48 protein-coding genes (2 of these 48 only partly in view) are annotated in these 57,671 nt (G+C 68.7%); 22 read left to right on the forward strand and 26 right to left on the reverse strand.

What is annotated here, in order from left to right; translation table 11 throughout:
* The 3 genes from QHF89_RS15630 to QHF89_RS15640 all read right to left on the reverse strand — a co-directional run.
* Positions 1 to 696: the 5' portion of a serine/threonine-protein kinase gene (locus tag QHF89_RS15630; protein WP_136968749.1), read on the reverse strand. Its footprint begins 402 nt before the window's first position; the window shows 696 of its 1,098 coding nt (coding positions 1-696); it begins with the start codon at positions 694 to 696; its stop codon lies beyond the left edge, outside the window.
* 82 nt (positions 697 to 778) lie between these two features.
* Positions 779 to 2,191, reverse strand: a complete 1,413-nt coding sequence (gene glnA, locus QHF89_RS15635) for a type I glutamate--ammonia ligase (protein WP_136930264.1) — start codon at positions 2,189 to 2,191, stop codon at positions 779 to 781.
* Positions 2,192 to 2,204: 13 nt separating this feature from the next.
* Complete coding sequence (locus tag QHF89_RS15640) at positions 2,205 to 2,543, reverse strand: P-II family nitrogen regulator (protein ID WP_136930265.1); 339 nt, start codon at positions 2,541 to 2,543, stop codon at positions 2,205 to 2,207.
* A 307-nt stretch (positions 2,544 to 2,850) separates the two neighbouring features.
* On the opposite strand from QHF89_RS15640, the gene QHF89_RS15645 reads away from it, so the two are divergent.
* The 7 genes from QHF89_RS15645 (at position 2,851) to QHF89_RS15675 (ending at position 14,101) form a co-directional block, all read left to right on the forward strand.
* A complete protein-coding gene (locus QHF89_RS15645; RefSeq protein WP_136968748.1) occupies positions 2,851 to 5,583 on the forward strand; it encodes a serine/threonine protein kinase in 2,733 nt (910 codons plus the stop codon).
* A gap of 5 nt (positions 5,584 to 5,588) precedes the next feature.
* Positions 5,589 to 6,170 (forward strand): GNAT family N-acetyltransferase, encoded by a 582-nt coding sequence (locus QHF89_RS15650; protein WP_136930267.1) that lies wholly within the window; start codon positions 5,589 to 5,591, stop codon positions 6,168 to 6,170.
* A 58-nt stretch (positions 6,171 to 6,228) separates the two neighbouring features.
* A complete protein-coding gene (locus tag QHF89_RS15655) occupies positions 6,229 to 7,803 on the forward strand; it encodes a sensor histidine kinase (RefSeq protein WP_284720533.1) in 1,575 nt (524 codons plus the stop codon).
* The gene (locus QHF89_RS15660; RefSeq protein ID WP_136968747.1) at positions 7,800 to 9,704 is read left to right on the forward strand and encodes a sensor histidine kinase; all 1,905 of its coding nucleotides are present in this window, start codon (positions 7,800 to 7,802) and stop codon (positions 9,702 to 9,704) included. Before QHF89_RS15655 ends, QHF89_RS15660 begins: the two co-directional genes overlap by 4 nt.
* Before the next feature lie 45 nt (positions 9,705 to 9,749).
* On the forward strand, positions 9,750 to 10,778 hold the full coding sequence (ruvB, locus tag QHF89_RS15665; protein WP_136930269.1) for a Holliday junction branch migration DNA helicase RuvB: 1,029 nt from the start codon (positions 9,750 to 9,752) through the stop codon (positions 10,776 to 10,778).
* Between the two features lie 56 nt (positions 10,779 to 10,834).
* Positions 10,835 to 12,865, forward strand: coding sequence for a PAS domain S-box protein (locus QHF89_RS15670; protein ID WP_232379627.1), 2,031 nt, complete (start codon positions 10,835 to 10,837; stop codon positions 12,863 to 12,865).
* A 69-nt stretch (positions 12,866 to 12,934) separates the two neighbouring features.
* The gene (locus tag QHF89_RS15675; RefSeq protein WP_284720534.1) at positions 12,935 to 14,101 is read left to right on the forward strand and encodes a sensor histidine kinase; all 1,167 of its coding nucleotides are present in this window, start codon (positions 12,935 to 12,937) and stop codon (positions 14,099 to 14,101) included.
* 9 nt (positions 14,102 to 14,110) lie between these two features.
* Here QHF89_RS15675 and QHF89_RS15680 read toward each other — a convergent pair whose 3' ends face one another.
* From QHF89_RS15680 to QHF89_RS15715, 8 genes are all read right to left on the reverse strand, one after another.
* Positions 14,111 to 14,665, reverse strand: a complete 555-nt coding sequence (locus QHF89_RS15680) for a M23 family metallopeptidase (RefSeq protein ID WP_284720535.1) — start codon at positions 14,663 to 14,665, stop codon at positions 14,111 to 14,113.
* 111 nt (positions 14,666 to 14,776) lie between these two features.
* Complete coding sequence (locus QHF89_RS15685; protein ID WP_136968745.1) at positions 14,777 to 15,283, reverse strand: hypothetical protein; 507 nt, start codon at positions 15,281 to 15,283, stop codon at positions 14,777 to 14,779.
* Positions 15,280 to 16,026, reverse strand: coding sequence for an anti-sigma factor family protein (locus QHF89_RS15690; RefSeq protein ID WP_136968744.1), 747 nt, complete (start codon positions 16,024 to 16,026; stop codon positions 15,280 to 15,282). The genes QHF89_RS15685 and QHF89_RS15690 overlap by 4 nt, the downstream gene beginning before the upstream one ends.
* Positions 16,023 to 16,859: a sigma-70 family RNA polymerase sigma factor gene (locus QHF89_RS15695; protein WP_284720536.1), complete on the reverse strand. Its 837-nt coding sequence runs from the start codon at positions 16,857 to 16,859 to the stop codon at positions 16,023 to 16,025. Before QHF89_RS15695 ends, QHF89_RS15690 begins: the two co-directional genes overlap by 4 nt.
* 42 nt (positions 16,860 to 16,901) lie before the next feature.
* Positions 16,902 to 18,092, reverse strand: coding sequence for a S1C family serine protease (locus tag QHF89_RS15700; RefSeq protein ID WP_284720537.1), 1,191 nt, complete (start codon positions 18,090 to 18,092; stop codon positions 16,902 to 16,904).
* Positions 18,089 to 18,379, reverse strand: a complete 291-nt coding sequence (locus QHF89_RS15705; protein WP_136930274.1) for a DUF1844 domain-containing protein — start codon at positions 18,377 to 18,379, stop codon at positions 18,089 to 18,091. Before QHF89_RS15705 ends, QHF89_RS15700 begins: the two co-directional genes overlap by 4 nt.
* Positions 18,376 to 18,681: a hypothetical protein gene (locus QHF89_RS15710; RefSeq protein WP_136968743.1), complete on the reverse strand. Its 306-nt coding sequence runs from the start codon at positions 18,679 to 18,681 to the stop codon at positions 18,376 to 18,378. The genes QHF89_RS15705 and QHF89_RS15710 overlap by 4 nt, the downstream gene beginning before the upstream one ends.
* Before the next feature lie 53 nt (positions 18,682 to 18,734).
* Positions 18,735 to 19,340, reverse strand: coding sequence for an FKBP-type peptidyl-prolyl cis-trans isomerase (locus QHF89_RS15715; protein WP_136930276.1), 606 nt, complete (start codon positions 19,338 to 19,340; stop codon positions 18,735 to 18,737).
* A 104-nt stretch (positions 19,341 to 19,444) separates the two neighbouring features.
* Here QHF89_RS15715 and QHF89_RS15720 point away from each other — a divergent pair, with 104 nt between their 5' ends.
* The 4 genes from QHF89_RS15720 to QHF89_RS15735 are packed head-to-tail and all read left to right on the forward strand — an operon-like array spanning position 19,445 to position 23,975.
* Complete coding sequence (locus tag QHF89_RS15720; protein ID WP_136968742.1) at positions 19,445 to 20,755, forward strand: efflux RND transporter periplasmic adaptor subunit; 1,311 nt, start codon at positions 19,445 to 19,447, stop codon at positions 20,753 to 20,755.
* Positions 20,756 to 20,767: 12 nt separating this feature from the next.
* Positions 20,768 to 21,532 (forward strand): ABC transporter ATP-binding protein, encoded by a 765-nt coding sequence (locus tag QHF89_RS15725; RefSeq protein WP_136968741.1) that lies wholly within the window; start codon positions 20,768 to 20,770, stop codon positions 21,530 to 21,532.
* Positions 21,529 to 22,749, forward strand: coding sequence for an ABC transporter permease (locus QHF89_RS15730; RefSeq protein WP_136930279.1), 1,221 nt, complete (start codon positions 21,529 to 21,531; stop codon positions 22,747 to 22,749). Before QHF89_RS15725 ends, QHF89_RS15730 begins: the two co-directional genes overlap by 4 nt.
* A complete protein-coding gene (locus QHF89_RS15735) occupies positions 22,746 to 23,975 on the forward strand; it encodes an ABC transporter permease (RefSeq protein ID WP_232379631.1) in 1,230 nt (409 codons plus the stop codon). Before QHF89_RS15730 ends, QHF89_RS15735 begins: the two co-directional genes overlap by 4 nt.
* A gap of 74 nt (positions 23,976 to 24,049) precedes the next feature.
* Here QHF89_RS15735 and QHF89_RS15740 read toward each other — a convergent pair whose 3' ends face one another.
* The 4 genes from QHF89_RS15740 to QHF89_RS15755 form a co-directional block, all read right to left on the reverse strand.
* On the reverse strand, positions 24,050 to 25,912 hold the full coding sequence (locus QHF89_RS15740) for a S1 RNA-binding domain-containing protein (RefSeq protein WP_136968740.1): 1,863 nt from the start codon (positions 25,910 to 25,912) through the stop codon (positions 24,050 to 24,052).
* Between the two features lie 148 nt (positions 25,913 to 26,060).
* A complete protein-coding gene (locus QHF89_RS15745; RefSeq protein WP_136968739.1) occupies positions 26,061 to 27,170 on the reverse strand; it encodes an Mrp/NBP35 family ATP-binding protein in 1,110 nt (369 codons plus the stop codon).
* A 176-nt stretch (positions 27,171 to 27,346) separates the two neighbouring features.
* Positions 27,347 to 28,525, reverse strand: coding sequence for a hypothetical protein (locus tag QHF89_RS15750; RefSeq protein WP_136968738.1), 1,179 nt, complete (start codon positions 28,523 to 28,525; stop codon positions 27,347 to 27,349).
* Positions 28,526 to 28,740: 215 nt separating this feature from the next.
* On the reverse strand, positions 28,741 to 30,066 hold the full coding sequence (locus QHF89_RS15755; protein WP_136930283.1) for a hypothetical protein: 1,326 nt from the start codon (positions 30,064 to 30,066) through the stop codon (positions 28,741 to 28,743).
* A 187-nt stretch (positions 30,067 to 30,253) separates the two neighbouring features.
* Between QHF89_RS15755 and QHF89_RS15760 the strand changes: the two genes are divergently transcribed.
* From QHF89_RS15760 to QHF89_RS15770, 3 genes are read left to right on the forward strand one after another with little or no spacing between them, the layout of a single operon-like run.
* Positions 30,254 to 30,964, forward strand: a complete 711-nt coding sequence (locus tag QHF89_RS15760; protein ID WP_136968737.1) for a TlpA family protein disulfide reductase — start codon at positions 30,254 to 30,256, stop codon at positions 30,962 to 30,964.
* Between the two features lie 58 nt (positions 30,965 to 31,022).
* Positions 31,023 to 31,550 carry a peroxiredoxin family protein gene (locus tag QHF89_RS15765; RefSeq protein WP_136930285.1) on the forward strand — a complete coding sequence of 176 codons (528 nt, stop codon included), beginning with the start codon at positions 31,023 to 31,025 and terminating at the stop codon, positions 31,548 to 31,550.
* A gap of 34 nt (positions 31,551 to 31,584) precedes the next feature.
* Positions 31,585 to 33,675: a DUF6029 family protein gene (locus tag QHF89_RS15770; protein ID WP_136968736.1), complete on the forward strand. Its 2,091-nt coding sequence runs from the start codon at positions 31,585 to 31,587 to the stop codon at positions 33,673 to 33,675.
* A 12-nt stretch (positions 33,676 to 33,687) separates the two neighbouring features.
* On the opposite strand, the gene QHF89_RS15775 is transcribed toward QHF89_RS15770, so the two are convergent.
* Positions 33,688 to 35,019: a hypothetical protein gene (locus tag QHF89_RS15775; protein WP_136968735.1), complete on the reverse strand. Its 1,332-nt coding sequence runs from the start codon at positions 35,017 to 35,019 to the stop codon at positions 33,688 to 33,690.
* A 190-nt stretch (positions 35,020 to 35,209) separates the two neighbouring features.
* On the opposite strand from QHF89_RS15775, the gene QHF89_RS15780 reads away from it, so the two are divergent.
* Positions 35,210 to 36,145 (forward strand): diacylglycerol/lipid kinase family protein, encoded by a 936-nt coding sequence (locus QHF89_RS15780; protein ID WP_136968734.1) that lies wholly within the window; start codon positions 35,210 to 35,212, stop codon positions 36,143 to 36,145.
* Positions 36,146 to 36,157: 12 nt separating this feature from the next.
* Here QHF89_RS15780 and QHF89_RS15785 read toward each other — a convergent pair whose 3' ends face one another.
* Positions 36,158 to 36,805, reverse strand: coding sequence for a CBS domain-containing protein (locus QHF89_RS15785; protein ID WP_284720538.1), 648 nt, complete (start codon positions 36,803 to 36,805; stop codon positions 36,158 to 36,160).
* Positions 36,806 to 36,977: 172 nt separating this feature from the next.
* Between QHF89_RS15785 and QHF89_RS15790 the strand changes: the two genes are divergently transcribed.
* Positions 36,978 to 37,937: an acyl-CoA desaturase gene (locus QHF89_RS15790; RefSeq protein ID WP_284720552.1), complete on the forward strand. Its 960-nt coding sequence runs from the start codon at positions 36,978 to 36,980 to the stop codon at positions 37,935 to 37,937.
* Here the strand turns inward: QHF89_RS15790 and QHF89_RS15795 are convergent.
* Positions 37,930 to 39,621 (reverse strand): CTP synthase, encoded by a 1,692-nt coding sequence (locus tag QHF89_RS15795; RefSeq protein ID WP_136968731.1) that lies wholly within the window; start codon positions 39,619 to 39,621, stop codon positions 37,930 to 37,932. The genes QHF89_RS15790 and QHF89_RS15795 overlap by 8 nt on opposite strands.
* A gap of 314 nt (positions 39,622 to 39,935) precedes the next feature.
* On the opposite strand from QHF89_RS15795, the gene QHF89_RS15800 reads away from it, so the two are divergent.
* A complete protein-coding gene (locus QHF89_RS15800; protein WP_136968730.1) occupies positions 39,936 to 40,838 on the forward strand; it encodes a fumarylacetoacetate hydrolase family protein in 903 nt (300 codons plus the stop codon).
* Here the strand turns inward: QHF89_RS15800 and QHF89_RS15805 are convergent.
* Together QHF89_RS15805 and QHF89_RS15810 are read right to left on the reverse strand one after the other, a co-directional pair.
* Complete coding sequence (locus QHF89_RS15805; protein ID WP_136930293.1) at positions 40,835 to 41,329, reverse strand: hypothetical protein; 495 nt, start codon at positions 41,327 to 41,329, stop codon at positions 40,835 to 40,837. The two genes, QHF89_RS15800 and QHF89_RS15805, sit on opposite strands and share 4 nt — an antisense overlap.
* Positions 41,330 to 41,337: 8 nt before the next feature.
* Entirely contained in the window at positions 41,338 to 41,871 is a 534-nt protein-coding gene (locus QHF89_RS15810) for a hypothetical protein (protein WP_136968729.1), read from the reverse strand.
* Between the two features lie 134 nt (positions 41,872 to 42,005).
* On the opposite strand from QHF89_RS15810, the gene dacB reads away from it, so the two are divergent.
* Positions 42,006 to 43,529 (forward strand): D-alanyl-D-alanine carboxypeptidase/D-alanyl-D-alanine endopeptidase, encoded by a 1,524-nt coding sequence (dacB, locus tag QHF89_RS15815; RefSeq protein WP_136930295.1) that lies wholly within the window; start codon positions 42,006 to 42,008, stop codon positions 43,527 to 43,529.
* 151 nt (positions 43,530 to 43,680) lie between these two features.
* On the opposite strand, the gene QHF89_RS15820 is transcribed toward dacB, so the two are convergent.
* Positions 43,681 to 45,408: a sigma-70 family RNA polymerase sigma factor gene (locus QHF89_RS15820; RefSeq protein ID WP_136968728.1), complete on the reverse strand. Its 1,728-nt coding sequence runs from the start codon at positions 45,406 to 45,408 to the stop codon at positions 43,681 to 43,683.
* A gap of 837 nt (positions 45,409 to 46,245) precedes the next feature.
* Here QHF89_RS15820 and QHF89_RS15825 point away from each other — a divergent pair.
* Positions 46,246 to 47,613 carry an ATP-binding cassette domain-containing protein gene (locus QHF89_RS15825; protein WP_136968727.1) on the forward strand — a complete coding sequence of 456 codons (1,368 nt, stop codon included), beginning with the start codon at positions 46,246 to 46,248 and terminating at the stop codon, positions 47,611 to 47,613.
* Here QHF89_RS15825 and pheS read toward each other — a convergent pair.
* The 3 genes from pheS to rpmI are packed head-to-tail and all read right to left on the reverse strand — an operon-like array spanning position 47,604 to position 49,266.
* On the reverse strand, positions 47,604 to 48,674 hold the full coding sequence (gene pheS / locus QHF89_RS15830; RefSeq protein ID WP_284720539.1) for a phenylalanine--tRNA ligase subunit alpha: 1,071 nt from the start codon (positions 48,672 to 48,674) through the stop codon (positions 47,604 to 47,606). The genes QHF89_RS15825 and pheS overlap by 10 nt on opposite strands.
* Before the next feature lie 16 nt (positions 48,675 to 48,690).
* A complete protein-coding gene (rplT, locus tag QHF89_RS15835; protein ID WP_136930298.1) occupies positions 48,691 to 49,044 on the reverse strand; it encodes a 50S ribosomal protein L20 in 354 nt (117 codons plus the stop codon).
* 24 nt (positions 49,045 to 49,068) lie between these two features.
* Positions 49,069 to 49,266, reverse strand: a complete 198-nt coding sequence (gene rpmI / locus QHF89_RS15840; RefSeq protein WP_136930299.1) for a 50S ribosomal protein L35 — start codon at positions 49,264 to 49,266, stop codon at positions 49,069 to 49,071.
* 260 nt (positions 49,267 to 49,526) lie between these two features.
* Between rpmI and QHF89_RS50190 the strand changes: the two genes are divergently transcribed.
* Genes QHF89_RS50190 through carB form a run of 3 tightly spaced genes read left to right on the forward strand, consistent with a single transcriptional unit; the run spans position 49,527 to position 54,361 of the window.
* Entirely contained in the window at positions 49,527 to 50,042 is a 516-nt protein-coding gene (locus tag QHF89_RS50190; protein WP_425440843.1) for a 2Fe-2S iron-sulfur cluster-binding protein, read from the forward strand.
* A complete protein-coding gene (locus tag QHF89_RS15845) occupies positions 50,006 to 50,932 on the forward strand; it encodes an ASKHA domain-containing protein (RefSeq protein ID WP_284720553.1) in 927 nt (308 codons plus the stop codon). The genes QHF89_RS50190 and QHF89_RS15845 overlap by 37 nt, the downstream gene beginning before the upstream one ends.
* A 57-nt stretch (positions 50,933 to 50,989) precedes the next feature.
* The gene (gene carB / locus QHF89_RS15850; RefSeq protein ID WP_136968725.1) at positions 50,990 to 54,361 is read left to right on the forward strand and encodes a carbamoyl-phosphate synthase large subunit; all 3,372 of its coding nucleotides are present in this window, start codon (positions 50,990 to 50,992) and stop codon (positions 54,359 to 54,361) included.
* A gap of 39 nt (positions 54,362 to 54,400) precedes the next feature.
* Here the strand turns inward: carB and QHF89_RS15855 are convergent, their stop codons facing one another.
* Both QHF89_RS15855 and QHF89_RS15860 read right to left on the reverse strand, forming a co-directional pair.
* Positions 54,401 to 54,664, reverse strand: coding sequence for a hypothetical protein (locus QHF89_RS15855; protein WP_136968724.1), 264 nt, complete (start codon positions 54,662 to 54,664; stop codon positions 54,401 to 54,403).
* On the reverse strand, positions 54,661 to 57,671 hold the 3' portion of the coding sequence (locus QHF89_RS15860; RefSeq protein ID WP_284720540.1) for a DUF3857 domain-containing protein. The gene runs 730 nt beyond the window's last position; the window shows 3,011 of its 3,741 coding nt (coding positions 731-3,741); the start codon falls outside the window, past its right edge — the gene reads right to left on this strand; it ends in the stop codon at positions 54,661 to 54,663. The genes QHF89_RS15855 and QHF89_RS15860 overlap by 4 nt, the downstream gene beginning before the upstream one ends.

Below are 57,671 nucleotides of genomic sequence, written 5' to 3' on the forward strand. Positions count from 1 at the left end.
GATGCGGACCATGAGCGCGTTGTAGTTCGGCGCCTCGTGCGGGAGCGTGGCCGTGAGCGCCTCGTGCATGACGACGCCGAGCGACCAGACGTCAGCGCGGCCGTCGATGTCGTCGCGGCCCGCGGCCTGCTCGGGGCTCATGTACGCGGGTGATCCGACGACGGTGCCCGTGCGCGTGAGCGTGAGGTGCTCCGGGTTGCCTTCGAGCATCTTGCTGATGCCGAAGTCGAGGATCTTGAGCACGGGCTCGCCCGTCGCCGCGCGGTGCGCGTAGAGGTTCGCGGGCTTGAGGTCGCGGTGGATGATGCCTTGCTGGTGCGCGCTGTCGAGCGCGCGCACCACGCCGACGAAGAGCTCGGTGAGCATCGCCGGGTCGAGCATGCGCTCGCGCGCGATCCACGCGTCGAGCCCCTCGCCGTGGAGGAGCTCGAAGACGAGGAAGGGCGAGCCGTCCTCGGCCTGCCCAAGATCGATGATCTCGACGATGCTCGGGCTGCGTACGCGGCCGCTCGCCTTCGCCTCGTTGAAGAAACGCTGCAACGACACGGCGTCGGCCGCGACGTCGGGGTGCAGGATCTTGAGCGCGACCTCGCGGTCGATGAGCTCGTTCTTTGCAGCCCAAACGGTGCCGCTCGCGCCGGAGCCGAGCATCCGGACGAGGCGGTATCGAGATTGGATGAGATCGCCAGGGTTCAACCGGCTGAGGAGGATACCAAAGCTCGGCCCGTCGGCGTAGCTGAGAGACGCGCCGCGAGCGTGCCGAGCTCGGCCTGCGGAATCAGGTGTCGTAGTAGAGGAAGAACTCGTAGGGGACGGGGCGGAGGCGCACGGCGTCGAGCTCGCGCTCGCGCTTGTACTCGATCCACGTGTGGATGATGTCCCGCGTGAAGACGTCGCCCCGGAGGAGGAACTCGTGGTCGCGCTCGAGGGCCGTGAGCGCCTCGTCGAGCGAGCCAGGGCACTTCGGCACCTCTTTGAGCTCCTCGGGCGAGAGCGCGTAGATGTCCTTGTCGAGCGGATCGCCCGGGTCGATCCGGTTCTGGATGCCGTCGAGGCCCGCCATCATCATCGCGGCGAAGGCGAGATAGGGGTTGCACGAGGCGTCCGGGAAGCGGACCTCGATGCGGCGGCCCTTCGGCGAGTTGCCAGCGGCGACCGGGATGCGGATCGCGGCCGAGCGGTTGCGGCTGGAGTACGCGAGGTTGACGGGCGCCTCGTAGCCCGGGACGAGGCGGCGGTAGCTGTTCGTCGTCGGGTTCGTGAGGGCCGCGAGCGCCTTCGCGTGTTTGAGGATGCCGCCGATGTACCAGAGGCCGATGTCCGAGAGGCCCGCGTAGCCGTCGCCCGCGAAGAGCGGCTTGCCGTCCTTCCAGAGCGACTGATGGCAGTGCATGCCGCTGCCGTTGTCGCCGAAGAGCGGCTTCGGCATGAACGTCGCGGTCTTGTTGTGGCGCTTGGCCACGTTCTTCACGACGTATTTGAACCACATGAGCGTGTCGGCCATCGTCGTGAGCTTGTCGAAGCGCACGCCGATCTCGCACTGGCCCGCGCTCGCGACCTCGTGGTGGCCGACCTCGACGGAGACGCCGCTCTCGATGAGCGTGGTCATCATGTCGCCACGCACGTCGCCGAGCGAGTCCGTGGGCGAGACCGGGAAATAACCTTCCTTGTGGCGGATCTTGTGCCCGAGGTTCGGGCCCGCCTTGCCCGTGTTCCACACGGCCTCGTCGGAGTCGATCTCGTAGAAGGCGCCGCGCGGGGAGTTGTCGTAACGGACCGAGTCGAAGACGAAGAACTCCGCCTCGGGGCCGAAGAACGTGGTGTCGGCGATGCCCGTCGCGCGGACGTGGTTCTCCGCCTTCTGCGCGATGTACCGCGGGTCGCGGCCGTAGGGCTGGCCGGTGACGGGGTCGGAGATCTTGCAGATGAGCGAGAGCGTCTTCTGCGCGTGGAACGGGTCGATCTTCGCCGTCGTCGGATCGGGCGTCATCGACATGTCCGACGCGTTGATCGGCTGCCAGCCGCGCACCGAGGAGCCGTCGAAGCCGATGCCCTCTTCGAACATGTCTTCGGTCAGCCGGCTCGCCGGGATCGTCGTGTGCTGCCAGATGCCCGGCAGGTCGATGAACTTGAGATCGACGAACTTGCAGTCGTGATCTTTCGCGAATTGAATGACGTCTTTCGGCTTCATACTTTCTTCTCCGTCAGATCGCGTCCTCGCCGCGCTCCCCGGTGCGGATGCGGACGGCTTCGTCGACCGGGACGACGAAGATCTTTCCATCGCCGATGCGACCGGTCTTCGCGCTCTTCTCGATGGCGTCGATGACGCTCTGGACCATGTGGTCCGGGACGACGATGTCGAGCTTCACCTTCGGGACGAAGTCGACGACGTACGCCGAGCCGCGGTAGACCTCTTTTTTGCCGCCGGTGCGACCGAAGCCCTTCACCTCGGTCACGGTCATGCCCTGGATGCCGACCTCTGCGAGGGCATCCTTGACCTCGTCGAGCTTGAACGGCTTGATGATCGCCTCGACCTTCTTCATCTCTCGGACCTCTCGCTCGGGGGGCCGGTCGTGGTCTACGGCCCCCTCGGTTTCGGGAATGTTTCAGGTCACGCGCGGGGCGAGAATTTCCGAGCCCCCGGCGTGGAGGACGGAAATTTGGTGACCTTCGTCGCCAAGATCCCGCCTCGGCGTGGAAGAGACCACGGGGAGGCGTTCGCCGAGGGCCGCTCTTCCGCGTGTTCCGAGGGCAATCGGCATCCGCCTACGTCGTAGAGTTGTCGGCGGGTTCCACCTCGCCTACCCTCGCGGGCGAGTTCGCCCTTTTCCGTTCGTCGCCGATGACCTGATGGCCTCACCGACCTCGACGAAGCTACCGGTAGGTACCATCCTGTCGGGGAAGTACAAGATCACCCGCGAGATCGGCCGTGGTGGGATGGCGGCCGTCTACGAGGCCGAGAACATCGACATCGGCAAGCGGATTGCGATCAAGGTCCTCGCGCAGGAGCTGACCACGTCGATGGTGGTCGTCGAGCGCTTCTTCCGAGAAGCGCGCGCCGCCGCCGCGATCCGCAGTCCGTACATCTGTGACGTGTACGACTCGGGCCGCCTCGAAGACGGTCCGCCCTTCCTCGTGCTCGAGCTGCTCGAAGGCGAGTCGCTCTACGAGCGGATGACGAAGGTGCGGTACTTCGACGTCCCGACGACGCTGGCGATCATCACGCAGGTCTGTCGTGGCCTCACGAAGGCGCACGCCGCGAACATCGTCCACCGTGATCTCAAGCCCGAGAACATCTTCCTCGGCAAGGACGAGGATGGACAGCTCCTCGCGAAGATCCTCGATTTCGGACTCGCGAAGTTCTACACGCCGCTCGATGGATCGGGCGGGCCGCAACAAGCACGGCTGACGCGCGAAGGCGCGGTGTTCGGGACCCCCGCGTACATGAGCCCCGAGCAGGTCCGCGGGCAGGGCGCCGTGGATCATCGCGCCGATCTCTGGGCCCTCGCGTGCATCGTCTACGAGTGCTTCACGGGTCGGACCGTGTGGCAGACGGAGCAAGGTGTGGCGATGACGTTCGCGCAGATCGCGAGCGCGCAGCCGCCCGATCCGCTCGTCTACCGGCCCGATCTGCCGCCGAGCTTCAAGGCCTGGTTCGATAAGGCGCTCGACCGCAAGATCGATCATCGCTTCCAGACGGCGCGCGAGTTCGCGGAGGAGCTCTCGGCCGCGTTCGAGACGGTGCGGCCCGAGTTCTCGGGTCTCTTCCCCACCGATCAGTTGAGCTCGCTCGGCAGGACCGTCCCCGCGCCGCCGCCCTCGAAGGCGGGCCTGACCGCGACGGGGAGCGATCTGCCGATGGTGTCGATGGCGCCGCCGTCGTCGACGATGCCGAACCCGTTTGGATCGATGCCGCCCCCGTCCGTGCGTGGGGGACCGACGTCGGAGGGCGGATCGCCGCGGCACACGAAGTCGACGTTCGAGGCGCCGCCGGGCACGCTGGAGCCGCTCGGCCCGGGTTTGTCGCAGGCGCCGCCACGGCCGAAGACGGCCGCGCTCGGGATCGTGACGGTGCTCGTGCTGGTCGCGCTCGTGGGCGGTGGATACGCGGCCTGGTCGAAGTTCGGGCCGGCCTCGAAGGGCGGTGAGGTCGAGACCTCCTCGTCGGCGATGCCAAGCGGGAGCGCCAGCGCCGTGGCGCCGCAGGTGTCGGCGTCGTCGAGCGTGCGCCCGGTGTCGTCGTCGGAGGTGTCGCCGTCCTCGTCGTTGCTGCCGTGGAGGCCGCTCGTCGCGGATGCACAAGCGACGCTCGCGACGGGCGATCACAAGGGCGCGCTGAAGCTCCTCAAGGACGCGTTCGACAAAGGTGGTCACGGCGTGCCGCGCACGATGCTCGAGCACGTGCAGGTGGCGATCTCGGGCGACGCGTCGAAGTCGCCGTGCACGCTCACGGGTCTCGCGCGGCCGCGCTCGTACGATCTCGGTTCGGCGCAGCCGCGTCGCGTCGCCGCGGGGCGGCCATGGATCGCGCTCGGGCCACGCGGGCCGATCATGGTCTGGACCGACACGCACGAGGGGCCGGAGCACGCCTTCGCCGTCGCGCTCGACGAGGCGCTGCGGCCGCTCTCGGATCCGATCGACGTGACGCCGGAGGCCGGCGCGGTGACGCGGCCGGTGGTGACGGCGTTCGACGATCAGCTCGTGTTGCTCTACGCGGACGGGCACGGGGCCGAGGCGGGCGTGCACGCGCGCTTGCTCGATCCGGACGGCCGGATCGGCGGGCCGATGGTGAACATCGCGCCGCTGCGCGGGCCGAGCTCGGGCACGTCGATGCAGCGCGCGGCGGACGGCACGTTCGTCGTGGCCTGGACAGCCGAGACCGAGACGGGCAACGACGAGCTCTTCCTGCGGAAGCTGTCGCCGAAGCTCGAACCTCAAGGCGAGGTTGTGCGTGCGACGGACTTCGTGCCCAGCGGCCCGCAGAAACCGCGCGTGCGTTCGCCGATGGTCGGCATCGCGGGCGACGCCGCGCATGTCTCGTTCCGGCTGGAGCGCACGCCGAACCAGGTCGCGTACCACATGCGCCTGCCGCTCGCCGACGTGGGCAAGGGCGTGGAGGCGCGCAAGAAGGGCGACCGCAACGATCGCTGGATCGGCGACACGATCGTGGTGAACACCGACAAGTCGAAGGCCGACATGACGGGGATCGCGTGCAGCAAGGACGCGTGCTTCCTCGTGTGGGACGGCGAGAGCAACTCGGGCGTGTCGGCGGCGTATCTCGACGCGGCGAACGCGCAGCCGCTCTGGCGGGACAAACGCTTCAGCAAGGTGGGCGGTCACCCGTCGGTCGGCGTCGACGCGTCGGGCAACGCGCGCATCGTTTGGTTCGAGAAGGGCGGCGTGATGACCGCGCCGATCAGCCGCGATGGCGTCGGTCCTTCCACGAAGATCGCCCGCGTGAGCGGCGCGCAGCCGAGCCCCGCGATCATCACGGGCAAGGCGCCCGGCGAGTGGTTCATCGCGTGGCTCGACTTCGAAGCGGGGCAACTCGAACCCTACGCGGCGCGCTTCGTCTGCAAGTGACGCGCATGCTGGTCATCCCGCCGCGCGCCGACCTTCGTGCCCAGCCCATCGAGACGCCGCGTCTCCTGCTCGCGCCTGTCGATCCTGCGGACTCGCCCGAGGTGTGGCTCGCGGTGAACGGGTCGCGGCCGCTGCTCTCGAAGTGGCTGCCGTGGGTGCAGTACTACACGGAGCCCGCGTCGAGCGTGCGCTTCACGGAGGCGTGTGTGGCCGACTGGGATCAAGGGCGCGCGGTGCGCTTCGCGATCCGAGAGCGCGCGGGGCGCACGTTCGCCGGTGTGGTGGGGCTCGAGTCGTGCGTGCACATGCATCGCTCGTGCGAGCTTGGATACTGGCTGCGCAAGGAGAGCATGCGGCGCGGGCTGATGACGGAGGCCGCGCGCGCGGCGGTGGAGTTCGCGTTCCGGTACATGGGCGCGCATCGCGTGCGGGTCGCGGCCGCGACGGACAACCACGCCTCGTTGCGGGTGATCGGGCGGCTCGGCTTCCGCTTCGAGGGCATCGCGCGGCAAGCCGAGTGGTGTGAGAACCGCTGGCTCGATCACGCGGTCTTCTCGCTTCTCGCGACGGATCCGCGTCCGACCTGAGCCTTCCCCTTGAAGGCCGTACGCGGGCGGATGATGCTCGTCCGCAGGCGAGACGAACGTGCGGCGCATCCCGTTTCGACTGTTCCGCGGCAGCCTCCCGCTCTTGCCGGTGGCGCCGGTGCTGGTGCTGGTGATCGGCATCGCGACGGCGTTCGCGATCGCGCTGCTCGGCATCGCGCAGCTTCGTCGGATCAGCGACGACGCATCGTCCCTGCGCGCCGCCGCGATCGCCAGGACGCTCGCCGCGCGGATGCGCGTCGCGGCGGTGGAGGAGCGGCCCGAGATCGTGGGGCGCGCGGCGAGGCGCAGCGGTACGGAGCTCCTGCTCGTCGAGCAGGGTGGGCAGATCCTCGTCGACGAGAGCTTCGGTCCGCCGAACAAGGCCGAGGTGCAGCGGCTGCTCGCAGCCGGCAGCGGCGAGACGCGCACGGCGCTCGGTCGCGTGCGGTTCGCCGCGCGACCGCTGGATCCGCCGCTCGATGGGATCGCGGTGCTCGCGTTCGTCTCGGCGCCGAGCCCGCCGCCGGGCTACGTGCCGCTCGTGAATGCGGTCGCGGCGTTGACCGTGCTCCTGCTCGGCGTGGCGGTCTCCGTCGCGGTCGCGTTCACGAAGCAGCTCCGCGACGACGTCGAGTACGTGCGTGAGCGCATCGTGGACATGGCTCGGCCGGACGCAGCGCCGACCGGGCAGCCGATCCCGATCCGCTCGCTCGATCAGGTCGGCGTGCTGACGGCCGCGTTCAACCTGCTCGTCACGCGCTTCGCGGCCGCCGAGCGCAGCTACCGCGCGGATCTGCTCCAGGCCTCGGAGATGGACAAGGAGCGCTCGGCGTTCCTCGCGGGGCTCAGCCACGAGTTGCGCACGCCGCTGAACGCGATCCTCGGCTTCGCGCACGTGCTCGAGAGCGAGGTCGATGGTCCGCTCAGCGACGAGGCGCGCGAGTCGCTGGCGGTGATCCGGACGAGCGGCGAGCACCTGCGCCAGCTCATCGATGACATCCTCGAGCTGTCCGCGCTGGAGACGGGCACGCTGCAGCTCTCGCGTGGGCCCGTGGACGTCCGCCAAATCGCCGAGCAGGTCGTGCGCGAGGCGACTGCGACCATCAAGAAAAAACCGTTGGTGCTCGAAGTAACAGGCGAGAGCCGCCTCTACGCGTACGCGGACAAACGGCGCGTGCGGCAAATCATCACGAACCTCGTCTCGAACGCGGTGAAGTTCACGACGCGGGGATCGGTGACCGTGACGATCGAGGCGCGCGGGTCGTTCGTGGCGATCGTCGTGCGCGACACGGGGCCGGGCATCCCGCGCGAGCAGACGGCGGCGATCTTCGAGGAGTACAGGCAGCTCGGCGACGTGCAGTCGCGCCGGAGGGGCACGGGGCTCGGCCTCGCGATCACGAAGCGGCTCGTGCACATGCACGGCGGCACGATCGACGTGAGCAGCGAGATGGGGCGCGGCTCGACGTTCACCGCGACCCTGCCGCACCTCGCGGATCCGGGCACGATCGTGGAGTCGTCGAGTGACTCGCGCGTGATCGATCTGTCCTCGGATCCGCCGCCGCGTCCGGCGCGCCTGCTCGACTCGATGACGCCGCCGCCGATGCCGTTGCCGCCGCGGAAGGGGGAGGGATGAACGACGTCGCCCGCACCTTCACGCGCAACATCCTGGTCCGCCAGCTCCTCACGGGCTTCGGGGGCTTCTGCGCCATCGCGTTGCTCGCGCCGAACCTCATCGTGCTCGACTGGACGATGACGAAGAACGTCCTCGTCACCGGCGCCGCGCTCATGATCGTCGCGTTTGGGCTGTGCTTGCTCGTGACGCTGCTCCGGGTCCACAAGCATCGCGCGCTTCTGCATGTGCTCTCGGGGGGCACCGCGACGGTACGCGCGCAGGACTTCGGTGCTCTCGCGTCGCTGCCGAGCGCGATCACGCTGCGGACCTTCGTCGTCGGCTCGATCGTCTCCTTCGCTGGCATCGCGCCCGGGGTCCGTCCGGAGAAGCTCGATCAGGGCCGCGCCATCAGCCTGCTCTGCCTCACGATCACCATCGTCGGCGCCGCGTCGCTCATCCAGTACGTGTTCATCCGCGCGGCCACGGTGCGCCTGCTCGAGCTCGTGCCGATCGAGCCCATCACCACGCTGCTCGAGTCGCAGGAGCTGCACCAGATCCCGCGCCGAAGGCTCCTCCAGAAGTTCTTGATCGCGGTCGTCGCGCCCGTCGCGCTCGTCGGCGTGGGCGCGGTGCTCACGACGCACGCGCACATGCGTACGCTCACCGAGCAGAGCCGGAAAAACACCGCGCTGCTCCTCGCGAAGATCGCGCTCGATCCAGGGCCGGTGCAGGGCAACAAGAACGCGCGCGAGGACGCCGTGGCCGCGGCCGCGGAGCACGGCTTCCTCGCGAGGATCACCGGCCCGCGGCGCGACGGAGATCCGACGTTCCGGCGTGAGGTCGACGGCGAGCTCGTGCTCAGCGTGCCGCTCGAAGACGGCCAGGCCGACGTACGCTTCACGGCCGAGCTCGACCCCGCCGTGACGACGGAGGGCGTGGCGATCGCCCTCGCGTTCGTCCTCCTCGCGGCGCTGCTCGGCGTGTTGATCGGTCAGGCCCTCGCGGCCGACCTCAAGCTCGCCACGCACCGCGTGCGCCTGCTCGGCACCGAGAGCGTGCTGCGCGGCGCGACGCAGATCGCGCGGCCTGCGCGCTTCGAGCTCGTCGCGCGGCTTGGTCGGGCGATCGAGGTGCTCGCCGAGCGTTTCCGCATCTTTGCAGGCGCGCAGGAGCGCGCGCTCGAAGCGCAGGAGGCCGCGCAGCGCATGCGAGGCCTGCTCTTCGCGAGCGTGAGCCACGACCTGAAGAGCCCGCTCAACGCGATCCTCGGCTTCGCGGAGCTCGTCGGTCGGGAGGAGCTCACTGTGAGCCAGCGCGAGAGCCTCGCGCTCATCGCGAACCGCGGCCGCGAGTTGCTTGGCCTGATCGAGTCGATCCTGGACACGGCGCGCGTCGAGGCCGGACAGCTCACGCTCATGCCGCGCGCGACCGAGGTCGCGATCCTCGCGACGGACGCCGTGCGCAAGGCGCGCGAGCTCGCGGGCGACACGCAGAACGACGTCGTCCTCGAGGTCGCCGAGGGCCTGCCGACGATCCCGGTGGATCCTGCGTACACGGCGCGCGCGATCGCCGTCGTTGTCGCGCATGCGATCCGGACGTCGGCAGTCGACGCGGCCTCTCGCGCGGTGCGTGTGCGCGCCCTCCGTCCTGCCGAACCAAACCAGGCCGTGCGAATCGACGTCGAGCTCGGCAGCCGCAACACCACGCGCGCCGAGCTCGAAGCCCTCTTCGCCCGCCGCGCCACCTCGCGCGGCCGCGGCCTCACCCTCGGCTTGAGCCTCGCGCAGTCGATCATGGAGCTGCACGGCGGCTCCGTGAAGGTGGAGGACACCCCCGACGGCGCGCCCGTCATACAGTGCTGGCTCCCCCTCGTGATCCCGGGCAGCCGCCCGCGGCTCTCCTCGAAGCCCGCGCTCGGCTGAACCGGCACCTTCCCTCCTCCCTTCGTACGGGCTACGTCCTGCCGCATGTCCGAGCGCGTGATCTCTCCGGCGTCCACCGCGGACGACGACCGCTTCGATCGGCTCTTCCGGCCGGACTCGCTCGACGAGTACGTCGGGCAGGACAAACACCGGCAGAACCTCAAGGTCTTCGTCGAGGCCGCGAAGCGTCGGCGCGAGCCGGTCGATCACACCCTCTTCTGCGGCCCGCCCGGCCTCGGCAAGACGACGCTCGCGCACATCGTGGCGCGCGAGATGGGCGTGAACCTGCACGCCACGAGCGGCCCGGCCATCGAGCACAAGGGCGCGCTCGCCGGCCTGCTCACGAAGCTCGAAGCGCGCGACGTGCTCTTCATCGACGAGATCCACCGGCTCACGCCGGCCGTCGAGGAGAGCCTCTACCCTGCGATCGAGGCGTTCAAGATCGACATCATGACGGGCGACGGCCCGTACGCGACGACGATCCAGCTCGCGCTCAAGCCTTTCACGCTGATCGGCGCGACGACCCGCACGGGCCTGCTCACGGCGCCGCTTCTCTCGCGTTTCGGCTACGTCGTGCGCCTCGACTTTTATCCCGTCGAGGATCTCCAGCGCATCATCACGCGGAGCGCGCGGCTCATCGAGGTGCCGATCGACGACGCCGGCGCCCGTGAGCTCGCCGCGCGCGCACGTGGCACGCCGCGCGTGGCGAACCGCCTCTTGCGGCGCGCGCGCGACTTCGCCGAGGTCCTCGGTACGGGCCGCATCACCGTGAAGATCGCCAGCATGACCGCCGAGCGCCTGGAGATCGACGCCGCGGGCCTCGACGAGATGGATCGGCGCCTGCTCATGGTGATCATCGATCACTACGACGGAGGTCCTGTCGGCATCGACACGATCGCCGCCGCGCTGAGCGAGCCGCGCGACACGATCGAGGACGTCTACGAGCCTTACCTCCTCCAGCAGGGTTTCCTCGGCCGCACGCCGCGCGGGCGCATCGCCACGCGAAAGGCCTACGAGCACCTGGGCAAGCCGATGCCGGTGAAGGGAACACCCCAGGGCGATCTGTTCTCCTGAAGCGGAAGAGCGGCTGCACGTTTCCCTTCCTGCACGACCACGGATAATCTCGTTCCGTGCTCCCCGCGCTCCCTGTGCTCGTCGTCGACGACGATGCCGTCAGCCGACATGTGCTGACGCAGGCGCTCGCGGGCGCCGGCATCCCCGTGGCCACCGCGGCGTCCGGCACCGAGGCGCTCGCGTGGCTCGCCGAGCGAGACGCGTCGCTCGTCCTGCTCGACCTCGTCATGGCTCCGCCCGACGGCTTCGAGGTGCTTCGCCACCTGCGCGAAGACACGCGCATCGGGGATGTCCCCGTCGTGGTGCTGACGGCGCTCGACACCGACGACGACATCACGCGCGCCTTCGACGCGGGCGCTGACGACTTCGTTCGAAAGCCGTTTCGCCCGGCCGAGCTCCTCGCGCGCATCCGCGGCCAGCTCCGCATGCGCGAGTACGTCGACGCGCTCTGGCGTCGTGAGCGCGACGCGCGCGTCGTCCTGGAGCTCACGCAGGCGCTCTCGTCGACGCTCGACTTCCGCGACATCCTCTTCACGGTCGTACGTCGCATCGCCGAAGTGGCGCGGGTCGATCGATGCAGCATTGTGCTCGTCGGCGACAACGTCGATACGGGGTACGTCGTGGCCGCGAGCGACGATCGGGAGCTGCGCGATCTGCCCATCGTCCTCGACAAGTACCCGGAGATCCGGCGGACCCTGGAGACGGGCGAGGTCCTCGTGATCGAGGACGCCGCGACGCACCCGCTCTTCGAGGTCGTGCGCGCGGATCTGCCGCAGAACTCCTTCCGCTCGCTCGCGCTCGTCCCGATCGTCTACGACGACAAACCCATGGGCGTGCTCTTCCTGCGCGCGCGGCAGCCGGGGACGATGCGTGATCACGAGCTCTCGCTCGCGCGCACGGTGGCGAACGCGACGGCCATCGCGCTGCGAAACGCGAAGATCCTGCAGTCGCTCCGCGATCAAACGCAGGAGATCAACGTTGCCCGCTTCGAGGCCGAGCGCCGCCTCGCCGCGCTCGAACGGTACGCCGACTTCTTCCACTCGGCCGCGGACGGCATCGTGGTCGTCGACGTGGACGGCCGGATCCTCTTCTCGAACGCGCGCGCGCGCGAGATTACGGGCCTCACGGAGGAGCAGCTCGCCGCGAGCCGCCTCGCCGACGTCGTCGATCCGAAGGACCTCCCGACGCTCAACCGCATCCGCAGGAGCTTCAAGCGCAACGTCTTCCCGCACATGGTCGACATCACGATCCGCCGTTCGAGCGAGATCGCCTGCGAGCGCCGCATCATCAGCGTGAGCTCGAGCTCGGTGCTGCGCGAGGACGGCGGCGCGATCCTCGTGAGCCTGCGCGACGTGACCGACGATCGCGCGATGGCCGCCGAGCTGAAGAAGACGAAGGAGTTCCTCGAGCGCGTCATCGAGAGCTCGGTCGACGCGATCATCTCGGCCGACAACGAGGGCGTGATTCGCCTCTTCAATCGCGCCGCGGAGCGCATCTACGGCTACCGCGCGAATGAAGTGATCGGCGCGATGAACGTGCGCGACCTCTACGCGCCGAACCGCGCCTCGCAGATCATGCGGCTCATCAAGTCGCCGGAGCACGGAGGCCCCGGGAGGCTCGAAGGCTACCGGACGGACGCGCTCGCGAAGGACGGTACGCTGATCCCGGTGCTCCTCTCGGCCGCGTTGATCGTCGAGGACGATCGGCCCGACGGCTCCGTGGGTCTCTTCACGGACCTGCGCGAGCGCCTGCGCATGGAGGCGAAGTTGACGAAGGCGCAAGAGGAGCTCCGTGCCCGCGAAAAACAAGCGCTCATCGCGGAGCTCGCGGGCGCGGCCGCACACGAGCTGAACCAGCCGCTCACGAGCGTGCTCGGCTACGCAGAGCTCATCAACCGGAGGGCGGAGGACCCGGCGTCCGTCCGCTCCGCAGCGTCGACGATCCTCGGGGAGGCGGAACGAATGGCCGAGATCGTCCGGAAGATCGGCAAGATCACGCGCTACGAAACCAAGGCGTACGTGGGGGCAGCGAAGATCATCGACCTGGACCGGTCCAGCGAAGAGGACCCCAACCGAGCGCTCGGGTGAGAGATGGGTGCCGAAGGTCTCGAAGCTCCGATGCGGGAATCTCAAATCCCGATCACGCAAAGGAAAGCGATGCGCCGCGATCTCCCTGTGGAGTGGCTCGACGCCCTGCTCGTCGCCTCCTGCGAAATTCCGCCCAATGCGAGCGCGGAGGAAGCCGCCACGTCGCTCGTCGCCGCAGCATTCGAAGCGCTGCCCGACTCCGCGATTGGCGTCTGCGTGCCGGGCGGGAGCGAAGGGCAAGTCGTCGTGCGCCGAGGCGCGCGCAGCGAAGGCGCGGAGTCCCCCGATCCGACGCGGCTCTTCCCCGAGTACGCGTTCGAGCGTGTCGTCGTCATCAACGCGGACGAGGGCTCGACGTTGCACCTCGCCTCCGACGACGAAGCGCGCTTCGCCGGTACGGGTTCGATGGATGCGTTCGTCGATCGTCTCGCGCTCGCGCTCGGCGCAGCACTCCGCAACGCGCGCATTCATCGCGCGGCGCGCGCGCACGGCACCGAGGTGAAGGAGCTCGAAGCCCAGGTGATCCAGGCCGGCAAGCTCGCCTCGCTGGGGCAGATCGCCGCCGGCATCGTGCACGAGCTCAACAACCCGCTCACGTCGATCGTCGCGTACTCGGACTACCTCCACAAAAAAGCGCTGCGCACGGAGGCGGATCCCGCCGATGTCGAGCGCCTCGCGCGCATCAACGAGGCCGCCGAGCGCATCCTGCGTTTCTCGCGCGACCTCATGGCGTACTCGCGCCCCACCGCGTCCGTGCCCGCGCCCGTCGCCATCCACGACACGATCGAGCGCGCGCTCGTGTTTTGTGATCACGTGCTCGGCGAGATGCACGTCGAGGTCGAGCGCCAGTTCGGCGACGTGCGCCTCGTGCGTGGCGTCGCCGGTCAGCTCGCGCAGGTCTTCGTCAACCTCTTCACGAACGCCGCGCACGCGATGCGTGAACAGGGCGGACGCCTGATCATCAAGACCGCGATGTCCGACGTCGGCGACGCGGTACGCATCACGATCCAGGACGAGGGCCACGGCATCGACGCTGCGCACCTCGAGAAGATCTTCGAGCCGTTCTTCACGACGAAGACCGACGGCACGGGCTCGGGCCTCGGGCTCAGCATCGTGCGAAACATCGTGGCGTCGCACGGCGGCAAGATCCGCGCATACGCCCACGCGGAGAAGGGCACCGTCTTCGTGCTCGATCTTCCGCTCGCCGCATCTCCGAGCGAGCCACCGGAGCGCTGACGGCGCGCTCTACTTCGCGAGGAGGCGATCGCCCTTCTGCGGGAGCTCGACCGACATCGCGCCGTTGCGCTCGTAGGGCGTGTACCGAGGCGGGACGCCACGCGCGGAGCTCGCGTCCGCGTCCGTCATGATCTGCCAGTGCAGGTGCGGCGCGAACGAGTGCCCCGAGTTGCCGCATCGACCGAGCTCGGTGCCGGCCGGGACGAACATGCCTTTGCGCACGCGCACGCTGCCCGGGATGAAGTGCGCGAAGAGCGAGTACTCGCCGTTCTGATGATCGAGCACGACGAAGTTGCCGTGCATGTCGTACTTGTTCGCGCGCCCCGGGACGTTGTCGGGGACGCCGTCGACCGCGACCACCACGACACCGGGCGCGTCGGCCACGATGGGCTGGTTGTACGAGGGATGGTCCTCGTTGCGCTGCGACTTCGGCATGTTGTCGTCGATCACGAGATCGAGCGCATACGCCTGGTCGTTGTTCGCACCGTAATGCGTGCGGTAGACGCGCCACTGGCCGACGACGGGGAGCCGGTAGAGCACCGTCCCGGGCGCATAACGCGGCATGTTCGGAGGAGGAGCGCTTCCGCCGCAGGCAGAGAGCAGGAGGCTTCCGGCGACGAGGAGGGGAGCGAAGAAAGACGAGCGGGGGAGCATCCGCTCTTCACTATACCGAGTTCAGGGATTGACCTTGATTCCGATGACGAGGACGCCGCCCTTGTGGTTCTGGCCGGCCACGAAGAAGGTCTCGCCGGCCTTCGCGTTGACCTCGAGCAGCGGGAGGAAGGTTTTGCCGCCGGGGTTCTGGATGCTGGCGCTGATGACGTAGCGCTTCGGCTCGCCCTTCTTGCTCGGTTGGACGACATCCTTCAGCGAGATCTGGAGCACCCTGTCGTTCGGGAGCTTCAGCGTGGAGGGGCTCGCCTTGGACGAGGTCTGCTTCGAGCGATCGAGCAGCTTGTAGCTGTTGTACGAGGAGAACGGCGGCTTCGCGAGTTCGGGCATCTTGCCGATCTTGGAGTCGATGCCCGTACCGTCGTTCGTGCCGTGGAGGACCACGATCTCCATTGAAACGGATGCGTCCGCCTGAGCGGCGGCGGCGTCCTGGGCATGCGCCACGGAGGGGACGTGTCCGAGCGACAGCCCGAACGCAGCCACGAGCAAAGCAAACAGCGGGAGCCTCATTGTTCTCCTCCAGCGGAATCGTCGGCCAGCCACACGACAGTGGTGGTGTGGTTCGACGTGGCAGCCTCCGCCGGCACGTAAAAGATCGTGCCGATTTTGGTGCCGAAGTCGACGGCCGCGACGGCCACGCCCGGCTCGGTATCACCGTCCTGTGCGTCCGTGTCGGCCACACGCGCCGCCTCTGCGGTCGTCGGGGCAGGCGCCGCGGGCGGCTCCGCGGGTGTCGTGATCGCGGCCACCGGCGCGCCTTGCGAATGCGGCGTACCGACATCCATCCGGCCCCAGATCATGAGCCCCGCCGCCGCCGCGACCGCGACCGCCGCGAGCGCGAAGATCCCGCGCGAGTTGTCGTTCGACGGGGTCGACTTCGCAGCCGCCTTGTCGAGGCCCGGCCGAAGCAGCGGTTTCACCTCGGCGTCCTTGCGCTCGGACGGCACTTCGAGCGCGGGCGCGGCGTCCCTCGCGTCACGCGTCGGGCTCTTGTCGGCCGCGATGCGGGCCATGATGCCGTCGGTCAGGTCGATGGCCGCGGCGCTCTCGGCGTTCTCCCGGACGATCGAGGCCGAGAGCGAGAGCGCGGCGACCTTGTTTCGCAGCGCGCTGTCACGCGAAAGAGCCTGACGAACCTCGCGCAGCCGCTCGCCTTCGAGCTCGCCGTCGACGTACATCATCAGCTCGAGGTCCGTTGGCGGCCGCTTCGTGCGCGTCTCGTGCGCTTCTCCGTTCATCATCTTCGTGGTCACGGCGCCTCCTCCGGCTCGGCTGGGATCTCGTCCGTCGTGCCGCTTCGCGAACGCCCTTCCTCCGCGTAGCAATCCGCGAGCGCGCGCTGGAGCTTCTGCCGGGCGTGGAACAGCCGGCTCATGATCGTCCCTTTCGAGACGCCCATGGCCACGGCCATTTCTTCGTACGACATGCCTTCGACTTCACGCATCAGAATCACGCCTCGGTGGTAGGGGGGCAGGGCATCGAGGGCGGCCTGGATGCGGCCCGCGATCTCCCGGCGGCGCATGACGTCGATCGGGTCGGCGCCATCGATGCGAGAGACCAGCGGAAACTCTGTCGACTCTTCCGAAGCGGCTTGCCCGTCGACGAGCTCGGCATCCCGACGCCCAGGCTTGCGCATGAGGTCGATCGCGAGGTTCGTGACGATCCGGTAGAGCCAGGTGAAAAACGACGATCCACCCTGGAAGGAGTTGAGGTTGCGGTAAACCCGCAAAAAAGCATCCTGAACCAGCTCGCGCGCGTCGTTCTCGTCCCGGACGAGACCCATCGCGATCGCGAAGGCGCGGCGCTGGTGGCGCTCCACGAGCCGCCTGAACGCCGCCTGGTCCCCCTTCTGTGCCCGAAGGATGAGCTCACGATCTTCCTCTGCCTCCCGCCTTCGGGCCTCTTTGTTGGACGCCTCCTGCGAAGACCTATTCACGCGGCCGAGACGGCCGATCGCGGCTTCGGGGAGCGGCGGGGCGTCAGGGAGATCATCCGGCAGCCCCAGGGCGCCTTCAGTCTGGTCGTCCGTCGGGTCGGCCGGCTCGGGCCGGAGGGACTCGTCGGGGGGCGTGGGAATGGGGGGCACGGCGAGGTGATACTCTAGGCGATCGGCCTTCCGGCCGAAAGGTCAAGGCTCCTCACGGTCGTCGATCGGCTCGAGCTCGCTGAGCGTTACGCGGACGTCGAAGACCCGCTCGAGGCGCGCGATCCGCAAGGTCACCGTCTTGTTGACGCCCGCGATGCTCGCGAGCCACCGCAGCTCGTTGGGATCCGCGACGGACTTGCCGTCGAAGGCGACGATGACGTCGTCGGGCGAGAGCCCAGCACGATCAGCCGGCCCACCCGCGATCACCTTCTGCACCCACGCGCCCTTGCGATCCGGCCGGCGCAGGCGCCCCGCCTCGATCGGGTTCAACCCGTCGACGAAGACCCCGAGCGCGCTGCGCCGGATCTTCCCGTCCCGCAGCAACATGGGCAGGAGCTGCTTGACCATGTTGATCGGGATCGCGAAGCCGATGTTGTTCGCATTCGCGCGGACGGCCGCGTTGATGCCCACGACCTCGCTGCGCATGTTGAGCAGCGGGCCGCCCGAGTTGCCCGGGTTGATGCTGGCGTCCGTCTGGAGGAAGTTGAAGTAACCGCTGGGATCGAGGCCTTTGACATCGTCGCGCGTGCGGCCCTTCGCCGAGAGGATGCCCGCAGAGACCGTATGCGAGAGGCCGAACGGGTTGCCGATGGCGACGACCCAGTCGCCGACGTCGATCCCATCCGAGTCGCCGAGCGAAAGCGACGGGAGCCCTCGCTCATCGACGCGCAAGACCGCGATGTCCGTGTGCTTGTCCCGGCCGACGACCGTCGCCCGCATTTCACGGCCATCGACGAAGCCGACGACGATGTCCGTCGCGTCCTCGATGACGTGGTTGTTCGTCAGCATGAACCCCTCGGGGTCATAGACGAACGCGGTGCCGAGGCCCTCGGAGACGGCGCGCCGGCGGCCCGACGAGGTCTCCTTCTCGACGCGCGCCTTCACCGTCGCCACGGCCGGATCCGCCTTCTTTGCGAGCGGCGCGAAGGAGATCGGCGCGCCCTCGGCCGTCACGACCGCCGGCGCGGAGAGCCCGGTTTGCGCGAGCGCCGGAGGCCCCGTGGACGCAGTGCTGCTCGGGAGTGCGATGGCGCCGGGCGGGAGCGACGAGGTGCCCTCGCCCGGCGGGGACGAACCGCTCGACGCTCCGCCGCCCTTGCCGCACGCCGACGCGGCCACGAGGAGCCACGAGATCAGGACGATGCGCGAGAGCAGCGGACGACGTGAGTTCACGTTTCTTTCGATACCTCTGCGAGGCGCTCGCGCAACTCGTCGAGGGCCTGCGTGAGGAGCCGCTCTTCTTCGCCCGTGAGGTTTCCCTTCGTCTTCTCCTCGAGCAGCGTGAGGAGCTCGATGTTCTGCTGGGCGAGGTCGAGGCTGCGCTCCGCGTGCCCATCCGGGCCGGGCATGTCGCCGAGGTGGACGTGCGCCGAGCCGATGATGGACATCACGAAGATCGAGAAGTCGAGCTTCGGGAGCTGCCCCGTGGGCGGCGCGTCGCGATCGCCCGGGCTGCTCACGCCTCGCCTGCCTCGTCGGCTACGTCGTCGATGTCATCCTCGACGTCGTCCGCCGCGCTACTCACGGCCGGAGCCGGAGCCGCCGCGATGGGCTGCGGCGCCGGGGCCGCAGCCGAGGACGCGGAGACGAGCGCAGGCTGCGGAATGCCGAGCCCCTCGGCCTCCGTCTCCAGCTCGGGGAGCCCGGCGAGGTAACTGTCGATGTCCGCCTGCGTGATCACGCCCGCGGCGAGGAGGCGCTCGCGCACCCGGAGATCATGGGCAAGCGCGGAGAAGTAACCCTGATCGGAAGCAGCTTTCATCGGTTCGTCGTGTCTCCCTTGGTCGGACTTGCTCCCCCCCGGGTGCAAACCTCTCAGCGCTTGCGCGAGAGCTGGACGAGATGTCCGCCGCCCTCGGCCGCGTGGCCATGATCATGGTCGTGGTCGTGATCATGGTCGTGATCGCAGCAGCCGCCGCCTTCCTCGTCGCCGAGGGCGCGCTCTTCGAGCTCGGCCTGTGCTTCCGCGATCTCGTCGTCGCTCGCCGCGCGCACGTCGTGCACGACGACCTCGAAGCGGATCTTCTGCCCCGCGAGCGGGTGGTTCGTATCCACGACGAACGCGTCTGGGAGCACCTCGACCACGCGCATCGCGATGGATTCGCCGTCGGGGGCCTGCGCGATGAACTCGTCGCCGGGCGTCACGTGCTCGCTGTCGGGGAAGTCGGTCTTGTCGACTTCGAAGACGCCCTCGTCGTCGTGCTCGCCGAAGGCATCCGCAGCCTCGACGATGATCTCGCGGCGCTCGCCCGCCCGCATGCCCTCGACCGCCCGCTCGAGGCCCGGGAGGATCTGCGCGTAACCGTGAACGTATTCGAGTGGCTCTTTCTCGGTCGCGCGATCGACCGTGTCTCCGTCCTCATCGAAGAGGACGTACGAGAGCGAGACGCGCGTATCGGGGCCAATGGCAGGCTGGGACATGGGCCCGTGGATGTGCCACGTAGGCGTCGCCCCTTCAAGCCTTGCCGGAGATCCTTTGGCACGGCCGCGCCCGAAGGCTCCTCCGTGCTATCACGGGGTCCGTCATGGCCAATCCGGGAGTGCACCTCGATGCGGGCGGACAGGCTCGGAACAATGTGGCCGAGCGGCCCGACCTGAACAAGGCGCTGTCTCGTGTCGAAGGCCGGGGGAAATGGCTCCGCTGGCTCATCATCCTGATCGTCCTCGCAGGGGTCGCGGCGGGCGGGATGTTTTATCTGCAGAAGACGAAGCCGCCGCCGCCCGCGCGATACGTGAGCACGGCCCTCACGCAGGGCGATGTCTTCGAGACGATCCAGTCGACCGGGCAGATCAAGCCGGTCACCGAGGTGCAGATCGGCGCGCAGGTCTCCGGGCGCATCACGAAGGTCCACGTCGATTTCAACACCCACGTGAAGGCCGGGGATCTGCTCGCGGAGATCGATACGCAGCTCCTCGGCGCGGAGATCGACGCGAACGCGGCGCAGGTTGCCGCGGGGAACGCGAGCGTCAAGCGTGCCGAGGCGAACCTCGAGACGGCGAAGGTGCGGCTCGAACGAGCGCGTAAGGTTTTCAAGGAAGGCGTGGGATCGCAGGCGGATCTCGACGCCGCGCAAGGCAGTTACGACATCGCGCTCGCCGACGTCACGGCCTCCAAGGCGCAGGTCGCGCAGCTCAACGCCACGCTGCGGCGCTCGAACACGAACCTCGCATTCACCAAGATCTTCTCGCCCATCGAGGGCGTCGTGATCAACCGCGCGGTCGATCCCGGACAGACGATCGCCGCAGGCTTCCAGACGCCCACGCTCTTCGTGATCGCCCAGGACCTCCGCAAGATGCGCGTGCTCGCGGACATCGACGAGGCGGACGTGGGGCGCTTGAAGGAGGGCATGACGGCCGACATTCGTGTCGACGCGTTCCCGGGCGAGTCGTTCAAGGGGCTCGTGAGCCAGGTGCGGTACAGCCCCGTGAATCAGGCGGGCGTCGTGACGTACGCCGCGGTGATCGAGGTCGAGAACCCCGACATCAAGCTGCGCCCAGGGATGACGGCGACCGCGACGATCCACTCGGCCGAGGCCAAGGGCATCAAGCGCCTGCCGAACGCAGCGCTGCGCTTCAAGCCCTCGCCGCCGATGACGAAGGAGGGCAAGCCGATCCCGCAGGATCCGCTGCCACCGCTGCCCGCAGGCAAAGGGCGCATCTACGTGCTCACCAACGAGACCCAGGGCGCCGAGCAGATCGAGATGCGCGAGGTCGACATCGGCATCACGGACGGCGTCCACACGGTGCTGCGCACGGACATCGGCACCTTGAAGGTCGTCACCGAAGAGACCGACGAAGGGGCCAAGGGCGGTCGCGGCGGTCGCAGGCCGTTCTAGGCGAGGGACGTGATGAAGGACGCCCCGCCGATCATCGAGTTCGTCGAGATTCACAAGGACTACGTCACGGAGGCGGTCGTCGTGCGCGCGCTCCGAGGCGTGAATCTGACGATCCGGAAGGGTGAGTTCGTCGCGATCATCGGGCAGAGCGGCTCGGGCAAGAGCACGATGATGAACATCATCGGCTGCCTCGATCGTCCGACGCGCGGCCAGTACATCCTCGATGGGATCGACGTGGGCGCGCGGAGCAACGACGCGCGCGCCATCGTGCGAAACCACCTCATCGGCTTCGTGTTCCAGGGCTTCAACCTGCTGCCCCGCACGACCGCGCTGGAGAACGTCGAGTTGCCCCTCGTGTACCGAGGTGTTGGCGCCGCGGAGCGAAGGAAACGCGCGCTCGCCTCGCTCTCCGCCGTCGGCCTCGGCGCGCGCCTGCACCACACGCCGAACCAGCTCTCCGGCGGTCAGCAGCAGCGCGTCGCGATCGCGCGCGCCCTCGTGACGCAGCCGCCGCTCCTGCTCGCCGACGAGCCCACGGGCAACCTCGATACACGCACGAGTTACGAGGTGCTCGATCTGCTGCAACGGCTCAACCGGGAGCAAGGCATCACGATTGTGCTGGTCACGCACGAGCGCGACATCGCCGACTGCGCAGGGCGCGTGGTCGAGATGCGCGACGGCTCGGTGCGGCGCGACATCGTGAACGAGAGGCCGACGGACGCGGGGCGCGCGCTCGCGGAGCTGCCGGTCCAGGACGAACACGGGGCCACTTCGTGACGGCGATCCTCGCCGCGATCCGGCTCGCCATGCGCGCCATCGTGCGCTCGAAGCTGCGCTCGACCTTGACGGTGCTCGGCATCCTGATCGGCGTTGCGGCGGTGGTGATCGTGGTCGCGCTCGGCACGGGCGTGCAGCAGCAGGTCGTCGGGCAGATCTCGAACCTTGGCGCGAACGTCATCTTCATCTTCCCGCAGTCGACGCAGACCTCGGGCGTACGCAGCTCCGACGTCAATCGCCTCACGGAGGCTGACGGACGCGCGCTCGTGGCGGAAGCGACGAGCATCGCGAACGTCGCGCCCTTCAGCTCCACGGGAGCGCAGGTGATCGCTGGCGATCGCAACGCGGTGACGCAGGTGATGGGCGTCTCGCGCACCTACTTCCCGGTGCGCGGCTTCTCCGTGGGCAAGGGCGAGATGTTCACGGAGTCGGAGGAGCTGCTCAAAGCGAAGGTCGTGATCATCGGCGAGACGGTGCGCGAAAAGCTCTTCGGACCCGGGGATCCGATCGGGCAGTACGTGCGCATCGGTCGGTATCCGTATCGCGTCGTCGGTCTGCTCACGCCGAAGGGGCAGTCACCCTTCGGCGAGGATCAAGACGATCGCGTGCTCATGCCCATCGGCAGCTTCCGCGCGCGCGTGGTGCCGAGCCCTCCGGGGCGCGTGCAGCAGCTCATCGCCTCCGCGACGGACGAGCGGACCGTCGATCGCGCCGTCGCACAGATCGAAGCGATCCTGCGTCAACGGCACGGAATCGCGCCCGATCAGGATCCGGACTTCGGGATCCGCACGCAGGCGGAGTTTCGCAAATCCTCCGAGGAGATCGTGGGCACGTTGACCGTGCTGCTCTCGTCGATCGCCGCCGTCTCGTTGCTCGTCGGCGGGATCGGCGTGATGAACATCATGCTCGTCAGCGTGACGGAGCGGACGCGCGAGATCGGCATCCGCATGGCGATCGGCGCCTCGGCGGCGGACATCATGACGCAGTTCCTCGTCGAGGCGATCGTGCTCAGCGTGATCGGCGGCGTGTTCGGGCTCGGGATCGGCGCTGGCGTGATCAAGGCGCTCGGCGGCGCGCTCGGATGGTCGCTCCAGCTCCCGATCCCCGCGGTCGTCGCGGCGATGGGGACGAGCGCCGTGATCGGGATCGTGTTCGGGTTTTTCCCCGCGAGGAGGGCGGCGCTGATGGATCCCATCGTCGCGCTGCGGCAAGAGTGATCGGCCTCGCGCGTGTCTTCTCCGCGATCGCGATCGCCATGCGGGCGGTCCTGCGCAACAAGCTGCGCGCGGCGCTGACGATCCTCGGCATCACCATCGGCATCGCGGCCGTCGTGACGATGACCGCGCTCGGCGACGGCGCGCGCGCCAAGATCAACGGGCAGATCACGAACCTCGGCTCGAACGCGCTGATCGTCTTTCCGCAGTCGGCGCGGGCCTCGGGCGCGCGCACGACGGGAGGCTCGAAGCTCTCGGAGTCCGACTGTCAGGCGCTCGAACGCGAGTCGACGAGCATCAAGGCCGCCGTGCCGTTCCTGCGTGCGTCGGCGCAGGTCGTCTACGAAGGGCAAAACGCGAAGGCCGAGGTGATCGGCTCGCGCATCGGCTACCTCAAGGTGCGCAACTGGGAGCTCCAGCGCGGCGAGCCGTGGACGACGTCGGCCGAGAACGTCTCCGAGAAGGTCGCGGTCATCGGCGCGGGGACGGCGAAGGATCTCTTCGGCACGGCCGATCCCGTGGGCCGATGGATTCGAATCGGCCGGCATCCGTACCGCGTGCTCGGCGTGCTCGAAGAGAAGGGCCCTTCGCCCTTCGGTCGCAGCCAGGACGACGTCGTGCTCATGCCGATCACCACGATGCGATCTCATGTGCGCTTCACGCGGCCGGGCGAGACGGACGCCATCATGATGAGCGCCACGAGCCCGGAGACGACCGACCGCGCGAAGAAGCAAGCTGAGGAGATCCTCCGCCAAAGGCACCGCATCCGCGAGGGAGACGAGGACGACTTCCTCATCCGCTCGCAGGCCGAGTTCCAGCAGATGCAGGACAACATCTACGGGGTGCTGTCCCTCCTGCTTGTCGGGATCGCGGCCGTGTCGCTCGTCGTGGGCGGCATCGGCGTCATGAACATCATGCTCGTCAGCGTGACGGAGCGGACGCGCGAGATCGGCATCCGCATGGCGATCGGCGCGCGCGAGATGGACATCCTCGTGCAGTTCCTCGTCGAGTCGCTCGTGCTCGCGACGCTCGGCGGGCTCGTGGGGACGACGATCGGCTACGCCGCGATCGTCGGCCTCGGCGCGGCGCTCGATCTGCCGATGAAGCTCGCGCCCCAAGCGCTCGCGGTGGCGCTCGGGACGAGCACGGCGATCGGGCTCGTCTTCGGGTTCTTCCCGGCGCGCAGGGCTGCGCGGATGGACCCGGTGCAAGCGCTCGGCCGCGAGTGAAATGATTTGACCACAAAAGGTCACGCGCCCCGGGCCTCTCGGCCGCGGGGCGCGTGATCGTTCGGCCAATCAGATCAGTGGCTCGATTGGCTCTTCTTCATGAGGTCGGCGAAGGTGCCGAACTTCGCCTCGCGGGCGACGCCTGCGCGGTACGACTGGTACGCCTGCTTCTCGGCGTCCTCCTTGAGCGCGCGGATCGAGAGCTTCGCCTCGCCGCGGCGCGGGTCGACCTCGAGGACCTTCGCGTCGAGCTTCGTGCCCACGGGGAACTCCTTGCGGAGATCGGTGCCGCGCGCCGTGCCTGTGTGGCCTGCCGGGATGAAGCCGCGCGCCGCGCGACCGGTGACGCCGAGGACGCGGACCGAGAGTCCTCCCTCGACGGCCTGCACGACGGCGACCTTCACGGCCTTGTACTGCTGCACGCGTTGACGCGGCTCTTCCTCCTCGCCGCTCGGCAGCGCGGGGTGCAGGCCGATCTTGTGCGCACCCGGATCGCAGCTCGCGACGACGACGTCGATCTCGTCGCCGACCTTCACCACCTCGCTCGGGTGCTCGACCTGCTTGAACGCGATGTCCGCCGTGTGGCAGAGGCCGTCGATCCCGGGCTCGAGCTCGATGAACGCGCCGAACGGCTGCAGGCGCGCGATCTTGCCCTTGTGCTTCGTGCCGACCGCGTACTTCTCCTTCACCGTGTCCCACGGATCCGCGGTCGTGGCCTTGTGGCTGAGCCACAGCTTGCCCTTGTCGTCGATGCGGATGATCTTGACGTCGATCTCCGTACCCGGACGGAAGAGGTCGCCGAGCCGCGCGCTGCGATCGTGGCTCGCCTCGGTCATGTGGATGAGGCCTTCGACGTTGCCCGCCTCGGGCAGCGCGACGAAGACGCCCCACGCCACGACCTTGCGCACGATGCCCTTGTGCACGCTGCCGGGCGTGACCTTGCTGAGCGCCTCGGTGCGCAGGCGACGCGCGTCCTCTTCGAGCATGCGCTTGCGCGAGACCACGATGTCGCGGCCCTTCTTCGCGTACTGCGCGACGACGAAGTCGAGACGCTGACCGACGAGGTGCGAGAGATCCGCGCCGTGGCGCAGGTCCACGTGCGAGGCCGGTGCGAACGCCCGGAGGCCACCGAGATCGACCTCGAGGCCGCCCTTCACCGCGCCCGTGACGAAGCCGAAGACCGGCTCGCCGCTCTGCGACGCGGCTTCGAGCTGCGTCTTCAGGTCGTCGAGCGGCTTCGGTTGCCCCTTGCAGAGCACCAGCATGCCGCCGCGAACGCCCGTGCTTTGCACGCTCGCGATGAACTGATCGCCCTCGGCCGGCACTTCCTCGTCGCCGAGCTCTTGCCGATCGAAGAGGCCTGTCGCCTTGCCTGCGATGTCGATCCAGATCGCCTGGTCCGTCACCTTGCAGACCTTGCCGAAGACCTCTTCGCCCACGCTGAACGCAGGGCGCTCGCGCTGGGCCGCGGCCGCCGCTGCGGCCTGTTTGTCCTTGCGGCGATCCTTGCGCTTGCCTTGCGGCGCTTCGCCTCCGGCTTGGGCCTCGGGAGCCTCGCCGGCCTCCGCGTCCTCGCCTTCCGCGTCCTCGCCGTCGCTCGCTTCGGCGCCTTCGGCCGCGCCTTCCGCCGTCGGACCTTGCGCGCCCGGGGGACCCTTGCGCTTCCTGCGGCGCTTGCGCTTCTTCGCGTCGCCGCCTGGGCCCTCGGCCGTCGCCGCAGGGCTCGCCTGCGGCCTTCCGCCGGCACCCGGCAAGCGGTTGCCAATGTCGTCTCCCGGCTGCTCATCCTCCCACTCTTCGCGGGATGGAGCGGCGGTGGGCGAGGGGGCCTGGGCCTCGGTGCTCGCCTCGGGCGTTTGATTCTGCGGCTGCGCCTCGGGCGCCGCGGCGTCCGTCTGGACCTCTGCCGCCTCGGTGTTGTTGTTGTCCGTGTTCATCCGGGATCTCGGGCCCCGCTCGCGGCGCGCGTCGTCGGGGGACGACCTTCGCGCATACGCTTAGCTCGGAAGGGGACGGAAAACATAACGTACCTCGTGCACAGGCGCGAGGTCTCCGCGCACAGCGCTCGAACTTCGAGACGCTTTTTCAACGTACGATGGGTAAAAACCGCTGCTGACCGCCGCTACGGTCGATGCGGAGGGAGCCCCCGCGACCGAGGTCTTGCACGCTCACCTTGGCCGCCAGCCGCTGCGCCACCTCGAGGAACGCTCGGCCGACCGAGCTCTCGGGCGCCGCCTGCACGACGGGCGTGCCTGCGTCGCCCCACTCCCGCACCGAAGGATCGAGCGGGATCTGGCCGAGCAGCGGGGCGCCCGCGAACTCGGCGATCTTCTGACCGCCGCCCGAGCCGAAGAGCTCGTGACGCGCGGAGCAACCGTCACAGATGAAATAACTCTCGTTCTCGACGACGCCGAGGATGGGGATGCCCACCTTCTGGGCCATCGAGACCGATTTGTAAACGTCCTGGAGCGCGACCTCCTGCGGCGTCGTCACGACGACGGCGCCCGTGGTGCGCAGCTTTTGCGAGATCGTGAGCACGATGTCGCCCGTGCCGGGAGGCAGGTCGAGGATGAGGTAGTCGAGCGTGCCCCAGTCGACGTCCTTCATGAACTGGAGCAGCGCGTTCTGGATCATCGGCCCGCGCCACACGACGGCTTGGCGCGCGTCTTCGAGCAAGAAGCCGATCGACATGAGCTTCACGCCGAAGCGCTCGAGCGGGAGGAAGCGTTGCCCGTCCGACGAGGTCGGCCGGCCCATCACGCCGAGCATCGTAGGCACGCTGGGCCCGTACATGTCGGCGTCGAGCAGGCCCACGCGGCAGCCGAGGCGGTTCAACGCGAGCGTCAGGTTCGCGGCGACCGTGCTCTTTCCGACGCCGCCCTTGCCGCTCATCACGAGCACGATGTTCTTCACGCCCGGGCAAGGATCGTCGGCCATGATGTTGCGCTCCGGGACGTTTGAGGTCCAACGAATCGTCACGTTCGCGGCACCCGCGGCCTTGAGCGCCGCCGTCACGTCGTCCTGGAGCCGCTCCTTGTACGGGCACGCCGGCGTCGTGAGCGTGAGGACGACGGTGACATCATCGCCCTCGACGGTGACGTCTCCCAGCATGCCGACGTCGGCGAGGGGGCGAGACAGCTCGGGGTCTTCGACCCTTTGGAGCGCGGTTTTCGCGGATTCGACCGTGATTGCCATGATTTCCTTCGGGGCAGGCGCGGGGCAGCCGGTCTGTTAGGACCAGCCACGGGTGTCGTCAACCCGTTCCACCGTCGCATGTGCGCGCTGCCGTCGGGAAAAACGGCCGGGGCGAAACAAAAAGAAAACGCGCCGCCCGGCGCGAGGAGCGGCCGGGCGGCGCGTCGATCAGGCGCTCAGTTGACGGACCCGGCAGCCTTGCCGCCGATGCTGGCGCTCGCCTGGACGGAGACCTTCACCTCGACGCTCGCGTTGAGCGAGGACCTCGCCGCCTCCGTGGCGCAGACGAAGGCCTTGCCGCTCGACGTGAGCGCGCCCTCCAGGTTCCCGCCGACCTCGACGAGGACCTCGCCGGCGTCGAGCGCGGCCTGACCACGCTCGATGCCGTTCACGATGAGCTTCGGCAGGTGCTCTTCGAGCGCAGCCGCGAGCGCCTCGAGATCGGCGGTGGCGCCGCCCGCGAGCTCGATCGTGACCTTGGGCGGCGTGCACGACGCGTTCGCCTGGACCTGCGCGTTGCAGCTCGCCTGGCAGTCGGCGTCGAGCTCGCACTCGGGCGGCGTGATCTTGCCCTCGCAGTGCGGGGCCTCGAACTCGACGGAGCACTCGCCGCGGCAGGTGCCGTCGCACTGCACGGCGGCGTTAGCTTCGAGCTCGCACGCGCCCGAGCAGGTACCCTCGCACGTGCCGTCGCAGCGGCCGTTGCAGTTGTTCGCGTCGCCCGTGGAGCACTGGCCGTCGCACTTGCCGTTGCAGACGGCGCTGCACGAGCCCCGGCACTCGACCGTGGCGCCGACGTCGGCCGTACAGGCGCCCTTGCACTCGGCCTTGCACGTGCCCGCGAGCTTGCCGGGCTCGCACTTGGCTTCGAGCTGCGCCGGCGTGCACTGGCCGCTCACGTCGCAGCGCGCGTTGCACTCGGCGGAGGCATCGAGGCTCGCCTCGCACTTGCCGCCCTCGACGAGCGCGACGAGCTGCACGTTCGCGTTGGCCTTGATCACCTCGTCGAAGCCGAGCTCGGCCTCCTTGCACACGGCCTCGAGGCGAGCCGAGCCCTCGAGCGACGACCACTTCGTTTCGTCGCGATTCGTCGCCTTGGCGATGCCCTGGCAGGCCGCGGTGACGTCGGCGATCATCTTGTCGGCGAGCGTGATGAACGCGCCCGAGGCGCCCATGAACGACTTGACCCGGAAGTCGATGTCGAGGTTCGCACCCCACTGCGCGTCGGCGCGGAACTCGTCACATCCCTCGGCGATGTCGGCGATGTCGCTGCAACCGAGGCCGGCGGTGAGGCCGACTCCGAGCACGAAGGCAGGCGCGGCGACGAGGCGGATCCACTTGTTTTTCTGCGACATGCGAAGCTCTCCTTTGGAAGAAGTGGTGGGTACGTTGAAGCGCACGTGCACCTTCTGCGCCATGCGAAGTGCGCTCGGAGCACCCTCCCGTCCATCCCCGGGTCCCTCGCGGAATCCCCGGATCACGGCGGGAGGGTGCGAAAGAGACGTGCCGCGCGTGGCGAAAGTCTTTGCGCGGCAAAAGATCGATCGAAACCAGAAGTGACCAGCTCCTGTTACCAGCAGCTCGACTCGCCGCCCTGGTTCGGGTTCGCCGGGTTGGCGAGCGTGTAGGGGAAGAGCTGGCACTTCTGGTAGTTCTGTGAACCTGGGTTGAGGTCGCACTCGGCGCGCTTGCCGCTCGGCGAGAGCGGGCAGTCGTTGTTCGACGTGCAAGGCCCGTTCGAGGTGCTGAGGTCGACACAACCGCGGCTGCCGTCGGTGGCCTGGAAGCAGACGGAGAGGCCGGTGAGCGAGCCGCAGTCCTCGTCGGTCACGCAGGGCTCGCAGTATTTGCCCTCGCCGACGCAGGCGCCGAAGCGGTGGAAGCACGCCTTCGGTCCGTCCGGCGCGGCATCGCTCACGGGCTTGCACTCGAACGCGCGCCCGCAGTCGGCGTCCTTCACGCACCCGGAGGCGCAGCGCTTCGTGGTGTCGTCCGGGAGCGAGATGCAGTGGCTGTTCGGGATCTGTGAACAGTCGAGATCAGTGTTGCACGGGGCGCACGTGTCGCGCTGGACGCACGTCTTCCGGAGTACACAGAGCTGTCCCTCGAACATCGTGTTGCCCTGCCCGAGCGAGGTCGGCTCGATGCACGGGTCGCTCGACTGACCGCAGAGGCCGTTGTTGCCCTTCGACGGGTTCATGCTGCCGCAGAGCGCGCGCGCCTCGCGGGTCGTACCGCAGTAGAAGCCGCCGGGGCACTCGGCGTCGCTCTGGCAATCTTGCTTGGTGCAGAAAGCATCGGCGTCCCCCTCGGCGGCCGAGAGGCAGGAGAGCGGCGCCGTGCACTCGCCCGGCGCGCACGCGAGCACCGTGCAGGGCGTGTTGTCGGGGCACTTGCCGACGAGGCAGTTCGCACGTCCGTAGCAGTAGGTCTCGTCGAGCTTGCAGGTGTCGGGCGCGCCGCCGCACTGATCGAGGAAGCAGGGCGATCCCGTCTGCGGGCAGGAGAGGGTCTTGCTGCACTCGTCGCCGAAGGGGCACTTGAAGCCGAAGCCGAAGGGCTTCTCGTTCGGCTGGCAGGAGAACATTTCACGCTTCGTGTCGTCCTCGACCGCGGGCGCGCAGTCTTGCGTGCCGTCGGCGAGGCAATCGGCGTGACCCGCGCACTCGAGGACGCAGCGGTTCTCCACGCACGTGTTGCCGGGCAGGCACTTGTCGGGGGTGCACTTCCCCTCGCATTTGCCGTCTGCGGTGACGAAGCCGCCGAAGCAGAACGGCACCACCTCCTCTTCGGAGCATGCGCCGAGCGCGCCACCAAAGAGGAGGGAGAGGAGCGAGAGGGCGGCGGCAAAACGAAGGCGCGGCTGCCGTGAACGGAGAACAGGAGAATGCTGCATGATGGCCTCGAACCTTGGAGGGCCGTCCCTCCGCGGGTGTGGGTATGCATGGGACGGTGCCGTGTTCCACGCATCTTGCCTGGGAACGGATCCGGTCCGGGCGAGGCCTTTTGCAAGGAGGGTGCTTGACGCCCTGAACCCCCGCGAGGACCATTCCGACCTACCTCATTCCAGGCGCGGTGGCATCATGCGAAACGACGTGCTCTTTCGGTGCTTGGTTCTCGGTCTGACGGCAGCTTTCGGTTTGATCGGCTGCGGCAGTGACGAGGGCGATGGCAACGTGACACCGGGGTTCCCCGATCAAACGGGGCAACTCCCGCGTGGATCGTGGGCGCTCCCGTATCCCGCGGGTCCCTTCGGCATCAGCAAGGGCTCGATAGCGCAGAATTACGAGCTGATCGGTTTTCCGAACGCGAAGGAAAAGCTCGGCGAGGGCGTGCGATTCATCTCCTTTGCGGAGTTCTACAATCCGACGGGCGACGGGGTTTTTCCGGAAAACTCCGTGTTCCCTGCGGGCACGCCGAAGCCGAAGGCGCTCGCGATCATCATCTCTGCTTCGTGGTGCGGCCCTTGCCAGTATGAGGCGGCCGAGGTCCTCCCGGGCCTGCGCGCGGAGTACAACCCGATCGGCGGCGAGTTCCTCCTCGCGCTCGCGGAGGGAATCTCCGGCTCGCCGGCGACGCCCGAGGATCTGACGAAGTGGGTGAAGAAGTTCGCCATCGACTACCCGTCGGTGACCGATCCGGGCGGCAAGCTCGCGGCGCTATGGGAGAGCGATTCGTTCCCGGCGAACATCATCATCGACACGCGGACGATGGCGATCGTTCAAACGTACGCCGGTCCGCCTCCTGCGACGTACTGGAAGACCTTCGAGAAGGTCATCGCAGGGACGTTGTAGCCCTCTCGCCTGCTTTTGCGCGCGTGCCGCCCCTCCTCCTTTGCGGCATGATGTGCGGATGAACGCGCAAAAAGCTCACGTCCTCGGCGCGGCGCTCGCCGGCCTTCTCCTCAGCTCGTGTGGCGGCGAAATGCCCTCCGCGAAGGCCGGCGGCGGCGCGACGGCACCCGACTTCACGCTGCCGTCGCTCGACGGCAAGCAGGTCCGGCTCTCCGACTACAAGGGGAACAGCGTGGTGCTCATCGACTTCTGGTCGACCACCTGTGACCCCTGCATGATCGAGATGCCGCACCTCGTCGATCTTTACAAAAAGCACAAGGATCGCGGCTTCGTCGTGCTCGCCGTCTCCGCCGACGGGCCGGAGTCGCGTGCACAGGTGAGCAGCGTGGTGCGCTCGAAGGACATGGTCTTCCCCGTCCTGCTCGACGAGGAGACCGTGGTGACGGCCCGCTACAATCCGAAGCGCGAGCTGCCCTTCACGGTGCTGATCAGCAAGGACGGTTCGATCGTGCACAAGCGTGGTGGATACACCGCGGGTGACGAGAAAACGCTCACTGTCGAGGTCGAGAAGGCCCTCGCGGAGTGATCGGGCGCCGCGCACGTCATGGTAGAAGGCGCGCGTGAGATCTTCCTCGCGTCGCGCCGCTGCTGCGCTGGCCGTCACCCTCGGAAGCCTCGCGATCGCGCCCGCCGCGCGCGCGCTCGACCTGCCCGGGCCGGCGGGTGAGCCGATCGGGCTCGACGTCACCAACACCACGGTCGTCGACTATCGCTGGGACAATCGCAACCACGATCCAAGGGCGTTCAACCCGCGGCCGATCGTCGACGACGACTACGGCGAGTGGATCAACCGCCTGAACGTGCAGGCGACGTGGTGGCGCTTCCGCGTCGGCGTGCGGCTCGACTCGGCGCTCTACTACCTGACGACGAAGCGGACCGAGGCGCAGGTGATCGCGCAGCGCCAGATCGACGCGGTGAAGCAGGCGGATCCGAACGCCCAGGTCCCGCAAACGATCGACTATGCGAACCGCTTCTACAACGAGCTGAACACGCGGTTTCTGAACAGCATCTACCCGGCCAAACTCTACGTCGGATACAACCAGCCGGGCCTCGACATCACGATCGGCGATTTCTACGCGCAGCTCGGCCGCGGCCTCGTGCTCAGCGTGCGCAAGATCGACGAGCTCGCGATCGACACGACGATCCGCGGCGGCAAGGTGGTCTTCGACAAGAAGCTCGGGCCGGCGCGGATCGGCGCCACGCTGCTCGCGGGGCAGATGAACCCGCTGCGCTTCGACGAGGTGAGCGGCCGGCGCCTGCACGGCGCAGGATCCCCCTTGTTTTTCGGCTTTCCGGACGCAAAGCCCGCGACGACGTACGCCATCAACGGGCAGCCGATCGTCGCCGAGGCGAGGCCGAGTTACCTTGAGGACTCGATCTTCGGCGGCCGCGTCGAAGGCGGGATCGACGCCGTCCAGTTCGCCGCGAACGCGTCGGTGCTGGTGCGCAAATCCTTCACCGAGGAGAACCTCGCGTGCAGGAGCGCCTGCGCGACGGGCGACTCGACGTGCGTGGATCACTGCTACGCGCAGTTCCCCGAGTTCACGGTCCTGCCTGGAGGCCGCTCGCACAACCAGATTCGGACGTTCAGCGGATCGGTGAACGTGCCGTCGATCGCGGGGATCGGCGACCTTTACGTGGAGGTCGCGGGGCAGCAGCTCCGCGACGGGCACGTGGGCGCGATCGACGCGCAAGGCGCGGCGACGGAGCGGCAAGCGGACGTGTCGGGGTACGCGGTGTACGCGAACGCGAACTTCGGCCTCGGGAAGCTCCAGCTTTCCTTGGAGGGCAAACACAACCGAAAATTCTTCCCGCTCGGTTCGAACATCGACGTGACGACGCCGGGCTACAGCGCCCCCGAGTACAGCGTCGTCGCCTACAGCGCGCCGCCGACCGCGGAGCCGATCTACATCGAGCCGATCGAGTCGCCGAACGTGTGCATGACCGGCGGCCGCGCGACGGCGAACTTCAAGTACGACGAGCACACATCGGTCTACGGCTGGCTCGGTCGTTACCGGAGCTGGACCGAGGTGCCCACGAACGACCTCTGTCAGTCGATGGACGACCAGTTCCGCACGGACACGTGGGACACGGCCGTGGGCATCGACATGAGCCGCGAGCAGGGCAAATCGCACGCGCGCGCCTGGATCGGCGCGCGTATCGCGGAGCGCGCGGTGCCCACGCTCGGCACGCGAGCGCCGGGCGAGACGGACGTCCTCTATTACGAGGGCTACATCCGCTACGACCTCGTCAAGCACATCAAGGGCCCGTTTTCGTTGCAGCTCCAAGGGTTTCACCGCAACCGCTACCTGCCCGCGACGCACGGTCGGGTGTGGAATGAGGGCGAGAACTACACGGCGCTCCACTGGTCGCCGCACCTCTCGGCGGTCTTCGGCTACGAGTACTCGACGCGCCCCGGATGCCAGCCCGAGCTCGCCGGTGCCGACGAGTTCAAGGTCGTGCTTTGCCACTACCTGAGCGGCGGCCTCACATACCGATCCGGGAGCACGGACTCGTGGGCCTCGCGGCTCGTGAACACCGTGAACCTCTTCGTCGGGCAGCGACGCGGCGCGATCCGCTGCGTCTCCGGTGTCTGCCGCCTCTTCCCGCCCTTCGAGGGCGCGCGGCTCGAGGTCGTCTCCCGGTTCTAGCCGGACAAACCGTTATTTTGCCCGGAGCATCGCGCACGCGACGCCCGTGCGCACGCGCGGGTCGGCATCGACCGCGAGCAGCGCGGCGCGTCCGAGCTCGCCGAGCGCCACGAGCGACGTGCCCGCGGCCTTGCGCGCCTGCTCGCTCGTCGAGCGCGCGTCCTCCGTGAGGAGCGGGAGCACCTCGCGCGCACCCGCACGCGCGAGCGCCGCCTTCGCGAGCAACGCGCGGATGCCCTTGCCCTTCGCGATGCCGAGCAGCTTCTGCGTGATCTCGGCGCGCTCCTTCGGCTTCGCGCCCTCGCCCTCGGCCGGCGCCATCTCCAGGCCACGGCCGAGGGCCGCGATTGCGACGTCTTCGTCTGCGTCGCTCCGCGCCTTCACGAGGGCCTCGCGCACGCTCGGCGTAGCGAGCGTCGCCGCGTGGATCGAGAACACCCGCTCGCGCGTCGAGCCAGTCTCGATCGACCGCGCGAGGATGCCCGCGGCGTCCTCCGCGCCGGGCCCAGGCTGACGGACGAGCACGGCCGCTGCCGCGATCTGTGGCAAGCCTCGTTCGGCCTGCGACACGCGCACGAGTTGCACTCGCCCGCCCGCGTCCAGCGCGCGTGTCGACGACCACGCGCCCACGATCGCGACCCGTTCGTCCTCGTCGGCCTTCACGAAGAGATCCTTCAGCGCGAGCACGACGCGCTCGCCGCCGAGGTTGCCGACCGCGTCGATCGCCTGCAAACGCGCAGGCGGGTGTGGATCGAGCCGTGCCGCTTCGAGCAGCGCCTCGGTGTCGTTCGGATCGAACGCGTCGAAGGCGGCCTTGAGCGCCGCGAGACGCACGGCCTGGTCCCCGTCGGTGAACAGGCTCCTCCGCTGCGTGCCATCCGTGTACGCAACGAGCCCACGCGCCTCCACGGCGCGCCACGCGCTCGATGCGCCCTTCGACGCGAGCGCAGCGTGCGCTGCCTCTGCGAGATCGTCGCGATCCCAGAGGCGCGCATCGAAGCGGATGAGCGCCGCGATCGCCGCGACCTCGTCACTGTCCGCGGCGCGCGCTTCGAGCGCGTCGTCGAGCCCTTCGGCGCAAGACGGCAGCTCCCGGAGCTTGCTCACGCCGGCGTCTCCCTTCGCTGCTTTCACCTCTTGTTCGAGCACGACACGCGCGATGCGCCGCGCCTCGGCCTCGCCGACGGCCTCCTGCGCGGAGCCGGACGCGAGCACGCGTCGCGCTCCGCCGAGGTCGCCTTGCTCCGCGGCGCGCAGCGCAGGGCCTCCGCCGCAGCCTGCGGCGAGAGCGAGGACGAGGAGACTTCCAAGGGCGCGCGGGAGGTTCGTGCGGCGAGCGATCATCGGGCGTTCCTTTCGAGCTACCTGACCTCGCCCCGACTCGCAAAGCCTTCCGTGGCCCGCGCGTGTTCGGCCCTTTCCCCCGCGCCTCCGGTGCGTCACCCTGCGCGCTTCGGGTGGCTCTTTTGTCTCCCGAACACGCCCATCGCGTCCGCGCCCCTACAGGCCTCGGCGTCGCGAGGGCCTTCGGTTCATGCGTTTCGACGTCATCGCCAACATCACGGCTCGCCTCTACCGTCGGCGGCCCTCCCTCCTCGACGACGTGAGGCGCATCTGCGCAGGTGTCGCCGAGGTTCATCCGACCACCCAAGTCGACGAGCTCGACGCCGTCTGCGCGCGGATCGCGGCGCGCGGCACGGACCTCGTGATCCTCTCCGGCGGCGACGGCAGCTTCATGGCCGGCGTCACGGCGCTCGCGCGGGCCTTCGGCGAGGCCTCGCTCCCGCGGCTCGCGCTCCTGCCCGGCGGCACCGTCGCGACCGTCGCGCGGAACTTCGGCATGCAGGGGGATCCGACGCGGCTGCTCGCGCGGCTCTTCGCCTCCCGCACGCTCGCCTCCCGGCGCAGGGCCACGCTGCGCGTGCGTGAGGCGCGCGAGGGCGCAGAAACGACGCGCATCGGCTTCATCTTCGGCACCGGCCTCGTCGCGCGGTTCTTCGACCTCTACTACGCGGACGGCGCGCGCGGGTACGGCGGCGCGGCGCGGATCGCCGGCCGGATCTTCGTCGAGTCGTTCGTCGACGGTCCGTATGCACAGCAGGTGCTCACGCCCATGCCGTGCACGATCGAGGTCGACGGGCATCGCCTCGCCTCCGATCGCTGGTCGCTCGTGTGCGCCTCCGTCGTGCGTGATCTCGGCCTCGGCATGCGCGTCAACCACCGCGCGGGCGAAGACCTCGATCGCCCGCACCTCGTCGCGAGCCCTCTGCCTCCACGCTCGCTCGGCCCGCGCGCGCCGCTCGTCCTCCTCGGCAAGCCCATCGGCGGCGCGGGCGCTTTTGATGATCTCGCGCGCTCGTTCGTCGTGCGCTTCTCCCCCGAAGGGCCCTACGTGCTCGACGGCGACGTGCTGCGCGCCTCGGAGGTCACGGTCTCCGCGGGCCCGTCCATCGACGTCGTCACGTTCTGATCCGCGCGGCCGTCACGCACTCCGACGCGTCGGAGCCTTCCTCGTGGCCGCACCCTTCCGCGCCTGCGCCTTCACGGAGAGCTTCGGCACGATCTTCGTCGCCATCCCCTTCTTCGGCGCGATGGTCTTCGCGCTTCGAGGTGTCTTCGTTGCCGTAGCCTTCGTCGTCCCCTTCGCGAGCGACGGCCTCGTCCTCGCCCTCGCGGGCGCCCGCGCGGCCGGCCGCTTCGCCGCTTGCGTGATCTTTCCGGCGCGAAGCGCGTCTCGCGCCATCGCCATGAAGTCCGTGTCGGTCACGATGCCGAGCAGCCGATCGTCTTCGTCCACCACGGGCAAGCAGCCGATCTTCTGCGTGAGCATGACGTCCGCTGCATCCGCCGCGTCGTCGTCCGGCCCGATCGTATCGACCGAACCACGCATCACATGGCGCACGCACGTCTTCCGCTTCGCCTCGGCCGCGTCGTCCGCTGGCAGCTTCTCGAGGACGCGGCCCGTGGCTTCCAGGATGTCGCGGTGCGACAAGAGGCCCACGAGCACGTCGCCATCCAGCACGGGCAGGTGACGTATGCGCTCGACGGTCATGAGCTCTTCCGCGAACAGGATGTTGTCGCCGAGCTCGAGCGTGCTGACGGGCGCGCTCATGATCTCTCGCACCTTCACGCGATCCTCCTTGTTCCCGCACGCGCCGTGCGCACTGCACAACGTGATGACGCGCGACGCGCTGCACCACGCGTCACGTGTGCATCTCGCGAGCCACGCGTGTGCATGACCGAATCGTGACGGGACGCAGGGCGACGGCTGAAGAGCGCATGTGACAGTCGGCCTCGTGCAAATGGACGTCCCGGATTCAAAGCCCTCCATCACGGTCGTCGCCGCCTCGAAGTGGTCGCTGTCCGAGCTCTTCCACGTCGCCGCGCTCGTTGCGATGCACGTGGGCCTCGTCATCGCGCTCGTGCGTGGTCCGACGTGGCGCCTCGTCGCGCTCGCCGCTGCGACCTACCTCGTGCGTATGTTCGCGATCACGGCCGCGTACCATCGCTACTTCTCGCACCGCAGCTTCAAGACGAGCCGGATCTTCCAGCTCGTGCTCGCGTTCCTCGGCACGACGGCCGTGCAGAAGGGGCCGCTCTGGTGGGCCGCGGCGCACCGCGTTCACCACAAGCACTCCGACACCGAGCGCGACGTGCACAGCCCCCTGCGTCGCGGCTTCTGGTACGCCCACCTCGGCTGGTGGATGGGCAAAGACCACCAGGAGACGCGGCTCGATCTAGTCCCTGATCTCGCCGGATATCCCGAGCTCCGCTGGCTCGATCGTTACCACGTGATCGGATCGGCCGCGCTCATCGCCGCGGTCACGATCCCCTTCGGCTTCGACGGCTTCTTGTGGGGCTACGTCGCCTCGACGGTCGTGCTCATGCACGCGACGTTCACGATCAACTCGCTCGCGCACGTGTGGGGATCACGCCGGTACGCGACGAAGGACACGAGCCGCAACAACGCGTTCCTCGCGCTCCTCACGCTCGGCGAGGGCTGGCACAACAACCACCACCACTACATGTCGAGCGCGAACCAGGGCTTCTTCTGGTGGGAGATCGACATCAGCTTCTACGTGCTCCGCGCGCTCGAGAAGCTCGGCATCGTGTGGGATCTGCGCCGTCCGCCCGAGCGCATCCTGCGCAAGGATCTCATCGCGGAGGTGGGCGAGCGCGCGCCGCTCCTGCTCGGCAAGGAGACGACGAGCGAGGACGATGTCGCGCCCTCGCTCGCTCGCACGGCGACGCGCGTCAGTTGACGGTGGACGAGCTTTTGGCGGGGCCGGGCAGCGTGCCTTGCGCCCCGCTGACGCTCTCCGTCCGCGGCTTGCGTTGCTCACGCTGACGCTCGACGGCGGCGCGCACGAAGCGCGAGAAGAGCGGATGCGCCGCCTGCGGGCGGCTCTTGAACTCCGGGTGGAACTGGCAGCCCAGGAAGTAGGGGTGATCCCGGAGCTCGACCATCTCCACGAGGCGCTGGTCCGGCGACGTCCCCGAGAGCACGAGGCCGCCCTGCGCGAGCGCGTCGCGGTACTTGTTCGACACCTCGTACCGATGACGATGACGCTCGCTGATCGACGTCGCGCCGTACGCCTCGGCCGCGACCGAGCCACGCTCGAGGACACACGGATACGCGCCGAGCCGCATCGTGCCGCCCTTGTCGAGCACGCCCTTCTGGTCGGGCATCAGGTCGATGACCGGATGGGCCGCGTTGCGATCGAACTCGGCCGAGTTCGCGCCGTGGAGCCCGCAGATGTGCCGCGCGAACTCGACCACGGCGAGCTGCATGCCGAGGCAGATGCCGAAGAACGGCACCTTCTGCTCGCGCGCGTAGCGGATCGCTTCGATCTTCCCCTCGGTGCCGCGGTCGCCGAAGCCGCCGGGCACGAGGATCGCGTCGAGCGCACCGAGCAGCTCCCCCGCGCCCTTCTGCTCGATCTGCTCCGAGTCGATGTACTCGAGGTCGACGCGCACGTCGTTGTGCAGCCCGCCGTGCACGAGCGCCTCGTGCAGCGACTTGTACGCGTCGCGCAGGTGCACGTACTTGCCGACGACGCCGATCTTCACCGTGCCGCGCGTGGGGCGCTTGAAGCGCTCGACCACCCAGTGCCACTGCGAGAGATCCGGCTGCCTCGCCCAGATGTTGAGCTTCTCGGCGATCTTCTCGTCGATGCCCTCGGCGTGCAGCACGATCGGCAGCTCGTAGATACACCCGACGTCGACCGCCGCGATGACGCAGTCGACCTCGACGTTCGAGAAGAGCGAGATCTTCTCCTTCATGCCGCGCGAGAGCGGCCGGTCGCAGCGGCAGAGCAGGATGTCCGGCTGGATGCCGATCTCGCGCATCTCCTTCACGGCGTGCTGCGTGGGCTTCGTCTTGAGCTCGCCCGCGGTCGCAATGAAGGGCACGAGCGTCACGTGCACGCTGACCGCGTTCTGGCTTCCGCACTCGACCTTGAGCTGACGGATCGCTTCGAGGAAGGGCAGCGACTCGATGTCGCCGACGGTCCCGCCGATCTCGACGATGGCGATGTCCACGCCCTCGGCGGCCGCGCGGACGCGGTGCTTGATCTCGTCGGTCACGTGCGGAATCACCTGCACGGTGGCGCCGAGGTACTCGCCGCGCCGCTCCTTCGAGATGACCGACTCGTACACGCGTCCGGTCGTGAAGTTGTTCTGGCGCGTCATGCGCGCGAGCGTGAAGCGCTCGTAGTGGCCGAGGTCGAGGTCGGTCTCCGCGCCGTCATCGGTCACGAAGACCTCGCCGTGCTGGTACGGCGACATCGTCCCGGGATCGACGTTGATGTACGGATCGAGCTTGATGTGGGTGACGCGCAGGCCACGCGCCTCCATCAGCGCGCCGATGGAGGCGGCGCCGAGGCCCTTGCCGATCGAGGAAACCACCCCACCCGTGACGAAGACGAATTTGGTCCGCTTGCTCATGAACCGCCGCTCCGGCCCCGCGTGGGCGCATCTCTTCCGAGCCGCGCTCGGTTGGTTTTTCCGTACGCTGTCGGGCGGCTCTGCCCGCTTGGGCAAACACGCTGCCTGAGTACGTACGAGGGTTTGGGGATGCATCACTCCGCTCGATGGAAGTGACGCCCCAAGCGTCAACCAGGGCGCAGTCTAGGCGTCCAGGGTGGCGCGTCAACGCGCGAGCCGCCGAAGAGATAACAGCCTTTTTCCCGCGTGAAAGCCGCGACGCACCCGGCGAGGGATGCTAACGTGGTCGATCCTGGTGCCGAGGCGCCCCGCCCATGCGTCTTGCCCGCGTCCTCCTTCCGTCCTCGCCGGTCCCACGGATCGCGCTCGAGCGTGACGGTTGCCTCTACGACGTCGCCGAGCTCGAGCGGAGGCGCGAAGGGCTGCTCCTCGACGAGGGCTTGTCCGTCGCCGAAGATTTTTTCACGCGCGTCTTCTCCGTCGGCGGCGCGGGTCTCGATGTCCTGGACGATGGACTCTGCGCCGGCAAGCGCCCCACGGAAGCGAGGCTCTGGCCCGACGAGCTGCTCTGGCTCCCGCCTTGTTTGCCCGAGCGCGCGCTCTTCGTGCAGCTCGTCGGCACGGCCGAGGGCGAAGAGCCTCGCTACCACCTCGGCAACCCGCGCGGATTGTTGGGGCATCAAGAATCGGTCGCCTTCCCGCCGACCGAGCTGCGGCCCGACGTCGAGATCTCGATCGCGGCGCTGCTTGGCGACGAGCTCCGCGCTGCGACCGTGGACGAAGCCGAGCGCGCGATCCTCGGCTTCACGATCCTGCTCGGCTGGGTCGCGCGAGAACAGGAACGAACGAGCGGAGTTTTGCGCGCGCGGGACTTCGCGGCGACGCTCGGCCCGGTGCTCGTCACGAAGGACGAAGCCGGCGCGCTCGACGACGCGCGCGTGCGTCTGCGCGTGGGCGGCGTGATCGAAGAGCTTGCGCCGCCCGCCGCGCCGGCGCTCTCGTTCGCCGAGTCGCTCGCCTTCGTCAGCCGCCACGTCACGCTGCAGCCGGGCGATATCGTTGGTGCTCCACCGATCGAAGGAGGCAGCGAGGCCGCGCGGCGCCTCGGCCTCACCTTTGGCGCGACGCTCGAAGTCGCGGTGGATCGTCTCGGAAAGGTCGCGGCGCGGCCCGTGCGTGGGCCCGTGCCGCCGCCGTTTCGTCGCGTGAAGAGCTAGAACCGACCGACGAGCCCGAGCCCGGTCATGTTCGGCGCCACGATCGGTACCGGCATGAGGAACGCGCTCTGCTCCGCCTCCGCGGGCTTCGGCGCGACCGCCTCGGTCTTCATGATGATCCCCTCGGCGATGAGCGCGAGCCCGCCGATCTGCGCGAGCCCGCCGAGCCCCGTCAGAAGTCCGCGTATCCAGATCGAGCCGGAGCAATCGGTCGCCGTGGGATCGCCGCACTTGTTCTCGGCGATCGCCATCCACGGCCCGACGATCGGGATCTTCAACGACTCCGCGCCCGGCGCGTCGGGCCAGCTCGTCGCGGCCACGAAGCCGACGCCGTAGGCGATCGCCGTGATCGCGAGACCGCCGCCAATGAGCTTCGGTCGCACCGACGACGGCGGATACCGCGGCGCCGGGGCTTCATCCGTCTCCTCGGCGAAGCTCTGCGACGAGCCGAGCAGGAGCGCGAGCGTGACGAGGATCGAGGCGCGCTTCATTCCGCTCGTCACTTCTTCTTCGGCGGCGTCGCCGGGGCGGCCTTCGCGGGCAGGTTCACCGTGTACTTCACGACCTTCGGATCCCCCTCGAAGGGCAGGCAATACTCGCCGATGAACGAGCGCTTGATGCACTGCTCGACCGGCGTGCCCGCGAACGGCGCGCCGACCTCGACATCGGTGATCTTACCGATCTTGCCGTCGAACGTGACCGACACCGGGCCCTCGCCCGTGGGGCCGTTCTCGACGACGGTCGCGCAGTTCGCGGCCTTCGACTGGCCACGCTTCAGCGCGATTTCCATCTGCTTGATCTGATCCTCGTTGAGCTTCGCCGGCTCGGACGAGCCGGTCCACTTCGTATCCTCGCCGGTGTCGCCGGACGGAGGTTCGCCCTTCGTGCTGCTCTCGTCGGTGGATTTCGCCGGCGGCTTCTCCCACGTGGAGTCGTCGCCGGCTTGCTTCGGCTGAGCGCCGCCGCAGGCCACGAGCAGGAGGGAGGTCAAGAGCCCCAGGGTGAGGTGCGAGGTCGAGGTGCGAAGAGCCACGGTCTTCTCCGGTCCCAAAGAGAGGATCGAGTTTGACTCGACCCTAGCAAGGTCTCGCGCTGTCCGCACAATGAAAGCCCACGACTGCCGTCGTCGGATGCGCGCGCCCGACCCGGACGTTGTAGGAAGCTCCCATGCACCAAGGCAGCCGTCTCCGCCCCACGCTCGCCGGCCTCGCGCTCCTCGCCCTCACCGCCTCGGCGCGCTCGGAGGTCCCGAGCCCCGCCGCGAGCCCGGCGCAGGCGCAGGCAGAGCGCCCGAGCGGAGACGCCCCGGCACGCCCGCGCGCGTCGATCGAGGCAGGGCCGATCCTGCAAGCAATGGAGAAGCTCGCGACGGACGTAAAGGGCTGGGGCGGGACCGTCGGCGTCGCCGTCGTCGACGTGGGCACAGGCGAGACGGTCGCCGCGCGCGATGGGCATGCAACCTTCAACCCCGCATCGAACGCGAAGCTCGTGACGGCCGCTGCGGCGCTGCGCCTGCTCGGGCCGGGGCATCGTTTCGTGACGGGCCTCTACGGCAAGCTCGACGGCGATCGTGTCCCGGAGCTCGTCCTGCGCGGGCAGGGGGATCCTTCGCTCGACGGCGGGGCGCTTTGGCCCATGGTGCGCGAGCTCGTGACCGCGGGCGTGCGGCGCGTGGGCGCGATCGTCGTCGACCAGAGTTACTTCGACGATCGCTTCGTGCCGCCGGCGTTCGAGGAGCAGCCGAACGAATGGGCGCCGTTCCGCGCGCCGGTCTCCGCGGTCGCGCTCGACGAGAACACGGTGACGCTCTCGGTGCGCGCGGCGGAGAAGGGCAAGGACGCGCAGGTGCGCGTCGATCCGCTCGGCTTCGTGGACGTCGTCGGGACGGTGCGGACGACGAAGAAGGGGGATCCGGAGAAGATCACGCTCGAGCTCTCGCCGAAGGGAGATCGACTCGTCGCGCGCGTGGGCGGCCATCTGCCCGAGAACTCGCGTGTCGTGCGTGTTCGGCGACGCCTCGACGATCCGCGCCTCGTTCCGGGTCATGCGCTGCGCGCGGTCCTCGCGTCGGCGGGTATCGAGGTCGAGGGACCCGTGAAGCTCGGCGGCGCCAAGGAAAAGCGTCTGCTCGCGTCGCATCGATCCCGCCCGCTCGGCGAGCTGCTCGCGCTGCTCGGGAAGGACAGCGACAACTTCTACGCCGAGATGATCTTCAAGGCCGTCGGCGCCGAGAAGAAGGCGCGCCCGGGCACGGCCGAGGGCGCGGCCGAGGTCATCACCGCTTACCTCAAGGAAATCGGCGCGTTCGAGGAGGGGATGGTCGTGAAAAACGGCTCGGGCCTCTTCGACGCGAACCGCATCACGCCGCTCGGCACCACCGCGCTCCTGCGCGCCGCGTATCGCGACGTGACCATGGGCCCCGAGTTCCTCGCGCACCTCGCGGTCGGCGGCGTCGACGGCACGCTCCGCGGGCGCTTCAAGAACCTCGGGGATCGCGGCATCGTCCGCGCCAAGACCGGCACCTTGAACGCCGTCGCATCGCTCTCCGGCTATGTGCTCGGGCCTCCGGGCCGCGCGCCGCTCGCGTTCTCCATCTACGTGAACGGCATTCCCGACAAGGTCGGCCAGGCGCGTGGCGGGATCGATAAGGTCGTCGAGGCGGCCGCGCGCGCCCTCTGGAAGGACCGGTAGCTGGAGAGCATTGCTTGCTCAGATCGCGCACGCCGTGCCGTGCGTGTATGACACGAATGTCATACCCCCTCGAAAGCCAAAGGCCACGTGGAGGGTTTTTCCACGTGGCCTTCGGTGGGGCGGATTGTGCGGGGGGTTGCCCCGCCGAACCTCAGTAGTAGTCGCGCATCTGCTTGCGGATCTTCACCAGCGCCTGCTCCTGGAGCTGGCGGATGCGCTCGCGCGACAGGTTGTACTTGTCACCGATCTCCTTGAGCGTGAGCTCGTCCTCGTCGTCGAGGCCGAAACGCCAGCGGATGATGCGCGACTCGATCGGCGTCAGCGTGGTGAGCAGCCGCCGGACTTCGTCGCTCCACTTGCGGTTCGCCAGGTGATCGAACGGCGAGAGCGCGTTCTCCTCCTGGAGGAAGTCGATGAACTTGCGCCCATCCTCGTCGCCGACCGGGCGATCGAGGGAGAACGGCGTCTCGGCGTAGAAGTCCTTCACCTTGTCGAGCTTCTCGCGCGGAACGCCGGTCTCCTTCTCGAGCTCCTCGATCGTCGGCTCGTGGCCCGTGCGCGCGATGATCGCCTGGGTCGCGCGGGCGACGCGGTTGTACGTGTCGAGCATGTGCACTGGGATGCGAACCGCGCGGCCCTTGTCGGCGAGGGCGCGGCTGATCGCGTGCCGGATCCACCACGACGCGTACGTCGAGAAGCGGTAGCCGCGGTTGTGATCGAAGCGCTCGACCGCCTTCATGAGGCCGATGTTGCCCTCCTGGATGAGGTCGATCAGCGGCAACCGGCCGCGGTTGTAGCGGCGCGCGATCGACACGACGAGACGGAGGTTCGCCTTGACGAACCGGTTCTTCGCGTCGTGCTGGGCCTGGAACGTCTTCTCGACCCGATCGAGGTAACGCTTGTACGACGGCGACATCGGCAGCGTCGGGCGCGGCGGCCGGATCGGCGCGCCTTCCTCCGTGTCGGCGATCGTGTCCTCCTCGAAGTCCGGCTCGCGCACGAGATCCCGCGCGATGCTGCTGGCGCGCGACATCCAGAGGCGGTCGGAATCCGGCAGGCGGATCACGGTCGCGAGCTCGTTCGTGAGCTGGGCCCAAGCCTTCTCGTGCTCCGGCGCGAGCTTGTACTTCTGCTTCTTCGCGATCTTCACGAGCTTCTGCAGCTCTTCGATCTGCGGCGCCTTCACCTCGTCCTCGCCCGCCTTCGCCACGTCCTCGGCGAGCGCGTCGAGCACGAACTCGGCCGCGGGTAGGTACGAAAGCAACGCGACCCAGTGATCGATCTCCGTGCGCTCGACGGCACGCGCGGTCTCGAGCTCCTCCTCGGGGCCCATGACCGGGTGCAGCGCCATGTCGCGGAAATACCGCGCGAGCATGGAGTCCCCGCCGCCCTCCTCGATGTCCTTGAGCTCGCGGTCCGCGTTGGTCCGGGGAGAATCCGGCCGGCTCAGCGGCGTGAACTCGAGGTCGATGAACTCGGCCGTCGTCGGCTCCGGATCGTGCATCTCGGGCCGCGGGCGGATGGCGGCAGCCTCTTCCGCGGCCGCGCCTTCGTCATCCAGCATGCCGATGTCGATGTCCGACGCGGCGAGCGGCTCCTTGGCGAGCGGCGTGGCGGGCGTCTTGCTGCGCGCGTCGTCGAGGAGCGCCTCGTCGTCGACCGGCGCCTGCGTTTGCTCGGGCTCCTGGCCCTTCGGCCGGCGCTCGATCGTTCCGCTGCGACGAACCGGGCGCGCGTTCGCGACGGCGGCACCGCGGCGGCCGGGCGCACTCCCGCGGGCGGGCTTGGGGGCCGAGGCGGTGCGCGTCGTGGAGCCCGTCATCGCGGCCTTGGTGGAGGGGCGGTTGGCATCGGGGCGGCGGGCGGTCGACGTGCTCATCTTGCTCTTCGTTGCGGTGGAGGGTTTTTCGTTCACTTCTTCGGAATCACCCTTTCGAGAGTGGAAGCTCTCGGCCGGGTCAAGGAGGGATCGGTCCGGGCTCGTCGGGGTTTCGAAGCTCGCCATGGCTGGGCCCTTGTTCCCGCTGCCCGATAGGGGGCTGAACGGGGGATTGTGCGGTTTGATTCCGGTGGATCCTCTCCGAGAAGAAATCGGCTGGCTCGGGCCGCCGTTCACGGATGCAATGCTGGAGACTGGATCGCTCGTCTTCTCGATGAATTCTGCAAATTTCATGCCGTCATCGGTGTATGTTCCCGAATTTCCCGGTCCCGGGTCGGGCCTTCCGCCGGTCGGCATGCTAGGAGCATCCTCCGACGAGGCATGCAGGGAGGCCGGCTCCCCGTCATGCGAGGCGGTGGGCGATGGACTGCCTCGATGGCGGTGTGCTCCCATGCTTGCGACGCTCCGTTGTAGTCGATGATGCCGACTGAGAACACGTCCAGTCGGGCATTCGTCGTGCGTGTCGTTCACGAGCTCCGCCGCGACCGGCGAAACAGTTGGATGTTTTCTGGGGCTACCCTGGTGCAGGCGATAGCCCATGGAATCTTGGCTTCGTGCGCTGGCCTTCTCGGACAGGCGCTGATGGGTAGGCAACTTGCTTCCTTCAGCGCCCTTGTCGACCCCCGCGACGCCCTGCATCATCCGATTTTTCTGGCTTCTATCGGTCTCGGGGCGTCCCTTGTAAAGACGGCAGCGAGCACCTTCTCCATCTACGGCCAGAAGCGTGCTGTCTTTCAGGTCGGGAACGCAATTCGTCGTACGATCACCGCCGCGATCGTGCTTCAAGGGCAACCGCCGAGCGCGGCCGCCGCCTCTCTCGCCGCGATCACCGTGCGTATCCGCGACGTCGAGCGCGGCGCCGATGAAGGCGTGCTCGCGGCCGCTCGTGCGATTGCACACCTCGTTCCGCTCGCCGTGGCGCTTCTCTGCCTGTCCTCGCGCCTCGCGATCGCCGCACTCCTGCTGCTCGCGCCGTTCGCGCTGATCCTGGCCTTCGCGAGGAGGTTCGTCCGGGTGCATCACGCGCGGTCGGCGCGCCTCGCCGAGGGCCTGCATTCCGCTGTAGACGAGCTGGTACGGCATCTGGATCTATGGCGAACGTATGGAGCCGCCCGGCGCGTGCATGCAGCGCTGGAAAGGGCAGGGGACGAGGCCGGGCGCGCCGCCGCGCGGGCGGAAGCGACCCGAGGCGCGATTTCGGGGGCGAACGAGGTGCTCGCCGCGGCCGCTTTGCTTTTCGTGTGCGTGTGGATCGAGCGGTCGCAGCCGTCCCTCGGCGATGGATCGCTCGTCGCATTTGCGGCGGTGTTTTTTCTAACGTATCGGCCATTGCGCGATCTCGGGGATGCGCGGACGGCGATCGAGCGAGGCGCGGCGTCGCTCGGGGCGCTCGAAGCAAGCGTGCAGGTCGGAGGCGCTGAGGCCGCGCTTGAAGCGGCCGAGGCGGCGAGTGTGCAAGGGGCGCGCAGTCGGTTTCGGCTGGCGTGTCTGTCGGTCGAAGGGCTGCGTTTCGACGTGGGCGGCGTGAACGGGCGGCCCGCGCGGTTCACGGCCGAGCCAGGGCGGATCGTGGCGATCGTAGGTCCGACCGGGAGCGGGAAGACGACGCTGCTCCGGGGGCTGCTCGGGCTCGTGCCCGCGACGGAAGGAGCGCTTCGGTACGACGGGGAGGAGCTGACGCGCGCAGGGGTCGGTCCGGACGAACGGCCCTTCGCGTGGGTGCCGCAAGAGGCGGCGATCGTGTCAGGGACGATCGAGGAGAACGTGGGGCTCGGCGCGAAGGATGCGCCCGCCGCGCAGATCCGGCGCGCGCTCGCCGACGTCGGAGGGCTCGGGCTCGCCGAGGCGCGTGGCGGGGCGAGGATGGCGGCCGGAGGGCACGAGCTCTCGGGCGGGGAGCGGCAGCTCGTGGCGATCGCACGCGCGGTCGCGAGCCATCAGCCGGTGCTCTTGCTCGACGAGCCGACGTCGGGGCTTGATGCCGAGGCCGAGGCGCGCGTGCTCGCTGCGCTCGCGGCGCAACGGGGCGCGCGGACGATCCTGATCGTGACGCATCGGCCGGGGCCGCTCGCGATCGCGGACGAGGTGATCTCGTTCGAGGGAGCGTCGGCCGTCTCGGCCACGACGCTCGCGGCTCAGAACTGAGACAAGAAGCGCGGATCGCTCTCGAAGAGCAGGCGGATGTTCGGGATGCCGTAGCGGAGCATCGCCAGACGATCGAGGCCCATGCCGAAGGCGAAGCCGCTGTACCGCTCGGGATCGATGCCGCATTGACGGAAGACGTCCGGATGGATCATCCCGCAGCCAAGCACTTCGAGCCACCCCGTGTGCTTGCAGACGCGGCATCCGGCGTAGGTGCCGTCGGCCTGTCGGCAGAAGACACAGCCGCAATCGACCTCGGCGCCGGGCTCGACGAACGGGAAGTAACTCGGCCGGAACCGCACCGGTAGGCCAGGGCCGTAGAGGCGCTCGATGAAGGCCGTGATGACGCCCTGGAGCTCCGCGAAGCTCACCTTCTCGTCGACGAGGAAGCCGTCGATCTGGTGGAACATCGGCGAGTGCGTGACGTCGTCGTCGCGGCGGTACACCGAGCCCGCCATCACCACGGCGAGCGGCGGCTTGCGGAGCAAGAACTCACGCGGCTGGACCGTCGTCGTGTGGGTGCGCAGGAGCAGGCCCGGCCCGAGCCAGAAGCTGTCCTGCATGTCCGTCGCGGGGTGATCGGGCGGGAACGCGAGCTTCGTGAAGTTGTTCTCTTCGAGCTCGATCTCGGGCCCAGCCTCGGCGACGAAGCCGAGGTCGCGGAAGATCGCGAGCAGCTCGTCACGAACCTGCGCAATGGGATGGAAATGGCCACGGCCGAGCTCGAGCCGGCCCGGCAAGCTGAGGTCGTAGGGGAGTCCGCGCAGCTCGGCCTCGCGAGCGGCGCGGGCGATCGCCTTGAGGCGCGCCTCGAAGGCGGCCTCGACCTCTTCCTTGAAGGAATTGACCCGGCTGCCGACCGTGGCTTTCTGGTCGCCGGGGACGTGGCGCATCAGCGCGAGGACGGCGGTGAGCTCGCCCTTTTTGCCGAGGACACGGGCGTGTTCGAGGCGAAGGGCCTGCTCGTTCGTCGCGGCCGCGAACGCGTCGCGGTACCGCGTGCCGAGCGCGGACAGGCCCTCCTCGATGGCCTTGATCGCCTGGACAGGATCCGCGGCGCTCACGCCCCGTCCTCCTTGCCTAGCGGCTTCCGCCCGCGAGCTTCACGACCGCGCCGAACGACGCCGGATCGTGGATGGCGAGCTCGGACAGGATCTTCCGATCGAGCGTGACGTTCGCCTTCTTGAGCGAGCTCATGAGGCGGGAGTACGTCGTGCCGTTCGTGCGGGCACCGGCGTTGATGCGGACGATCCAAAGGCGCCGGAAATCCCGCTTCTTCAGCTTGCGGCTGACGTAGCCGTACTCCCACGCGTGGCGCAGGACCTCGACGGCTTGGCGGTAGCGGTTCTTCCTGCCAAGGAAATACCCCTCGGTCAGGTTCAGGACGCGGTTACGACGACGACGGGCTTTGAACCCACGCTTGACTCTCGGCATTGGGCGCTCCTCTCTTGCTCGGGATCAGCGGTAGGGGAGGAGGAGCTTCACACGCCCCTCCATCGCAGTGTCGACGGTGTCGTTCTTGCGGAGACGGCGAAGGCGCTTCTTGCTCTTCTCCTGCATGCAGTGATTCAAGCCGCCCTTGCTCCGGCGGATCTTGCCCGTGCCAGTGACGCGAAAGCGCTTCGCGGCGGCCCGGTTCGTCTTCATCTTCGGCATGATGCCTTCTCGCTCCCGTGAGGGTGCGCTCTGCCTGGCCTCGCTCCGACCGTCGGAGCGCCGTTCGAAACCAAGGTAGATGCGGCGGGGCGAGCTTTATGGCGGACGGGTGCGGGGGTTGTCAAGGCCGCGAAGGCCCCAAGAGCTAGCCTCCGCATCCATGCTCGTCCGCGCCACCTTCGAAGAGCCGTCCAGCGACGGATCCCCCGTCCGTACCATCGTGAGCTTCCACGCTGGACATTCGATCCTGGAAGTCGCGCATTCGCGCGGAATCGCGATCTAACGCGCCCTGCGGCGGTCGGGGGTCGTGCGGAAAATGCATCGTCCGTGTGCTCGCCGGGAACGCGCCGCCGACCGAGGAAGACCGCGCGGTGCTGAGCGAGGGGATGCTCCGCGAGGGCCTCCGGCTCTCGTGCCGGATCCGGCCACGCACGCCCGTCACCGTGGAGGTGCAGAGCCGGTTCGATCTGCGCGCGGCGCCTGCCGTGACGCGGCTCGCGGCCGGGGAGCTGCCGAAGATCGTGGATGCCGCGGTGGATCTCGGGTCGACGAGCGTGCGAGGTGCTCGGCGAGGCGAGCGTGCTGAACCGGCAGGTGCGTCGTGGCCACGACGTGATGACGCGGCTGACGCACGCGCTGCAAGGAAAGCAGGCGCGCGAGGAGCTGACGGAGGACGCGCGAGACGCTGCGGCTCCTCGAAGGCGCGGCGCGAGGGCGGATCTTCCCGGAGGACGGCACGATCCGGCGGTGGGTCGTGGCCGCGAACAGCGCGATGACGACGCTGCTTTGGGGCGCGGACGTGACGAGCCTGGCCGAAGCACCGTACACGCCGCCGTTCTTCGACGAGCGGACCGGGCCGGCTGCAGAGCTTGGTTTGTCCGGGGAGATGCTCACGACGTTTCCGCTGCTCGGATCGTTCGTCGGCGGTGATACGGCCGCGGCGGTGCTCGCGACCGATCTCGATCGTTCGGGGCCTCCGCGCATGCTCATCGACATCGGGACGAACACCGAGATCGTGCTCGCGCACGAGGGCTCGCTCTACGCATCGTCGACGCCCGCGGGGCCAGCGTTCGAGGGTGGAAACATCTCCGTCGGGATGCGCGCGGAGCCAGGCGCGATCGTGCGGATCGAGGTGCGAGACGACGGGGCCGTCCGTCCGACGACGATCGGGACGGTGAAGGCAAAAGGGATCTGCGGGACAGGGCTGCTCGAGGTGCTGGGCGAGCTCGTGCGTGCAGGGATCGTGGCGAAGGACGGTGCGATCGCGTCGGGCGCGGATCGGATCACGCTCGCGCGGGGCGTGGATCTCCTGCAGATGGACATTCGCGAGTTGCAACTCGCGAAGGGCGCGCTGCGGGCCGCGACGAAGCTGCTCTGCATGACGGCGGGAATCCGGGACAAGGATCTCGCGCGGGTGGCGGTGGCGGGCGTGTTCGGGACGCACCTCCGGCACGATGTGGCGATCCGGCTCGGGATGCTGCCGGAGGTGGATCCGTCGGCGGTCGTCGCGGCGGGCAACGCTTCGCTCGAAGGGGCGACGGTGTTCGCGCGGGATCCGGAGGCGGCGCGGGCGAGGCTCGCGGATGTCCGGTCGCGGGTCCGGCACGTGGAGCTCGCCACCCGTGATGATTTCCAGGATGTCTTCGTAGCGAGCCTCGATTTCTGAGCGACCGCTCGCGCACACATCGACGGTGCCGCGTTCCGGTGCTAACTCGCCCGCCCGATGCCGCGCCGTGACGATCTGAGAAAGATCCTGCTGATCGGCTCTGGTCCCATCATCATCGGACAAGCGTGCGAGTTCGACTACTCGGGAACGCAGGGCGCGAAGGCGCTCGCGGCCGAGGGGTACGAGGTCATCCTCGTCAATTCGAACCCGGCGACGATCATGACGGACCCGGAGCTCGCGTACCGCACGTACGTGGAGCCGCTCGACGTACCGACGTTGACGGCGATCCTCGAACACGAGCGGCCCGACGCGATTCTGCCGACGCTTGGGGGTCAAACGGCCTTGAACCTGGCGCTCGCGCTCGACGCGGAAGGCGTGCTCGCGCGGCTCGGGATCGAGCTCATCGGCGCGAGCCCCGCGGCGATCCGCAAGGCCGAGGATCGCGCGCTGTTCAAGGCGGCGATGGAGCGCATCGGGCTCACGTGCCCGAGGTCGGGACACGTGAAGAGCGTGGAGGAGGCGCGCGCGCTGGCCGAGACGTCGGGGCCCTGGGGCGCGCCGCTCGGGTATCCGGTGATCGTGCGGCCGAGCTTCACGCTCGGGGGTTCGGGCGGCGGGATCGCGTTCCGGCCGGAGGAGCTCGATGCGAAGGTGCGCTGGGCGATCGAGCAGTCGCCGACGCACGAGACGCTGATCGAGGAGAGCGTGCTCGGCTGGAAAGAGTTCGAGCTCGAAGTGATCCGCGACAAGGCGGACAACTTCATCGTGATCTGCTCGATCGAGAACATCGATCCGATGGGCGTGCACACGGGCGACTCGATCACGTGCGCGCCCTCGATGACGCTGACCGATCGCGAGTACCAGCGGCTCCGGAACGCGGCGCGCGCGGTGATGACGGAGATCGGGGTGGAGACGGGCGGATCGAACGTCCAGTTCGCGGTGAACCCCGAGGACGGTCGGTTCGTGGTGATCGAGATGAACCCGCGCGTGTCGCGGTCGAGCGCGCTCGCGTCGAAGGCGACGGGGTATCCGATCGCGAAGATCGCGGCGAAGCTCGCCGTGGGCTACCGGCTCGACGAGCTGACGAACGACATCACGGGCACGAGCGCGGCGTTCGAGCCGACGATCGACTACGTGGTCGTGAAGTGGCCGCGCTTCGCCTTCGAAAAATTCCCCGGCGCGGATCGGCGGCTCGGGCCGCAGATGAAGAGCGTCGGCGAGGTGATGTCGATCGGGCGCACGTTCGCCGAGGCGCTGCAGAAGGCGGCGCGCTCGCTGGAGATCGGGCGTGATGGCCTGGAGTCGCTGCTCGGCAAAGTCGACTACCGGCAGCTCGGCAGCGATCCGAACCAAGCGCGCGACATGTTGATGGACGCGCCGCGCGAGCCCTCGGTGCCCGTGGAGATGCCGCCGGCGAGCCACGAGGATCTGGTCGCGGCGCTGGAGAAGATCGTCGGCGTGCCCGTCGCCGATCGCCTCTTCTACGTGGCGGACGCGGTGCGGCTCGGGATCCCGCTGGAGTCGCTGTACGAGGCGACGCGCATCGATCGCTGGTTCCTGTCGCAGATCGATCGGCTCGTGCGGTTCGAGCGGACGCTCGCGGAGGTCGCGAAGGAGAAGGGCACCCTCGACGAGGGCACGCTGCGTGATGCGAAGCGGCTCGGGTTCTCGGATCGGGCGATCGCGCGGCACGTCGGGCGGACGGAGGACGAGGTGCGCGCGCTTCGGATGACGCTCGGCGTGCGCGCGGTGTTCGGCCGTGTCGACACGTGCGCGGCGGAGTTTGTGGCGAAGACGCCGTACCTCTACTCGACGTACGAGCACGAGAGCGAAGCCGCGCCGAGCGGACGGCGCAAGGTGATCATCCTGGGCGGCGGTCCGAACCGGATCGGGCAGGGGATCGAGTTCGACTACTGCTGCGTGCACGCGGCCTTCGCGCTGCGGGACCTCGGGTTCGAGACCATCATGGTCAACTGCAACCCGGAGACGGTTTCGACCGACTACGACACGTCCGACCGGCTCTACTTCGAGCCGCTCACGTTTGAGGACGTGCTCTCGATCTGCGACGAGGAGCGCAAGGACGGCGAGCTCGTCGGCGTCGTGGTGCAGTACGGCGGGCAGACGCCGCTGAAGCTCTCGGTGCCGCTCGCACGCGCCGGTATCCCGATCCTCGGCACGCCCGCAGATGCGATCGATCGCGCAGAGGATCGAGGTCGCTTCGACGCGCTGCTCACGAAGCTTGGCCTGAAGCGTCCGCGCGCGGCGGTGGCGTCGAGCGTCGAGGAGGCGATCGGGGCGGCGCGATCGATCGGCTACCCCGTGCTCGTCCGGCCTTCGTACGTGCTCGGCGGGCGCGCGATGATGATCTGCCACGAGGAGAAGGAGCTCGAGGCGTACATCCACGCGGCGGTCGAGGCCGCGCGTGAGGCCGGCACGCACACGATCCTCGTGGACGAGTTCTTGAAGGACGCGATCGAGGTGGATGTCGACGCGCTCGGCGACGGCCGTGAGGTCGTGATCGGCGGCGTGATGCAGCACATCGAGGAGGCCGGGATCCACTCGGGCGACTCGTCGTGTGTGTTGCCGCCGCATTCGCTGCCGCTCGAGGTGGTGGCGTCGATCGAGGAGCAGTCGCGGCAGCTCGCGCTGGAGCTCGGCGTCATCGGTCTGATGAACGTGCAGTTCGCGGTGAAGGGCGGGGCGATCTACGTCCTCGAGGTGAACCCGCGCGCGTCGCGCACGGTGCCCTTCGTGTCGAAGGCGACGGGCCGGCCGCTCGCGAAGATCGCGGCGCAAGTGATGGCGGGCAAGTCGCTCGCGGAGCTCGGCATCACGGACGGCGTGATGCCGCAACACGTGGCCGTGAAGGAGTCCGTCTTCCCGTTCGCGAAGTTCCCAGGCGTCGATACGCAGCTCGGTCCGGAGATGCGATCGACGGGCGAGGTGATGGGCATCGCGCCGACGTTCGCGCACGCGTTCGGCAAGGCGCTGCGGGCCTCGGGCATGCAGCTCCCGAACAAGGGATGCGCGTTCATCTCGGTGAAGAACGACGACAAACCCGCGGCGTGTGTCATCGCGCGGCGGCTGCGCGCGCTCGGCTTCACGATCCTCGCGACGAGCGGGACGGCGCAGGCGCTCGCCCGCGCGCGGATCCCCGCGACGCTCATCAACAAAGTGAACGAGGGTTCGCCGCACGTCGTCGACGCGATGAAGGCAGGCGAGGTCTCGCTCGTCGTGAACACCACGGTCGGCGCGCGGTCGATCCGCGACAGCTACCCGATCCGGCGGAATGCTTTGCTCGCCAACGTTCCGTACTTCACGACGATGGCGGCCGCGATGGCTGTGGTCGATGTCATGGAGGCGAGCGCGCACGACGCGCGTGCTTTGTACCGAGTCCGCTCGCTCCAGGAGTGGAACCCGTCGTCCTGAGAGGCCACGAGGGCCGCCGGTGTTCGATGCGCCGGCGGCCTACGTGCCGTTCGGATCGTTCGTGTCGTTCTCGTTCGTGTCGTTCTCGCCGTCGTGGGTCTCATCCGACGGTTCGCGGCGCTCGCGCGGCGTCAGCGCGGCCGTGAGGGCCACGGCGAGCGCGCCGACGACGACGCTCCCGTAGAAGAGGATGTCGATGGCGCTGCCCGCGGACGAGCAGTTCGCGCCCGGGCCGAGGCGCACCGCGAGCACGCCTTCGGGCAGCTTCGGCGGCCCCTCCGGCGTGCTCGCGCGTTCGGTCACTTGCCCACCACGATGCGCTGGCCGAAGGCGCGATCGACGGCCTCGCAGAAGGAGCGGAACGCCTCGTACTCGGCCGGCGTGACGCGCGCCTTCTTGAAGGACAAGCCCGTCCGCACGGTGACCTTGCCCGGCGCTTGCTCGACCGTGACGTGGAACGCGCCGAACGGCGTGTCGAGCTTCTGCGCCGTGGGCGCCGCGCGGACCTTCATGCCCGCGGGCACCTTGATGACCCACTCTTCTTCACGGCTCGTGAGCGCCGTGAGCGTGACATCGAGCGTGCGCTTCGACGAAGGCGCAAGCTCGGCGACGAGGCGCGGCGTGATGCTGGCGGGTACGCTGAGCGCGTCGCCCTCGCGCCGCGCGAAGCTCGTGGCCTTGCCGCGGGCGCGGATCTTCACAGCCTGCTCCACGTCGTCGAGGTCGCTCGTCTCCACGCCCGCGCGGCCCTTTTCGAGCTCGATCGGGCCGAAGTCCGAGGCGAGGTCCTGCGACGCGCGTTCGTTGCGCGTGCCTTCGGCGAGGTACCGCCTGCGCCAGTCGGGCGCGTACGCGCCGGTCACCTGCACGTCCGATACGAGCTGCGCCGCGCCGCCGTCCGCGAGCGTCACCTCGACGTGGCGGCGCGTGAGCGACTGCTCCGGCGGCGGCTGCGGCAGCCGCACGAGCTTGGGTTTGCCCTCGTTGACGAGCAGGCCGATCGCCGCGCGATCCATCACGGGCAGCTCCATCGAGCCCGTGTGCTCGGCCGTGCCGTCGAGGTAGAGGTCCATCGACGGCACGTAGACGATCGCGTGATCGAAGGGTGCGAGGCTCGCGGGCTCGGGGGCGATGTCGCCACGCATGCGCGTGCGGAGCAGGACGATCGTCGAGTTGATGCCGAGCTCGCGCAGCATCGTGACGATCAAGGTCGCCTTGTCCTTGCAGTCGCCCCAGCCACGCGCGAGCGTCTGCGCGGCGCGGCGCGGCCGGATGCCCTCGATGCCGAACTCGAGCGCGACGTAGCGCGTCTGCGTGGCGAACTTGTAGATCGCCTTCACCTTCGCGGCGTCGTCGGTCAGGCCCTTCGTGAGCTCGCGGGCGCGCTTGCGCACCTCGTCGTCGACGTCGAACTGCTCGCGCGCGAGGCCCCAGTACCACGCGCCCACCGCGTCCCACGTGTCGAACGTGGAGACGTGCACCGTGCCGAGCACCTCGGACCACGGCGGCATGTTGGGCTCGGGCGCGAGCGCCGGGACGTTCGTCCCCGTGAAGCGGTAGATGCGTTTGTCGCCGTCCTCCTTCACGTCCTCGACGAGCCCGGGGAGCCGGTCGGTGCGGATGAAAAAGCGGCGCGCCTTCGGCGTGATGAGGACGTACTCGCTGCTCGCGATGGGGTGATCGTTCTGGAGGTACTGGACCTCGCCGAAATAGTCGGACTTCTCGTTGCGCGGCGCGACGTCCTCCACGCGGTAGCGCAGCTCGACGACGTCGCCCGCGTTGAGGCGCGGGAAGAGGACGACGAACGCGCGCTGCGACGTATACATCGAGATCGCGGGGTTGTCGGCGGCGCCCTCACCGCTCTCGATCGCCTCGTCGATCTTGCCGTTCGCACGGTAGACGCGCGCGGCGCGCAGATCGACGGTCTGGCGGTCGGCCTCGTAGGCGAAGTCGTACTGGCGCGCGGATGCGGCGCTCTCGTCGGTGAGCGGCTGGAAGACGACCTGGTGGAAACGGCTCGCGAGGCCGTTCGGGTAGACCGTCGTCACCGTGAGGTTGCGCATGAAGCGCATCGGGTAGCCCTGCGCGGGCTCCTTGCGCATCGGCAGGAACTTCTCGGGCGCCCACGCGTACGCCTCGTCGGCGCGTGGCGCCTTCGGCTCGATGTGCTCGACGTACTCGCGCACCTCCTTCGCCTGCGGGACGATCGTGAGGATCTGCCGCAAGAGGTCGAGCTGCTTGTCGCGATCGCCTTCCTCTCCGTAGAGATCGGAGAGCGCGCGCAGCGTCTGGACGTCCTCGGGCGCCATCGCGAGCGCCTGCTGATACGTCGCGAGCGCGCGGTCCTTCTGGCCGAGCGCGCGGTACGTGCGCGCCGCGAGGCCACGCGCCCACGCCGACCCTGCGTCGACGCCGAGGAAGCGGTTCAGCCATCGCTCCGCGCCTGCGGCATCACGGCGCGCCACCGCGAGCTCCACCTTCTGGCTCAGGAATTCGGCGTCGTCGAAGCGCAGCGCGGCATATCGCGCCTCGACCTCCTCGGCCTCGGTGTCACGACCGAGCGAACGAAGTTGCGCGGCGAGCGCGGAGAGGAGCGAGACGCAGCGCGGGTTCTTCTGCACCGCCTTCTCGAGCATGCCGAGCGCGGTGCGCTTGAGGCCCGCCTCGATGGAGAGCTCCACCAGGCCGAGCGTGCCGCCGAGGTTGTCCGGGTCGAGCGCGAGGATGCGCTCGTAGATCGGCACCGCGTCGCGCCAGTTCGCTCCCGTGCGCGCGAGGTGCGCCTCGGAGAGCAGGACGTCGAGCTTCTCCTCGTTCGTCTTCGCGAGCGTGCTCGCGCGTTCGACCCACGAGCGTCGCTGGTTTCGATCTTCGGCGAGCTCGCCGGCGAGCAAGAGCCTCGGCACCGTCGGCTCGGCCTCGGCGGCGCGGCGCGCGAGGTCGCGTGCCTTGTGCTCGGCCTTCGGATCGCCGCCGGTGATCGCGAGGTACCGCGCGTACTGCTCCAGCGCGGAGGGCGCGGGGCTCTTGCCGGACGTGAGCGCTTCGAACGCCTGCACGGGCCCGACGACGCCGCGGCCTTGCTCCTTCGGCTCCTTCGTCTTCGCGCGCTCCTTCATCGCGGCGGCGGCTTCGGTGCTCGCTTCGAGGTCCGCGCGCACCTCGACATCGAGGTCGGGCTTGCCGGCCTCGTCGCCGATACGCAGCGCGAACTTCGGCGCTTCCTCGTCGCCACAAACTTTCACCGTGATGCGGCTGAACGTCGGGCGCAGCGTCACGGTCGTCGCGAGCCTGTCGATGTCGAGCTCGC

It is taken from the genome of Polyangium sorediatum (assembly GCF_029946465.1).
Lineage (GTDB): Bacteria > Myxococcota_A > Polyangia > Polyangiales > Polyangiaceae > Polyangium > Polyangium fumosum.

Bases quoted from the DNA above. Each gene is read 5' to 3' on its own strand.
- glnA (WP_136930264.1), bottom strand. From the start codon at position 2,191: ATGAAGCCGAAAGACGTCATTCAATTCGCGAAAGATCACGACTGCAAG.
- QHF89_RS15745 (WP_136968739.1), bottom strand. From the start codon at position 27,170: ATGGCAATCACGGTCGAATCCGCGAAAACCGCGCTCCAAAGGGTCGAA.
- dacB (WP_136930295.1), top strand. From the start codon at position 42,006: ATGCACCAAGGCAGCCGTCTCCGCCCCACGCTCGCCGGCCTCGCGCTC.
- rpmI (WP_136930299.1), bottom strand. From the start codon at position 49,266: ATGCCGAAGATGAAGACGAACCGGGCCGCCGCGAAGCGCTTTCGCGTC.
- QHF89_RS15720 (WP_136968742.1), top strand. From the start codon at position 19,445: ATGGCCAATCCGGGAGTGCACCTCGATGCGGGCGGACAGGCTCGGAAC.
- QHF89_RS15790 (WP_284720552.1), top strand. From the start codon at position 36,978: ATGGACGTCCCGGATTCAAAGCCCTCCATCACGGTCGTCGCCGCCTCG.
- carB (WP_136968725.1), top strand. From the start codon at position 50,990: ATGCCGCGCCGTGACGATCTGAGAAAGATCCTGCTGATCGGCTCTGGT.
- QHF89_RS15680 (WP_284720535.1), bottom strand. From the start codon at position 14,665: ATGCCGCGTTATGCGCCCGGGACGGTGCTCTACCGGCTCCCCGTCGTC.
- QHF89_RS15780 (WP_136968734.1), top strand. From the start codon at position 35,210: ATGCGTTTCGACGTCATCGCCAACATCACGGCTCGCCTCTACCGTCGG.
- QHF89_RS15795 (WP_136968731.1), bottom strand. From the start codon at position 39,621: ATGAGCAAGCGGACCAAATTCGTCTTCGTCACGGGTGGGGTGGTTTCC.
- QHF89_RS15755 (WP_136930283.1), bottom strand. From the start codon at position 30,066: ATGCAGCATTCTCCTGTTCTCCGTTCACGGCAGCCGCGCCTTCGTTTT.
- QHF89_RS15760 (WP_136968737.1), top strand. From the start codon at position 30,254: ATGCGAAACGACGTGCTCTTTCGGTGCTTGGTTCTCGGTCTGACGGCA.
- QHF89_RS15765 (WP_136930285.1), top strand. From the start codon at position 31,023: ATGAACGCGCAAAAAGCTCACGTCCTCGGCGCGGCGCTCGCCGGCCTT.
- QHF89_RS15725 (WP_136968741.1), top strand. From the start codon at position 20,768: ATGAAGGACGCCCCGCCGATCATCGAGTTCGTCGAGATTCACAAGGAC.
- QHF89_RS15820 (WP_136968728.1), bottom strand. From the start codon at position 45,408: ATGAGCACGTCGACCGCCCGCCGCCCCGATGCCAACCGCCCCTCCACC.
- QHF89_RS15740 (WP_136968740.1), bottom strand. From the start codon at position 25,912: ATGAACACGGACAACAACAACACCGAGGCGGCAGAGGTCCAGACGGAC.
- QHF89_RS15650 (WP_136930267.1), top strand. From the start codon at position 5,589: ATGCTGGTCATCCCGCCGCGCGCCGACCTTCGTGCCCAGCCCATCGAG.
- QHF89_RS15715 (WP_136930276.1), bottom strand. From the start codon at position 19,340: ATGTCCCAGCCTGCCATTGGCCCCGATACGCGCGTCTCGCTCTCGTAC.
- QHF89_RS15685 (WP_136968745.1), bottom strand. From the start codon at position 15,283: ATGAGGCTCCCGCTGTTTGCTTTGCTCGTGGCTGCGTTCGGGCTGTCG.
- QHF89_RS15710 (WP_136968743.1), bottom strand. From the start codon at position 18,681: ATGAAAGCTGCTTCCGATCAGGGTTACTTCTCCGCGCTTGCCCATGAT.
- QHF89_RS15640 (WP_136930265.1), bottom strand. From the start codon at position 2,543: ATGAAGAAGGTCGAGGCGATCATCAAGCCGTTCAAGCTCGACGAGGTC.
- QHF89_RS15675 (WP_284720534.1), top strand. From the start codon at position 12,935: ATGCGCCGCGATCTCCCTGTGGAGTGGCTCGACGCCCTGCTCGTCGCC.
- QHF89_RS15645 (WP_136968748.1), top strand. From the start codon at position 2,851: ATGGCCTCACCGACCTCGACGAAGCTACCGGTAGGTACCATCCTGTCG.
- QHF89_RS15775 (WP_136968735.1), bottom strand. From the start codon at position 35,019: ATGATCGCTCGCCGCACGAACCTCCCGCGCGCCCTTGGAAGTCTCCTC.
- ruvB (WP_136930269.1), top strand. From the start codon at position 9,750: ATGTCCGAGCGCGTGATCTCTCCGGCGTCCACCGCGGACGACGACCGC.
- QHF89_RS15805 (WP_136930293.1), bottom strand. From the start codon at position 41,329: ATGAAGCGCGCCTCGATCCTCGTCACGCTCGCGCTCCTGCTCGGCTCG.
- QHF89_RS15660 (WP_136968747.1), top strand. From the start codon at position 7,800: ATGAACGACGTCGCCCGCACCTTCACGCGCAACATCCTGGTCCGCCAG.
- QHF89_RS15800 (WP_136968730.1), top strand. From the start codon at position 39,936: ATGCGTCTTGCCCGCGTCCTCCTTCCGTCCTCGCCGGTCCCACGGATC.
- rplT (WP_136930298.1), bottom strand. From the start codon at position 49,044: ATGCCGAGAGTCAAGCGTGGGTTCAAAGCCCGTCGTCGTCGTAACCGC.
- QHF89_RS15750 (WP_136968738.1), bottom strand. From the start codon at position 28,525: ATGTCGCAGAAAAACAAGTGGATCCGCCTCGTCGCCGCGCCTGCCTTC.